This is a genomic window from Planktothrix sp. PLAVEN19ND, assembly GCF_057220675.1.
Window position 1 is genome coordinate 57,672 of the sequence record NZ_JBXVTP010000002.1, and the last position, 57,671, is coordinate 115,342.

The following is a 57,671-nucleotide window of genomic DNA, read 5'->3' on the forward strand; positions in this document are numbered from 1 at the left end:
GACTCCTTAACCCACCTGAGTTACACCACCCACCGTCGCCATCAACGCATTCTCATCGCCCTCATGAACTTTGCCGTAGATGAAGGCTATATCCCCATCAACCCCATCGCCCGCCTCAAACCCAGAAAACCCGATGCCCAGCAAGGAGAACACCACGAAGACAGCACGATCCGCTACCTCAAACCCGATCAACTCAACGCCCTATATCAAGCCATCCGCCACCTCTCCAACTGGCGACTCATGGCCTTAGTCCGTTTACTACACCGCAGTGGGGCCAGAGTCAGTGAAGTCCTCGCCTTAGATCTCGACCAAATCAACTTCTCCGACCGCAAATTCCAAGTCATCGGCAAAGGCAATAAACGACGCTGGTGCTTCTACAGCGTTGATGCAGCCCAAGCCTTAGAACGCTATATTCAGGGAACTCGCCCTCCCCAGGCCACCGCCTTATTTGTCGCCCAGCACCCCAAAACCCTCCAGATCAGCCGCCTTAGCTACAGCCAAGCCTATCAAGACTGGAAAGACGCGATCGCCCTCGTCCCCACACTTCAAGACGCTAGATTGCATGATTTAAGACATACTTTTGCTACCGAGCGAGTCGGGTTAATGGGTTTAGAAGAATTACGGGCGTTGATGGGACATAGTAGTATTCAGACGACCTTACAGTATCAAAAAGTGACATCAGAGAAAGCGGAATTAATTGCTCAAACAGCCTTAGATAAATTGCTGGAATAATTCAGCTTAAAGTCTGTCAATTTACATTAAAGTCAAGAGTATTAATACTACTCTGGAAGCAAGGGGAAGAAGACAAATGTTGATAAAAAAATCAATAATTAGAGGAAATGGGATATTATTGGGCTAATCGAGGTATTGATACTCGAACAATTCAGAGTTACTTGGGACATAACAATATTCAGCATACTGTGCGTTATACCGAATTGGCATCTGGCAAATTTCAGGGTCTTTGGGATGATTAATCTTTACAATTCCTATTGATTACCCATCTCCCCAAAATTTTTCGCTCTCCCAAATCCAAGTTGCCCATTTGATAATGAAGCTCTGCTAGATTGTAAAGAACGATCGCCTCGCTATCAGACTCGTTAATTTCTCTAAAGATTTCCAATGCCGCTTGCAAGCATTCCCAAGCTTCTGTATATCGTTCGAGTTCGCTTTGAGTATTTCCTAAATTACATAATGCTGCTGCTTCTCCCTGGCGATCGCCGATTTGTCGTGCTATATCTAAATGGTGCTGATAGTATTCGATTGCTTTCTGATAGTTTCCTAGAGTATAGTATGCAGAACCTATATTATTTACTGCTCTTCCTACTTCAATAGGCTCGTTTATCTCCTGTGCAACAGTCAAACACTGTTCAAAATATAAAATGGCTTGGTGATGGTTTTCCAAAGCGTTGTAAGCAAGACCTATCAACCTTAATGATACTGCTTCCTGGGAATGGTTTTCTAATTGGCGAGCCACACTCAAACTTGCAAAATAAAACTCGATCGCTTTCTCGTACTCTCCTAAGCAATCGTAAGCAGTACCTAATCCTCCCAGTAAAGCCCTTATTTTGGGCAAATTTTCTACCTTTGTGGCAACGCTCAAACTTTGTTGGTAGCATTCTATAGCCTCCTGATACTTTTCTATAGAATAGTAAGTATTTCCCAAATTCCCTGAAGCTTGTCCTATTCCAGATTGATCGCCGATCTCCTGACTAATGATTAAGCCTTGCTGATAGAACTCAACAGCTATTTTGTACTCTCTTAGCGCTTGATAAACTAAACCAAGGTTATCCAGCACTTTACTCTCGTTGGCGCGATCACCAATTTGCCTCGTCATATTTAAGCTTTGCTGTTGATAGTCAATTGCCTGTCGATAATCTCCTAAAAAGTAGTAGCTAACGCCTAGACTGCACAATGCTACCCCTTCGATAGTGCGATTGCCAATTTCCTTAGCAACGGTCAAGCTTTGTTGAGAGCAATTAATAGCTTGTTGGTAGTCTTTGAGGGAATAGTAAGCAATGCTGAGATAGTTTAATGCCGTTCCTTCTGCGGAGCGATCGCCTACTTCTCTGGCAATGGTTAAACTCTGCTGGCAAAAGTCGAGTGCCAGTTTGTAATCTTCCATTGCTAAATAGAGCGAAGCGAAGGCTCCTAATGATTCTCCTTCCCGACTGCGATCACCAATTTTTCTAGCAATGTTCAAACTTTGTTGGCAGAACTGAATTGCCAATTTATACTCTGCCAGAAAAGTATAGGCATTTCCTAATCTGCAAGATTATTCATTTTCCCAATCTAGCTGTTTTTGAATAAGCAACATACTGTTGATTCAAGTATACTGTTCCGTGAGCCTAACTGCTGAAAGGAGTCAAGCGGTATACCTAGTTCATCGGCAATGGAAAAAGCCTGTTGACAATACTTACGAACCAAATCTTTATTACCTAATCTTTGATAAAATGCTGTTAAATTTAAAAGGACATTAACTTCAGTCAAACGATTGCCAATTTCTTTACAGATTTTCAGACATTCCTGAAAACATTTCAGAGCTTCTGAATCCTGCTTACAAATTGCTAGTGTAGTTGCTAAGTTAAATAATGCCTCCCCCTCTCCTGCACGATCTTGGGTAGTTTGCATAAAGGTTAAATGTTGCTGCTGGTATTCAATAGCTTTTTCGTAATTTTCTAAACCACCATAAGCTTGCGCGAGGCTTCCCAAAACCCTTCCCTCATACGAAGGGTTGTAGCTTTGACGTAAAATCCTCAGACTTTCCTGCTGGTACTTAATTGCTTTGGAGTATTTTCCTTTTTGACAAAACACCAGCCCTAAGCTGTTCAAAGCGATAGCTTGCCCTTGATAGTTATGATTTTTCCATGCAATAACTAAACTTTGCCAAGTGTAATTAATTGATTTGGAGTGATTTCCTAAATATAAGTAAACAAGTCCGAGGCTATTTAAAATTGCACTTTCCTGCTGACAATCGGGAATTGTACGTGCAAGTTCTAATGCCTGTTGATAATATTCAATGGCTTTTTCCAGGTATCCCTGAGCATAATATACCTTGCCCATACCGTATAAGAAAATAGTCTGATAATAGGGATGGATATTAGCTAAATGTTCTAAAAATATATTGTACAATTCTGATAGATTTCTATAATATCCCCAAGTAAATAGTTGATTATGTAACTGTTCATTTTCAGGATGAGTAATATTAATGACTAAAATCTTTAAAGCTTGATTCCAAGCCTCGACTTCAGATAGATGATGGAATGCCTCCAAATAACCTTGTACTCGATCTAGATTTGAAGCACCTGTCACGGGCTTATACTTTGTGAGCCAGTTGATAACGGCTCTGTAATGGGTACGTTTAGTCAGTGGTTTGGTAGACTTAACAGTGGCTGGCTCGATACCAAGATAGAATAGGATGGAATCACCAGGGAGAGTGATGTTAACTTCATTGGTGATTTTTAATTCTTTAGCTTCTGGTTCAGTAAGGTAGCTCATTGTTTTTCAATTAATTATCAAAAAGTAATTTTCTTAACCCTGCTACAGCTTGTTGACCGCCCTCTTCTTGCTCAATTACTTGTAATTGCTCCTCTATTATCTCGGCATACTCCTCTATGCCAATTTCCAGTGCTATTTTACTGAGAGTCATCATGGCTGTTTCCATTTCAGGAGATTGTATACAGGCAAATATATACAAACTTCGCATCCCTAATAATGCTGCTAAATCAAACTGTTTGAGCAAACGATAGGCATCACTTAAATTATGAATTGCTGCTGCTGCCGCCCATTTATCGCCAATGCCAGCGGCAATTCCTAAGCTTTGTTTGTGGTATTCAATCGCCATCTCGTATTGCTCTAAACAACTATAAGTATTGCCTAAATTACTTAAGGCGTATGACTCACCTTGTCTATCGCCTATTTTCCTGGTGATCGCTAATCCTCGCTCGTAATATCCAATTGCGGTTTCGTATTGTCCGGTAGAATTACAAACTACGCCTAAATTTCCTAATGCTGCCTTTTCTCCTTCCAAATATCCTATTTCACGGGAAAGTTCTAGCTGCTGTTGATATAAATCCCAGGCTAATGAGTTATTCTGCCAAGCAAAATAGACATTGCCCAAACTGCCTAGCGTACTGGCTTCATCTCTTCTATTTCCCAATTCTCTAGCAATTAATAAGCTACCCTGCATATTTTCAGCAGCTTTCTGGTATTCTTTTAAGAAGTAGTAGACAATACCCAAATTTTCCAAAGCATTAGCAATTCCTTTGCGATCACCAATCTTGTAGACGATTTCTAACTGTTGTCGGTGATACTCACTAGCTGGCTCGTAATCTCCCTGTAATCGGTGGATAACACCAAAGTTTCCCAGGAGTTTGGCTTGACCTTTTTGATTAGATATAGTGGTGGAAATAGCCAAGGCTTGTTGGTAAAGATCGAGAGCGACTTGGTATTGTCCTAAAGAACCATAAATATTGCCGAGATTAGTCATGGCAATTTCTTGAGATTCTGGATCGGGAGCGATCGCTAACTGTTGTTGATGGCACTCAATCGCCTTCTGATGGTTGCCTAGAGCGCGATGTGCTAGACCTAAACTATTTAAGCAAATATCATCAACTTCATCATTAACTTTTCCTAAGATTTGGCTGCATAAATCTATTTGTTCTCGGTGGTACCCAAAATCACCAAGCTGACTGTGCAAGGCTTCTTCTAAATAAATTGCTTGAGAATTATTTATAAAAGCTGTCGCATTTATAATAGGTACTCCTCTTTTAATTAAGTTAGCAGCCTTGTCCCAAGCATCAACAGCACACAAGTGGTAAAATGCTTCTAGACAGCCGCGTAATTGTTTTAAGGTAGGTGAATCTGGCTGAGGTTTGTATTTTGTCAGCCAGTTGATGACTGCTCTGTATTGAGTACGTTTCCATTTCGGGGTAAGAAGTTTTAAAGTTGCTTGTTCAATGCCAAGTTCAGCTACAACTGAATCACCAGAGGGTATTAGTCGTTCCATATTTTAGCACCTAATGAGAAGTTCTCTGTCAAATGAATAATTTTGGTGATTGCTTACCAAAATTGTTTCAAAAGCTTAACCAATATCCTATGGGGTAAGTTGTGCTACTTCGGTGGTTATTGATTATTTTTGGTGTCTTAAACTATTTTATAGCAACTTTATAGCAACCGCCAGGGCTATTAGGACTACTTATCGGCTGTCATTACCGTGAAAGCGGTAATCCATGTCCTAAGCGTTATGGCGACTGCTATAGCTTAGTTTATGTATCTAGTATTTCTTCTTTCAGCTTATGACACTCTTGTGCTAAAGGAATGCCTAACTCCGTGGAAATACTCAAAGCCTGTTCACAGAATTCCAACGCTTCCACTAATTTATCAATTTTATAACAAAGTTTTGCGAGGTTTTTAAGGACTTCAGCTTCTCCTTGACGATGAGAGATTTTCCTCGAAATTCCTAGTGCTTCCTGCAAATTCATTAGTGCGTCTTCATATTCTTCAATATCTACTTGAGTTGAACCAAGGTTACACAATGCGCTTCCTTTTCCTGAAAGATCGCCGATTATCTGTGATATAAATAATTGTTTCTGGTAGTAGTTAGATGCCTCAATGTAGTAGCCAATAGCATGAAAAATATCGCCAAGATAGCCCATAACAACGGCTTCTCCTCTCCGATCGCCAATTTCTTGCTTTATCTTCAAAGATAGCTGGTTATATTTAATAGCTTTTTCATATTCTTTTAAGCCACAGTAATCCTTTCCTAAACCAGCTAAAGCATGACTTTCTCCCAGACGATGCCCAATATTACGAGCAATAGTTAATCTTTCTAGGTGGTATTCAATTGCTTGATTATAATCTCCTAATACTTGATAAATAATTCCAAGGTTTCCAATAGCGTGACTTTCTCCTTCTATATCCTTGGCATTACGAGAAAATTCAATAGATTTATGATAATATTTGACTGCTGAAGAATAATTATCTAAGTAGTAATTCACCAATCCTATATTATTTAATGCGCGACTTGTTTCCACAAGATTTCCTAAACTTTGAGCAATTTCCAAACTATACTTATATGCCTCCATAGCTGCTGAATAATTAGCGTTATCTAAATGGGCGTTCCCTATTGCATTGAGACAAACAAGATCAGTAGTTTCTCCAGCCTTGCCCAATATTTTATTACAAATATCAATAGAATCTTTGTAGTATCCCCAAACATCTAATTGATGAACTAATGTTTGTTGGGATGGTGTAGTAAGTGACAGTAAAAATATTTTACTGGCTATTTGCCATTCCTGAATCTCACAAAGATGATAAAAAGATTCCAGAAGCCCTTTGACTTTTTCTATATTAGAGTCAGTATTCTCAGGATAATACCTTGTTAGCCAATTAATTATCGCTCTGTATTGGGTGCGTTTCCAATTTGGTTTGATAGATTTCAGTTCGGCTGGATCGATGCCAAGTTCTGCTAAAAGTGAATCACTAGAGGGTATTAATCGTTCCATATTTTAGCACCTAATGAGAGATTTTCTGTCAAATTACTCATAGCTGGACTCCAATTGTTGTTTTAATTCCATACACTCTTTTTTGAGAGGGATGTCTAACTCTGTTGCAATGGATAAGGCGCGATCGCAAAAATCAATAGCCTGATTCCAAAATCCTAAATTATGACAAAGCTCGGCTAAACTCCAAAGAGCTAGTGCTTCTAACAACGGAGCATTAATTGTTTTAGAAATCTGTAAAGACTGCTTCAGATATTCTAATGCTTCTAAATACTTACCTATTTGAATTAAACTCAACCCTAAAAAATAGAGTATATTTCCTTCTTCTTCATAGTTTTGAAGTCTCTTCGCCATTGACAAACTCTGTAGGTAGTATTTAATCGCTTGCTGATAATCCCCCATACCAAAGTAAGTATTTCCTAAATTTCCGAGAGCAATTGCCTCGCCTGAATCGCTTTTAATTTCGCGCATAATTTTTAAATATTGATAGTGATACTCCATTGCTTTTATGCAATCTCCAGTTGCAAAATAGGCATTGCCCAGATTGCCCAAAGATGTTCCCTCTCCTTGACGATATTGTATTTTTATTCTAAGACTTAGACTTTTTTGATGATAATCAATCGCTTGATCGTAATCTCCGAGAGCCGCATACGTGTTTCCCATACCTTCCAAAGTTGCGCTCTCGCTTCGACAATCCTGTGTTTCTCTGGCAATTTCTAGACTCTGTAAGTAATAATCTATTGATTGACTATAGTTTCCAAGAACTGCATAAGCGCTTCCGATACCTCCTAAAGCCTGACCCTCTGATTTGCGTTCTCCTATTTCCTTTGCCATACTTAGGCTTTGCTGGTAATAATCCATTGCTTGAGAATAATTTCCGAGAGCAGCATAAGCAACTCCCATATTTTTTAGTGTGGCTGTCTTACTTTGGTGATTTTTGCCTTCATCCGCTGCTAATAGACTGCTTTCATAGTATTTGATTGCCTTGCTAGAGTCTCCCATTGCATCAAAAGCAGTTCCTAAACCATTTAACAAAATAGCATCTATTATTGAATTTAGTTTGTATAATACTTTTTGATATAATCTAACTTGTTCATAATAGTATCCCCAAGTGTATAACTGATTGTGTAAATCATCTTTTATTGTAGTATTTAGACTAATAAAAATGAGTTCACCAGCTTTTTGCCAATTCTCAACTTCACAAAGATGGTGAAATGCCTCTAGTAAACCTCTTACTTTATTCAAGTTGGAATCATCGGGATGAGTTTTATATTTTGTGAGCCAATTGATAACCGCTCTGTATTGAGTTCGTTGCCAACGGGGATTGATAGATTTCAGTTCTGTCGGTTTAATGCAAAGCTTCGCCAAAATTGACTCCCCGGCAGGTATGATGTCAACCGCTTCCTTAAATTGTTGTTCTTGAGCCTCTAGTTCATCTAGTTTAATCATCTTCATCATCCAGTTTTTTCAGGCGTTCAAGCGACACACTCCGAATTAAATTGTGCTGTCTGAGTAAGCATCGATCACCTTCAACTACTCCTTCCACTAAATAACGATCGCGCAACGCATCCAACGCTACCTGCTGTTCATCTTCATCCCGATCCCAATCCTCCAGATGCGAGAGCCAAAAATCCTCCGGTACTGGACAGCGATACACCGAAGCTTCGCACAGCAATATATATGCATAGCGAACGTCTTTTTGCAACCGATTAAAAGTCTTTTCTAGTCGAACTCGCACATTTCTTTGTAAGTTGCGCGTATATCGATGCAGATTAAACTTATCATCGGCGGATGCTGTGATTCCTTTAGTTTTTGCTTCCTCGATCGCCTTCTCAACCTCTTCTACTTCACGTCCGTACTGATTCCAGTAAGCCAGAATATTACCATCAAAAGGCTGATTTCTAATTTCCCCAGCAATCACCCGCAAAGCTAAAGGGTGTCCCTCATAAGCACGCCCAATTCGTTCTAAATAAGGCTTACCTGTTGACTCTGTACCAACATCTAATCCTGTTTTATCGAACAATGCTAACCGTTCTGGTTCTTCCAGACCGCTCAAAGGTTGGCAATACCAAAAATTTTGATACCTCGTTCCTATTGTTGGGATTTGAGCGGGTAAATCTTGTGAAGTTAGGATTATACAGCTTTCACAAGAATCTGCCACCAGCAAACTTTCAAAAAATCGCACCCACCACTCATCTTTAAAATCACTCCATCCCTCTTCTTCATTCCCCTGTAGAATGTTCTCTAAAGAATCAAGTTGAACCAAATAGCGATTCTCTTTTAGATGTCTCACCAATCGGTATAGCAGGCGCTGAGTATCTTTGCGGTCTTCCGGCGTAATCAGTTCGCCCCACTTCTCCAGCCACCTCGCCACTACACTAGCAAAATCATTAGATTGCTGTTCGTTCTCAAAATTCTCCTCGTGAAACTTACTCCAGTCTCCCTCAAACCAGTCTGATAACTCGACTGCTAATCTTTCCCCTAAAGCCGTTTTCCCAATACCTGTTATTCCCACAAGTATTAGTAATCGACAAGAGGAGCGAATTCGAGGACTCAAATCCTGAATCAGACTTTCCCGACCAACCCAAGTATCATCGTAGGCAAAAAAGTTGGGAGATATAGGTTGAGTTTTAGTTGTCAGACGGGAATCTCCATTGCTTAACCCATTTCCGTCCAGCTTTGCCAGAATCTCAAAAGCAAACGCACTGGCATTGCGAGCCGCCATTTCCTGAGAACCACCCGCATCGGCTTCACTCTTACCATCAATCAGATCGGAAATCCCACGGATTACCAGTGCCGATACTTGGTGATTGGCATGAGCCGCTTGTAGCAACCCCCGCCCTTCCATCTCCACAGCTACCGCATCACCATAATTCAACTGGATAAACTTAAAAACATCAGACTTGCTGGAGGCAATCACTTTTTCCCCGGCAGCAATCGGCGCAACGAATACGCAAGGGTTTGAATCGGGTGCAGATGTCAGCCTTTGCAGCCAATCCGATTTTTTCGACTCAGCCGTCGCTCGCTGGATCAATCTGTACGTAGATAGCCCTAAATCAGGTCTGGGTTGAAATTTCAGTTTTGCCTTGCCAGACTCGTAACCATACACTTTCGTCGCAGCTACCACATCGCCAATGGCTACATCCTTAATCCCCCCGGCAACTCCCACAAAAAGTATGACACTGGGATTGAAGTAGGCGATCGCCCTTTCCGCTTCCATCGCCGCCCCAGCATTACCTGCACCCACCTCGACAATGCCAACTTCCCACGACGTAGCGTTAGCAACAAATTTTCCGCGTTCGTAAATTGTGCCTTGGGGGTGCATTTCTTCTCGGAGGTCGGCTATATGGGTACGGACAGCCATATATTCAACCGGAAGAGCAGTCAATACTACTGCGCGAGGCATGGGTTAATCCTTGAAATAATCTGAATATCCACTATTTTGGCTATTTAATCACGATTTGCCTAGAGAAAGATAGAATTTCTTTAGCTTGTTGGTAAATATTTGTTAATCAGTCACAATAAATATAGGATTTGAGAAACTAGGAGTCAGCCATGAGTGATAAAGACCAAATTATTGAAATTTTCTTTAAGGAATACGACAAACTGAAATCTGAGCAGGCTCAAAGGATTGGTTTTCGGGATAATTTGCTTTATGTAACGCTAGGTCTGTTCGTAACAGTTGTGTCATTCGCTGTTTCTAACCCATCCAACTATTACACTTTACTGGTAGTTCCCTGGGTGTGCCTGATTCTGGGCTGGACTTATTTGGTCAATGATGAAAAGATTTCAGCGATCGGTAGATATATTCGCCTGAATTTAGTTGAAAAAATTAAAGAGCAAACTGGTCATGCAGATATCGAATCAATTTTCGGCTGGGAAATAGTACATAGAAGCGATCAACGACGAAAACGACGCAAAATAGAGCAGTTAATTATTGATGAGATTACCTTTGTTTTCTCCGGTGTGGTTGCATTAGTAGCTTTCCGATTTCTGGGAACACAATTTCCGGTCACTATTCAGATTCTTTGGTGGGCTGATCTCATACTACTGTTAATTTTAGGAGTAGAGATTATTATTTATGCGGATCTAGCAGAGGGTCGTTAATTGCTATACTCTCGTTTATCCTGGTTTACTCAATAGTAGCCCATTCCTAACTTTCCCAACTGCTGAGTCAGGGAATCAAAGGGTTCTTGTTCATGATGAGCTTTGTAGCGGTAAATAATCCCGATATCCTTGGGTTCATAGCCTTTGGTAAGAAGTTTCTGAATTTGAGCGATCGCACTTTCCACTTCTGCTTGTCGATGCTAGACAAACAGCTGATAACTATTCAGGAGTTACAGGGCGAGGAAGCCACACTCGGACTGAGAAAACATCTATTTGAGGAGTAGTTCAGTAAATGCCAGTGGGCAAACCTTTAAAGCCTTGGCAAAATAATGTAATAGCCAACAATACAAAGGTATTCAAGGATGCCTCGTGCAGTCATCTTAACCGCCCATTCTGACGATTATCAGTCTGTCTGCGCCCATTTGACAGATATTGAGGAGGAAACGCATCCTAAAGGGACAGTCTATGAATTAGGGCAGTTCTCTGCGCCTGAGCAAACATGGGAAGTAGCGATCGTTGAAATCGAGAATAGCAATACCAGCATAGCTTCAGAGGCTGAGAGAGCAATTAATCATTTCAAGCCTGACGTAATTTTCTTACTCAGTGCTGCGGTTGGCATTAAAGATGTGTCTTTGGGTGACATTGTGATCGCCAATAAAGTCTATGGCTATGAAGCAGGAAAAGCAGAAAATGAATTTCATCCTAGACCAGACGTACAGAAGCCATTTTATGCACTTCGAGAAAGAGCTAAAGCGGAAAAGAGAAAGCCTAACTGGTTCAGCAGAGCACTTCATGGAATGATCGGTTCACCACCTTCTGTCTTTCTTGCACCGATCGCATCTGGAGAAAAAGAACTTGCTGATGAACAGGCAGAGCTTTTAAAGTTTTTACGCTCCCAATATGGTGATACTGTTGCCGTTGAGAATGTGGGATTCGGCTTTTTTGAAGCCGTTGAAGCAAATGGGAGAGTTCCTGCATTAACAGTACACTGGATCTTTCGTTCGCTCAGTAGTAGTGTAGAAACTATTCAAGCAGATGCTAAGACTATTGCATCTCAGAATGCAAGTGCATTTATTTTTGAGATTCTTGCAAAGTACAAGGTAGTTGATGCGGAAACCACACGACGCATTGAAGGTGTCATCTCATATGGGATGACTTCCGATGCTTTGCTTGCTGTGATCGGGCAACGAGTTGAAGCAGCAGTAGATAGCAACTCAGGTAGTCTTACGAGTGAACGCCATAGACGTATTGACCATGCACAAACCTTGATTAATCAAGGACAATTCAATCAGGCAGTTCAATATCTCAACGGGCTGAAGGCAGAACTGTGGTATCAATTAGACGATATCCTCAAGTATCGTCTTCTCGCAAACCTTGGGATGGCAAAATTAGGGCTTGATGAAATTAGCGATGCAGCGACAATTTTTATCGAAGCATTGCAATACAACCGGGAAGATGACAAAGCGATAGCTTATGCGGCAATGGGATATATCTTTCAAAAGAATTATGCCAAAGCCGAGACTTCGATCGAGGAAGCGTTGCAGCGTAACCCAGCGAGTGCTTTTGCACATTCACTACGTATTCGAGTTGCGCCAGTCACAGCAACCATTGAGTCAGTATTAGAACAAGTTCCCTCTGAATATCATGAAAGCCCAGACGTTTTAGTAGCACTTGGAGAAGCAGCTCTAAACCGTAAACTGTACGACAAGGCAGAAGAATGGTGGCAAGTAGCCCTAAAGGGCAATAATGATAGGAGCATGGACAGCATCAAAGCTTTTCTAGCTGTTGCTCTACTCGAACCTGTTGCTAAGAATTATCCACTTATCGCTGCCGGTCAGCTTTCAGAACACCAAAAGCATAATTTAAAGCGGGCTGTTTCTCTCCTTACTGAAGTTTTAGGAGGAGAATACGTAAATCCAAGTGATTTATCACATCTGAAATTCACTGCACTGGTTAATCGAGCATCTGCTTTACGTCTGTTAGGTCGGTATGATGAAGCAATTCGTGACATTGAAGTCGCTCAGCAAAAAGAACCTGATGACCATTATCTGGTTAAGCAACGTGCTCTTTTAGCTCACGAAAAAGGGGATGATTTAAGCGCTTACAGCTATGTGAGCCAGATTTTGTCATCTCCTCAAACTCCAGAGGCATCTTTATTAGCAGCTAGCTCTCTGATGGCTCTTAACCGTAATGAAGAAGCAGAAAGGATATTAGATCAATTCCTGCAAACGACTAGCCCTGAAGATCTCAAACGAGAAGCTAAACGTCTGAAATTTGACCTGTTTTTAGGGCATAGCGAGCGCCATAATGCAGAAACAGTCCTTCAACAACTAATTAACGAAGATCCAGAGAACGTTTTTACGCTTATCCAAAGTATGCGTTGGCAAAAGCAAATTGGTGCAGAGGAGACCATTCCATCGCTAGTTGGACAAGCCAAAGCAGCTCTCGCCTCTAAATCTTCTGTTCCTGCTCAAATCTTTCTCGCTGATACTCTCTATTCATTAAACTATTATCGCGATGCAGCCGAAATCTATGAACAGTTTGTTGATAAAAGTCTGGATACTCCTCTTTCCCGGCGGCTACTGCAAACGTATTATTTGACAGGTGATTACAGAGAGGCATTAAATCTGTGTGAGCAGCTTCTCGATAAATATGGTCCGCTGGAAACCGTTTCTGAAATGGCTGCCTACATTTACGAGGACATTGGGGATATGAATGGTGCCCGACACATCTGTGAAACTTATCTGACCTCTTTTCCAAAAAATATAGTGATGCAACTGCGACTGGCAGCAGTGAACTATGCTACAGGGGAGTATGCAAAGTTAGATGTATTTCTTGATTCAAAACCAGATATCAGAAACTTAAATCTAGACTCTCTGAAGAAACTTGCTCAACTCTATAAAGTTAGAAATCGAATAGATAAATTCCTTGAGATCATCTATGAGATGAGACATCGTTTCTATGATAATGGGCAGGTTCACGCTTTCTATCAGATTTCATATTTTGAAGCAACCAAGATCCAACCTGGTATTCAAAATTTCGAGACAGTACAAGACGGATGTGGAGTCCTCTTGAAAAATGAATTTGGCAAAGAACAGTGGTATATCCTTGAAGATCGCCCAGATGCAGTGTTTGCTCAGAATGAACTTAATTCCGGTCAACCACTTTACCAAACTTTGATTGGCAGAAATATTGGTGATGAGATTGTTCAAGCAGAAGATAGCTTTGGTCGTAATTTTCTTCGCATTGCAGCTATTACAGATAAATATTGTGCAGCAGGTAAGCAAAGCTTCTCTGTTTTAGAGAACCATACAGATATCAAGAGTTTTAGGATGGTTAATGTCCCAATGAATGGGAAGAACCTTTCAAGTGATTGGGTACAGCAGTTTATTGAAGGATTACGGCGACATCAAGACCATTTCGATCTCATTAAGTCTGAATATATTGCAGGTAAGTTCCCCTTTGGTGCTGTTGCTGTTTTAGTGAACCGTAATCCAATAGAACTTTGGCAAATTCTAGCTTTTGGAACTGCTCCCTTTATTCACGCATGGTCTAACTTTGAACATGAGAAATTTAAGGATGCTTTAATTAGCCTTCAAAGAGGAGGGCTCGTGGTCATCGATCCTATTTCGTTAGTTACACTTCATTATTTAGGAGTTGCAGATGATGTCGTGAGGCTTTTAGGCAAATTTGGAATTGCTCAGTCAACAATTGACTTATTTAACGCGATGGTTGAAAGCGCACAAGGTTTTCAACGTGAAGGATTTGCCACCTTTGGAGTAGAAGACAATCAAGGCATTTTTCAAGAGGTTTCCCCAGAGGCAATTAATCAACAGAAAGAATTTTTTGAACGTATTATTAATTGGATTAGAGACAATTGCCAGGTTTTACCTTGTTATAGAGCATTAGATATTAACAAAACCGAACGAGACAAACTCACGGAACACATAAGCCTAGCTTTTATTGACACAGTACTAATTGCTGGAGAACCCGGACGTATTCTTTACTCTGAGGATCAGTGGTTGCGTTGGTATGGTCGTGCAGATTCTGGTGTAACAGGAGTTTGGACACAGGTTGTTCTGAAGTATTGTTTAGTACAGCAAAGCTCAAATGAGTCTCTTTATCGTAAATCGGTATTAGTGCTTGCAAGCAGAGGATACACGTACACAATTGTTGATGCTGAAATCTTGATGGAAGCCATAAAAGCCAATGGCTGGCAACCACAAGCACTTTATACTTCAGCTTTAAAAGCACTTGCTAATGAAAATACTAATTTGGATTATGCAGTGAACATTGCTGCAGATTTTCTGCGGCAGCTTTACCTTGAAGTTGTGATGACAGATGCTCAATTAATTGATCCTCGTGACGTTTTAGTGCTTGAGTTGATTAAGATACTAACGACAAAACGATCAGTAACAGTTTTTGTGGGAAGGCTTAGAACAGTGATTCGACGAAGATTTGAGGTAATTCCTTTTCAAGAAAGAGATGTTTTAACAGCTATTGATGGGTGGGTGAAATCCCAACCAATTATCACGTAAGCAGATTCCCGTTCACCATAACAGCTGACGCTTCAGTAACAAAGCCAAGAATTTTAGGCTAAAAAATCCAGATCAAGAATTAGGTTTATGGATCATTGAATGTAAATCTTATCGAATTGGTAATATGTCCGGTCTTCAATGGCATGAATGGCAGCTTAATGACTGGTATAAGGCGACTTCCGACTATGGGTAAATATCTAAGTCCCATTAAACTCTTGTGTAAGAAAAAAATATGCTTCCTACTAGAAAGCTGTTACAAGCAAATAATTCGGTGCTTTATTTAATTAATCTAATTAAACTAAATCCGCCAACAAATCAGTGACTTCTCCCTGCTGATTTTTGCGATTATCGTCATAAATCATCAACGTATTCAAATCAGAATGGCGACTCAACTTCTGAACCTTCCGCACATCCCCATTCGTTGCTTCTAATGCCGCTGTTATCCCCGAATGACGAATCCGATGAGGCGATAACGGCTTATTAATCCCCGCTTCTCTGGCAATTTGACTAACAATTTTATAAACCCCCGTCCCCGTCAGCCGATGTCCATAACTCGCTCTATCCAAGGCAATAAACAAAGGTTTAGACCGTTTTAATTCTCGTCTAGCTACCAACCAATCTTGCAAAGCTTCCACCGTTGGCTTTGATAACGTTACCGCTTCCTTCTGAGTTCCCTTCCCCTTCCCCAAAATCTTGAGTGTCTTCCCCTCCAAATCCAAATCCTCAAGATTGGCTTGGCACACCTCCTCCCGTCGTAGGACATTATCCCATAACAACCTTAATAACGCATAATCTCGTTTGCCCTTAACTGTACGACGATTGGGAACTTGCAACATCCTCTTAAACGCCACCGGGGGAATTCCTGTGGTATCCCGATAAGTCTTGACTTTCTCCCCCTTCAATTCCGCTAATGTCCAAGCACATTGCCCAATCCGATAAGCAAATGCAACCAACGCTTTAATCGCGGCTAAACGTCGATTCACCGTCGCTTCTGATAACTTTTTAGATAACAATTGTTGCTTATAACCTAATACCAAACTTAAGGCTTGTTCCTTCGATAACTGTAAAAACTCAATGACTAACTGAGCGGTAGGTTCTTGATGAGCTACTGCCCAAAAGAAATCCTTTAAATCCCGATTATAAGCCTTCCGGGTATTCTCAGAACGCTTGGTAGCTAATAAATCCTCCATCACATTACGTTCAGCTAATGTCCCAACAACAGAAGCTGGAACAATTTCAACAGCAGAATTAGACGGGAGGGTGTTCATATCAGCTATCCAGAGTGCGGAGTGCGGAGTGCGATTGAGAATACAAAAATAGGATCTAGGTTTGATTTTATCCCAATTTCCTGGTCAAACACTTACACAAGAAATCGACGGGAACTAAATCTCAACCAGGGATTGAGAAATCGCCTGCTGTTGAGCCAGCGTAGCATACTTGCTATCTGCCTCAATTAAGTTAATGTCAGGTTCCTTGCTCAAATTAGACAAATCCTGGTAAATCTCGTAATCTTTCCTCCCGGGTAAATCCCAAACAACCAGCGTAATTTCTGACCAAAAATTTAAGGCATCAGGTTTGACTAAATCTCCAATTACTCCCAACCGAGTTACCCCATATTTAGAACGCAATAGGGTAGCAGCTTGACGAGCCAAATCCCACCAAACTGATTTCTGTTGGGCATCTTGCCAGCTTAGAGTTTCTGTTTCTAATAACGCTGTTACCCACTCAACGGGCGACAAGACCTTTAAAGCATCTGCTAAACCGCATGTCATCAGTAACATTCCAATTAAGTTGCGAATGCCTTCTTTACTTCCAATTTGGGGTTTCCCATCCCAGAACTCAAACTTGGCTTCTGGACACCAAGCTATGTACTGTTCAAAAGAAATCGGTACTGGCTCTAACTGCAATTGCGGATTAAATGGTAAACATCCCCAACCTAAACCATTCTCTACCGTTCGCAGTCTTCGACCTTCTGGCTGTGTGCCTTCAATGTAAACAATTGGAGGGTCTTGGGGCCAGCGATACCAGTCTTCATCTTCTCTCCACAGATTGTTGGGGACAAAAACTAACCCCGGTACGCTCTGCGGTCGGTAGCATCCTGATGGGTCAGGAGCCATTCGCTCGTATTTTCCGTCGATTAAGCGCCAAAATTCGATTTCTTTTCGGGCCGGATTGAGAATGATGTACTCTGGCACTCCACCTGCGGCGTAATAGTCTCGTTTGATGATGCGGTCTGCGTATTCATGTCCGGGTCGCAGCACTTCGAGTACCATTTCGGCTGGCCCTTCGAGGTAGTATTCTCTAAGTGTGTTGCGCGGTGGCCCTAAAAATAATAGGATGTCTGGGGTGAAGCCATTGTTGCCTAGGCGCATGACAAAATCGCGGCTGAATGATTGTCCTCCTAGTGTTTCTGCGATTTCCCAGAAGGAGTGGCTGATATAACTACGGATGGGATTGTGGTGCTTTTCTTCTCCTCTAGAGCCGGGTAGTAGGTCTTCTGGTTGGTAGTAGAAATTGGCTGCCCAGGTTTGTAAGGTGGTGGCGATGGTTTCTGTACTGTCTAATCCAGGTGGAATGGGCGCATTATAGGTAAGACGGAGAGCTTCTAACCATTGTTTGATGGGGGCTAGGGCGATGGCGGCCCGCGCTCCCCATCCGGTGAGAATTTGTTTGAGTAGCAGACGGCTGCCAACTAGGGTATTACCGACGATTAGCTTGGATTCGATCAATTCTAGTTTGGCTTCTGGGCCGGCGTCGATAAATTCGTTGAACAGGTTTGATGTCATTGCCGTATCTCCTTGAATACCAGTATTTTTTGTACTGATGTTCTAGCCTTACTTTTAAAGAGTTTAGAAGATCAACCCTTGAAATTGTGAAGTTGTATGAGTGAGTTGAAACGCTATTGGATTGTTGTCCACTATGAAACCGAGTTGACGGCAGAAACGGAGTGGGATGCTTGTCATAATATTCGTCTGGGCAATAGGATTGTTGAAGAAGCGAGTATTGCTGCCCAAGAGATTGCCTTCAATGGCGATATCAAAGCGTTGATTACTCAAACGAGGCTTACCGTTCGTAAAGAAGCGGCTCTGGCTATTATTCTTAATCAACTCTACCATAAATTACAAGATTTTTCTTTACTCGCAAATGGGCTACCGCCAGAGATACAAACCCAGGTGCAGGCACTATCGATTGAACAACTTGAAGGCTTAAGTATAGCTGTCCTAAATTTTAACTCTTTGGAAGATCTAAGTGCCTATTTGCAGACTCAAAACGATTAATCCTGAATGAGATAATGTCGAGATGGGTGTACCCACTTCAGATATTATGATTGGTTTTCATTCCCCCTTCAAACGCCAATTTCAAATGAAAAACTAAGCGTCAGAGAATAGGTATTATCTTAACCTAACTTCCTTAAGGGATTACTCCGCAAGCAACACAGCTTTCCTCTCTTGGGGAAGGCTGTTTTCACACGGGTTGAGAAATTAAGACCCGGAAAGCCGAGGTAACGTTAAAACTTTTTCCAAATATTCCAGATACAGCAGTTGTCGAGGCGTAAATTCTACACGCTGTTGCAACACATCCAGCAAGGCGATTTCCAGTTCATCTAAGTCTAAACTCCGCAGTCGCAGCACTTTGGAAGCGACCTGTAATAATTCATCACTAGGCTCATCAATTTCTACTAAATCTCGACTGTAAAATTGCAGCATTTCACTCCCCAAGTTCAGCACAATTAACCCAGAAGTTCCTGTGCCTTCCACCCTTCCCCAATACCCATTCCAGCGATTGTCCGAGGGAGCAAAGGTTAAGTTCGGGTCAATGTTGACAACGGCAAAGTCGCCCGATACAAATAAGCGGGGGTCATCGAGACTGGCTTCTTCTGCCAACAACAGGGCAGCTTCTTTGGGAGTCCGAGCTTGACCTGTGGCAATTAAATCTAAGATTTGTTTTTGTTGTTTTCGAGGCAGTTTCAGTAAGGAATAAGCCGCTTGAATACTGACGGTGTTGAGAATTGAACGCCAAGCATCAGCCCATTCTTCGTTTCCGGCTTTGATTTCCCAATCAATCTGAGCCACAACTTTGGCAGCTTTGGTATAGGTGACACCCGAACCCAAACCGACCTTAGCAGCAACTAAATCACGGGTGGTACCCTTCCTACCTTCTGAAAATATATCCATAAGGTTGTCGGGTTCATCAATTTTCAGTCCGGCTTCCTGGCGTTGTTTGGCGCGCGCCGATTCAATTTCTTTCCAGGAGTTGGCTTCTCGAACTTTTTGTTCCCGGGTTTTGGGTCGGGCGAGATTTTCACTCAGGAGGGCTTCGAGTTCTGACAGCCGGTTGGGAAAGGCTCGAATTTCGACGGGAACGGCGTTCCACTTTAATTGTAAGGCAGCTTGCCAGCGTCGATGACCACTAACAATAATCTGTTTTGGGGTGATGAGAATGGGGTTAATCCAATTGGACAATTGAATTTGTTCGACCAATTCCTCGATGTTCATCCGACCATAGATTTTTAGGTAGCGGGGATGGGGTTTGAGGGTTTTGGGGTCTACGGTTGTTACAGTGGAGTCGGCATCGGGTAGAGAGGACAAGTGGGATAGTTCGTTGACAGTTTAATTATTTGGGATTAAGTATACTCGCCATTTTAAGCGATCGCCTCACTGAACGAAATGAATCAAACCGAACATAGTGGAAAATTTTCCACTATGTTGTTTAAATTTGTCCCGGTTCCTTATACAGCAACACTTCGGACAGTTTGCGATAGCCTTCGGCTGGGCGGAGCCCATCGCTAACGGTAGAATAAGGGTTCTAGGCTTTTACTCAAAAACTGTCCAGGGTATTGAAATAAATAAGTTAACTTTTAATCCCACCAATAGGAAATAATCACGGCATCTGTTCGACTGGGAAAATCGGGACTCCAGAGTGCTTTTTTCAGCCGCAATTCTAATTGTTGATCAGAAGCATCACAAACTTCTACAACATCGGCTCGCCATTTTTTACCCAAGTCCAAAAGTTTTGATACAGTTACGTCTTGGTTTTGGGTGAGCAAATAAAGGGTATCGGCTGGATAGGGAATAAAATGAATGATACTGGTTTCAGGCATAGGGCGATAATTAGCCATTGCCAGCAGTGTATCTACCAACCCGCCAAAGCTTAAACCGTCTTCATCAGGAGCAAAAATCGGTTTGGTAAATAGAAAACTAGCCCATAACCCTTGATGAACGCAGAGGTCATGAATCACTTCTTGACCATCAAATTGATTAAAACGACGCTGCCAAACCAAAGCGGCAAAGAGTTCTTGAGGGGAATAAGATTGAGCGATGGATTGTATTTGATTAACGTCCAGCATGATTGATGGGGATTGTTTAAAATCGATATCTTGATCATAATCGGTTTGATAGGAATCCTTTGATTGTGATCTGATTAATCAATAAGATTAGAAGAGCATTTTTCAGTCAATGCTGACTGACACTACAGTTGGTGACCCCTTGGCAAACTAGACAATTCAGTGTTAAAATTAAACTCGGTTTTCAGCAAATCCATCAATCTATTCATGGCTTCAGAGCGTTATCCTGAAAATTGGAAGGAACTGGCATTGGCAGTTAAAGAAGCAGCCAATTGGCAATGTCAAAAATGTGGTTTATTCTGTATAAAACCTGGCGAACCTTTATCCGATTTGATTAAGCTACACCGCCGAGCTTATACACTGCAAGTCCATCACTGGAATCATAACCCGGCTGATAATCGTTTAGAAAATTTGGTTCCGTTATGTACAAGTTGCCATCTGACTTGTCATCGTCGCAGCCGAGGAAATATTTCCCCAGGGCAGTTATCCCTTAACTTAAAATTATCCTAATTCAGAATTTAACACTTAAGTTTTGGCGCTTATTTCTTCAAGTCCGGCTTCAATTAAAGCTCGGTTTAAATCCTCAACTAAATCCAGAGATTTAGCTTGGTTATTGAGGTAAACTGTATCTAAAAAATCTCCTTGTACTTTTAATATCCCCAATACATCTCGCCATTGTTTTTCGGAAGACTTAAACTTTCGCCCAGACAATTTATTAAGGATTAGATATTCAGGTGAGGCGAGAAAAACTGTTGCACCTGTAGGAATTTGATATTGTTGCCGTCGTTCAAACTTCAGACGCTCAAATTCTGAATCTTCGGCTATGATTAAATCAGCCCGGGAAATGGTTTCAATATGAGTAATTTGCAAGGTTTGCATTCGACCAGAAACCACATCATCTACACCGGAAACATAAAAGCCCACTTGTTCTAATTCTAAAATTAATGCACTTAAATATTGAGGAATAATTGAGATGACAATATCTAAATCACGGGTTGTGCGGACTTCTCCATAAGCAATAGCAGCAACCCCGCCTGTAATATAATAAGGGATATTGTGCGAGACGTTCCTGCCAAAATTAGGTGTAAAAACCGAAATGCAAGCAGGGAGATAGGTTAGGCAATTGGTTAATGGGTATCAACCCAATAATAAATCCAAATAAACCTGTCTTAACTTTGAAGATGTAACCATAAAGGAGGGTTAATCTCGGAGTCAATGGTGCGGCTTTCCGAACATTAAATACGGTAGCCAAATCCAAAGAGATTCGGCAATTCCCACAGTGCCAGACTGATTATCAACACACTGAAGCTGGGAATAACGGGAAAACGGAGATAAGTCAAATATCTAAGCAATTTCTCTAGCCAATTGCATAAGAATAACGAAAGTGAACATTCGGCTTGAACTGTCGTAATTATTAAGTAGCGAAATTGACTTGACACGCTGCGTTCAAAAGAACAAGGGGAAAAGTAGAGATTTCCAAAAATCATCTATAAAGGTAAGGTTCCTGATATAAACACTTACTTAGACTCCCGAAAGTACCCCGGCAGATAGGATGATTCTAAAGGCAATAATCCCATTTTCAAGGAACGTTAAAATCCCTAATACACTCCTACAGAGGTTGAATACTGTTAGGTAGCTACAAATCTAAAGCGTATGTTATGAGGGTGAGAGATGGAGTCAGAAGCTAAAGCCTAGATGTAATGTTTAGGATATGCTGATAGATTCCGGTTTAGTTGTTAGGTAAGGTTTCAATTAGCAGTTAAAACGGTGAAAACGAGTATAACCAAGACTACGGTTGCATGGAATTCTATCAATTGGGCGAAAGTTCAACGGGTAGTATTTAAGCTTCAAAAGAGAATTTACCAGGCATCATTATCGGGACAAAATGCTAAGGCTCGAAAACTTCAAAAACTTCTAGTTAAGTCATATTACGCCAAACTTCTAGCGATTAGAAAGGTAACTCAAGACAATCAAGGCAAGAAGACAGCCGGGGTTGATGGAATTAAATCCATTACACCCAAACAACGGTTAGAACTAGCTCAAAATCTGAGTAAATACCAAAAGGCAAAACCACGTAAGAAGGCAATGAAAGCTCACGCGGATAAGGTGAAGGAAGTGATTAAAACCCACAAAACCGCACCCCAATACGCATTAATCAAAAGACTGAATCCTGTAATCAGAGGATGGTGTAATTACCATTCCAAAGTTGTTTCCAAAGAAACATTCTCCTCCTTAGATAATATTACATGGCAAAGATTAAGAGCATGGACAGTCAGCAGATGCGGTAAAGCAAGTTACAAGAAACTCAGTAAGTATTACAAAAGAAACGGAAATAGAACATGGAGTTTTGAAACCAAAGATGGTTTTAAATTATTAACTCATGCAGAAACACCTATTACCCGTCATGTAACTATAAGACCTGAAGCATCACCTTATGACGGAAACTGGACTTACTGGAGTACAAGAAAAGGAACATCTTATGATGTACCCAAGCGAGTAGCAATTTTGCTCAAAAAGCAAAAAGGCAAATGTAACCTCTGTGGACAATATTTTACTCCAGAAGATGTTGTAGAAATCGACCATATTCATCCCACATCTTTAGGCGGGAAAGACGAATATAAGAACCTACAACTATTACATCGCCACTGTCACGATATTAAAACCGCAACTGATGGGTCTTACAACTCAAAAGAAAACCAGATGCCCTGATGATAACAGACAACTGGACTAGGAGCCGTGTGCGGTGAAAGTCGCAAGCACGGTTCTGAATGGGAGTCGGGGGTTGTAAAGCCCCCCTCGACCCCTAATAAGGGATTCAAAAATTGGGTGGAGAATTTCAGCCAGACTAATGGAATCTTGAACCCAAGTCATTTCATCTCCGGTGGGAATATAATTTTGTGGACAATCTTCTGCTAACCAAGCTTGGGCGAGTTTTTGAGCAAATTCTGGTTCTTTTACAGCGGTTCCCGCTGTTATGAGGTACAGTAACAGCAATTAGCAAACCAATTTCTTAAATGTTGAGGATTGACTAAATGGAGTGCAACGGCAATTAGGGTATCAACCATTTCTGCTGTAGTTGGAGCCAACCTTCGTAAGAAAGACTTAAGTTGAGACCACCATAATTCAATGGGGTTAAAATCAGGAGAATAGGGTGATAAACAAAGAATTTTAGCACCAACAGCTTCAATCATAGTTGTAACTGAAGCTAGTTTATGGGCTGGTAAGTTATCCATTACTACTACGGCTCCTGGCCACAATTCAGGAACTAAAAATTTCTTAACAAATACTTCAAAAGCTTTTCCGTCCATGGAATTGTCCATCGTCATCAATGCTAGGACTTTTTTAATACTAATTGCTCCAATAGCCGTTACTTTTGACCCTCGATAAAAAGGTTTTAAATCGTATACTCTTGTTCCTCGTTGTGAGCGGGCATGAGTTCTTGCCAATCCTAGCATCACGCCAGTTTCATCCAGAAATACTAAGTTGATAGGATCTATATCTTTGACTTTTTCCCAGTAATCTAATCTTAACTTTTGAACTCTTTCTGTGGCAGCTTGGCTACTCCGCATTGTTTTTTTTTACGATTTAATCCTAATTTTTGTAAACAGGCAGACATAGCACTTCGACTGACCCAATTCCCTGTCTTGGCTGCAAATAATTCGCAAAATTCCAGTAAAGTTGCATCAGGATTGTCGGCTACCATTATTCTTAAATCTGCTTCAGCATTTTTGAGATGGCTAAACTGTGGTTTCCCGGGTTTCTTGGGTTGTAAATTTCCATCAACTCGTTGTTGTTTTACCAGTTTTTGGACTAAACTTTTACTGACAGAGAATTTAGCTGCTACTTTTCTAATGGATAGATTTTCCACCAGATGTGCTGTCACTATTTTTTGCCGGAAATCTATTGAGAATGCTTTCATTTACAAATCATATTTTTGTTATTACTTTAGTGTATCCCATTACAGCGGGAACCGCTGTAAATCAAAAAAGCGTTGGCGGAAGCAGTTAATGGCAAAGCGACGAGCATTTTGGTTCATCGAGCTTCCCATCAACAGTCGCTGTTCGGGTGTTCGTTGTTTTAATAGCCAGAATCCTAATAAATCAACTTCTGGTGTTGTATCTTGAGATTGAGGTTGATAGCCCGGTTTGATTGTAAATTTAGGAAGAATTTGAGCCATAAGATTAAATCTGGAGCTAGGACTTATCAGTCAGAATTACAATCAATACTTAACGAAGTAATTGAGAGTTAATCTCCGGCTAAAACTTCTTTATTATCGATAATAAACCATTCATGATAGACGACAGTAACAAATAAATTGTCTTCTTTAAGTTTATAATAAGCTGTTCAGCATTTAAACTGCATATTTTAGAGGCTGAAACCCATTACTGGCTTAGATCGCCTCAACAATTTGGGTAATTAACAGCTTAGAAGTGTCCCAACATCTTACTCGTTACCGATATGGCTCCTCTAGTTGCCAAACGTACTGCTCGTGCTATGTCTCGGATTTTTGATTTCGATTCCTTTACACCTGAAGAAATCAACAGAAGGGAATCTGAAAAAAAAGATTTGGATCAACGATGCTATAAACACTTTGAAAAAATTCGGAATCGTTTGCTTGAAACCCATTATAATTGGTGTGTTGCCATTGAGCCTGAAAGCGGTTATTATTTGCTAGATTCAAATTGGGAGCGTTTAGTCTGGAGAGTGAAGATTTACTGCCCTAAAAGCCAACTGATGCTCTACGGAATTAACGAAACCGGAACCTGCGGAAAAATATGATTGAGGGACGATTTTTGTGGGTGGGAAACATAGTGGAAAATTTTCCACCATGTTCCTTTTCCAATTTAGATCTTTACTGTCCTTAACCCCAACTCAAGGCAGTTTTCACGTCCACTTCAATCGGAACTTGCTGCAAATATTGTTGCCCTGCCTCAATCATCACTTTTTTAAGAAGAAGAGTTGTTTTTTTAAGGGTTTGTTGGGGACATTCTAAGAGAATTTCATCATGGACTACACCAATCAACTTAGCTTCTGTATCCGGTAAAACCTCAAACAAACGAGCGATCGCCACTTTCAACAAATCGGCTGAAGTACCTTGAACCGGATGATTAAGCAACTCACACAGACGGGGTTTAGAGGCCCATCGTCTTCGACGTCCGCCAATGGTGCGAATCTCTCTTTGTCCTTGAGCATACACCGTTTTCCTCACTTGCTCATGCCAATTCTTAACGCCTTGATAAGCCGTAAAAAACCTTTTTCTAAAAAGTTTAGCTTCCTCCAACGTCAACAAAACATCATATTTTTCCTCAGCATAAGCTTGCAATTTAGCTGCCCCCATTCCATAAATTAAGCCAAAATTTACAGATTTAGCAATTTGCCGATCTTCAGGCGTAATTTGCTCTAACAATTTCCCTGTAATTAAAGATGCCGTTAAAGCGTGTAAATCCTCCCCTTTAGAGTAGGCATTTAACATCCGGCGATCGCTCGATATTTCAGCAACAATTCTAAGTTCAATTTGGCTATAATCTGCTTTAATAATTTGATAGCCTGGTGCTGAAATAAAGCAGGTTCGCATTCCTTGAGCGGTACAATTTCTGGGAATATTTTGTAGATTAGGTTGTTGACAACTAAAGCGACCTGAACGCGCTCCGCACTGCCGATAACTGGGGTGAATTCTCCCTGTTTTGGGATGAATATGTTTAGGCAAAGCTTCCACAAAGTTAGAACACAAAGACGCTAACTTTCGATAGTTGAGGAGAAATTGTAGAATGGGATATTCACGAGCTTTAGGAATTAATTCATTTTTACGGGTTGATTGAACCGGAATATTAAGGGCACGAAGAGCTTGTAAAACTTGGGAAGTAGAACGAGGATTAAGCGTTTCTGTTAATTCTGGAAATAGAGAAAGTTGGGGGCTCGGGGCTGGCTTTAAACCCGCATTGATTAATTGAGTTAATACCCTCTGTTCTTGAGCTTTTAACTCAGAACCTACCTGCTGCCATGCTATTGCATCAAGTCGCATTCCATTCAGTTCCATTTGGGCAACGGCGGGCAACGCATCAAACTCGATTTGAGCCGTTTCTAATAATCCTGCATTTTGAAGTTTAGAATGCAGTCGAGTTTTTAGTTTCAGTAAGACAGCCGCATCTAATGCAGCATATTCTAACTGAGCATTTGAAAGTTTACCCGCAAAATTACTAAACTGTAAACTTTTATCAAGTTTAATCTTTAAAAATTCCCAAGCTAAAGATTGAAGATCATGCTCTTTCTTAAGTCCTGAACGTAATACTTGACTGGCTAACATCACATCAAAAAAAGGCCCTGATGGACGGAGATTTGCCATTTCTAGCATTTTCCAATCAAACTTAGCATTTTGGAAAATTTTCAGCGCACGGCTATTGAGGAGTTTTTTTAAAAGTTGACACCCTCTCGTTCCCATAGCAGTTAAATCAATAATTAGAATCGGGTGTTGAGGAACAGCAATTTGAATCAGGCAAATCCGATCTATGAATGGATCTAGTCCTGTTGTTTCAGTATCAATAGCCAGAACAGGAGCTTTCATTAAAGGAAATAAAGCCTTTTTAAGCTGATCATCATTAGTAATAAAGTTATAGTTCATAAGCAGGTGGTGGATAAGAAAAGGGTAACAAATTAGACTTCAGAAGCTTTATCAATTACAATGAGGTAAGTTTCAACAGTAACCGGACGAAGAGTACCCCAAAAAATTTCTAAAGGGAGTTTGATCACGTTGGCTTTCGTTTGTTTAAGAAATCCTCGGAAAGTTTGCGATCGCTCATCGTTTTTGATATTCATTGAATTACTGACAACGCTAACCAACCGACCAGAAGATGCTAAAAACAGGTGATATGCGCGTTGAATCATATCTAAATCAATTCCCCGAACTTTATAAGTAGAAAAGGGAGGATTCATTAAAATTCGGTTGTATTGGCGTTGAGGTTGAGATGTTAAGAAATCACTCCCGACTAAATTAAATCCTTTTTGAAAAAGAATCTGGCGCAATAGAAGGTCAATTTCAATCACATCTACAATTGCACCCGCTTGAACCATTGCTTCAGCTAAAACTCCATCTCCTGCCGTCGGTTCTAAACCATATAATCCTGGGGTAATCTGTGCTTCTTCCAGCATTATTTTGATTAGTTGAGGAGAAGATGGGAACCAAGAATAAGGCGGAGTTTCTTTAACTTTCTGATATAGAATTGTCTCCACAAAAGATGTATTTTCCATTATTCAATATTTTTCTGCCAATTTCGTAATAACTTAAATTTTGTTGTTTCTTTGCGACACTGATGAATCTGACAAAATATCCGTTGTCGCCAGCGATTAACTTCTTTATCTACAACTAAAACGAGATGGGAATAGTTCACAAGTCAACTCCTAATAGGGTTTTACGTTGTGAATCCGCCGATAGGCGGGATTTTAATTACTCCTATCGGCTGAAAGATCTAATCAATATGGGTCGTTAAAGTAAGGTATAAATTTCATTCACCCTATAGATTCCTGTTATGAACAACTCCAACAATATCGATCCCAATGAATCTGGTTATAGCAATAATGGCTATGACAATAATCAGCAATCAAAGCCTTATGGTGTACCCGATAGGTTTGCAGATGGCTATCAAGAAAACGTTTTTGAGGGAGATTTGAACTTAGCAGATACCCCTTGGACAGAAACGGCATCCCATCCTAACCCTCAATTTAATAATGGGATAAAAAATCCTTTGGGGTATTCCAATTTTGAGGCAAATGACCTGGAATTGTAAGGCAAAACACTATCAAGAGTGACTAATCAAATCAAAATAATCCGATCTATCAATGAGCAGAAGATTATTATTAAAATCGGGGCAATTTGGGCTGGCGACTTTCAGTTTAACGTTATTCCTGTCAACGGGTTTCCATCAATCCCAATTAACCGCGACCCAAACCAATATTGATGCAACCGAACTGCCTACTCGAATTTTAGAAATCCCTAGTGTTAATCAACAAGGAAACCCCACTTTCACTCATGCCCTTGTCCCTGATTGGACACAAATTTCTTTTTCCCAAATGCCCCCTATTAGTCAATCCGGTTCTAATCAACCTAAAGGACAAGAAACTGAACTTAATCGAACCTGGACAACAGGACAAACACCCGATCAATTTCTAACATTAGGAGATATTAGCCCAGCATTAAAACCAGAACTTTTATCAGTGGGTTTTATTGCACAGCAAACGGGACTAAATTTAGAGCAGGTTGCTTTAAGTGCTTTCCCCCTAATAGGTCAACAAACTTTAAACCAACTGATTGAAGCAATTCCCCTTTTAGCTCAATTCAAAGTTGAAGAGATTGCGCCAGTAGCAGACCTACTCACCACCCAAGCTGCTAATCTTAATTGGAGGAATCAAACCTTAACTCAGGTGCTCAGTAGCAACCCCCAGCTTGGAGAATTAAAACTCGGACAAATTGATTTGTCCTCCTATTCAATGTCTTCTCTTCCTAACTTAGAAAGTACACAACTCGGTGCATTGTCAGGATGGCAAACTACTCAAATTCAAGATGTACCAGGACTGAACACCTTACCCCTATCTGATTTTCCTAATTCTGTGACTGAATTCGGTGATTTAGTGATGCGAATTGATACCATTTATGGCCCCGCAGAAGGACGACGAACTAACACAATTTCGGGTTCTGATGTTGAAGGGTTTTCTGTTAATTGTCAGGGGAGTCAATGCGCTTACATCGAACTGGATGATTTAGAAAATATCGGTCGCAGTGCGCGGGGTTCCTTGGAAGGGAAACAATGGATGAGTGGGAAATACCAAGAAGTTGAGGGCGGTTGGGGTTGTCTTCAGGGAATCAACGGAGGTAAGGAACCCACAGGTAGATTACCTTTTGGTAGTGCTTTTAAAGTTGTTGTGATGGAACCTGACGAACAAACCGACACCGTATCAACAGCTTTATTCTTTCGGTTTCTGTTCTCCCTGTGGTTGCTCTCCGTATTTTATTGGGCCCGTTCCCTTCTTCACCTATCGAGTTAATTCTCCCATTTTTGTTGGAGTGTTAGAACCCTCGCCGCTTGGATTTTCCTCGATACCAACACAAGCAGATGTTTCAACAGAATCTTCTGTTATGTCCCCAAAAAGTTTGCTTTCTCCACGTTCTCGTCAGACTCAATCAAAGTTAACTTATGGACAGGTGCAAGGCGTTAATATTGAAGTGTTGTCTGAAGCGATCGCGAGTTTAGAAAGCAGCAATTTAGACTTAGCCATTGGCCCTTATGTTTGTGCAGATAACAATCGCAATTGTGGTATGGCTTTAGGCAAATATCAATTAATGAGTTACAACGAATATGCAAGCGGTGTAATTGCCTCAAAACCTGGAGGAGAAACATTTTTAGCCCAACTTGCTAAGGGATATCAACCCACAGAAACAGAACTATTTCAATATTTTCCCCCTGGGGATCAAGAGGCGGTATTTGTCCAAAGTCTCATTGATAAACTTAACGCTACCGTTGCAGAAATTGACCCAACAACAGGGCAATTATTTGAGGGTGAACGCTTAATTGAACGAGTCGCTCAAAAACACTTTGGCGGCGATTCTTCTCAGGTTGATGGTCAAGCCACAGATGCTTTTGGTCGGTTGACCTTAAAAAGTTATGGTCTTGATGTTTTAGGACGTTATCAAGTTAATGGTGGAACCGTTATTAGTACCAATACCAGCTTGAATAGCCAGAGATAAACCCGTTAAGGAGGCTAAATAAATGTTACTAAGAAATAGACGAAAACCCAAAATTATTGTTTCTAATCATTCGATTAATGCTCGATTAAGCCCAAAAGTTTTTGTATTACCTAATCGAGCTTTAATACCTGTGTATAAACCTCAAAACATAAAACCTAAACCGCCTCGTTCTTTTTTATGGGTAGGAAGATGGTTTCGGTTTGGAGTAGCGTTGTTTCTGTTCTTATCAATGCTATTAGGAACAAGCGGTTGTAGTTCAAACCCGACATCAGTATCTTGGTTAAAAGCCACTGAACTTGTTTCAGTTGATTTAGTCAAAAGAGTGATTACTGAAAATTCTCAACTCAATCCTCAAGAAGTTTTATCCACTGTAAACGCTTTTATCGTAAAAGGAAAAGCAGGTCAGCTAATTGTTTTTAACTTCAATCATCAAGGAGTATGTGGAAAAGCCAAGTGTTTATATGTTGGTTATCTAATTTCTAAAAATACTACCCCTGTTCCTGTATTAACAACCTATCTAAACCCTAACTTACCTCCCCAAACTCCATTATTTAAAATCGTGAGTGATCCTTCCCTCTCCTCGGATTTACCTTGCTTACAAATACAGCAATCTATCGGAAAGAGTATGCGACAGACTAAATGGTGTTTTAATAATCATCAATACCAAATTGTGCAAACTTCTGTGATTGAATCTACTGCTAAACAAAAGTAAAAAAATCCCCTCGTCCTAATGGAAAAAGGGAATTTTATAGGAAATAATTGGAGAGATCTTTATTCATCCATATCTTGATCAAATTCATCCAAATCTAAATCTTCATCAAACTCATCATCATCTTCAACAACAGATGCAATAATTTTACGAGGAGGTTTAGAGGAAGCGATTGCTTTTTTCCCATGTTCTTCCTCAGAGAAAGAAGGAGGAAGAACTTGAATTTGAGGTTCAGATGTTCCAGGTATTGCAGGTGTTTCTGTAAACCCTAAAATGGTATCATGTAGACCCCAAATTGACTTTTTCTGCTGAGTTTTTCCTAGATAGAGCGAAGGAAAATTGTTAACCGTTGGTTTAATATAGCTAACGGTTTTACAGCAGTAGCTTTTATTAGAACCTTCACCTTCCTTGACCCCTTTAAATTGTACATCAAGAATACCCAAACTGCGCCATTTATCGTTTTTGCTACTAAAAGGAATTTGCAAGTAGTCAGAAAAGGCTTTTTCTAGTAAGCGATAAAATTCTTCTCGAACCGCCTTAAAACTCCACAATGCAACATTCTTAAACCTAACCACAATCGGAGTATTGTGTAAAGGACGGTTCATTTCATCTAAAAAAATGAGCGCGTGTTCACTAACAACATCCATTATCTTTTTATTCAGTTGACTTTTGTATTCTTCATACAAGCCAACAACACTACCTCCCAAATCAGGAATATCGTTTTTATAACGAATGTATTCAGGAATAAATGCTAATACACAAAAGCGACATTTAGACAGTAATAAACCCGTTACATCTTCTGTTAAACTAATGGTTGTCATTTCCTCATCGGTTGGGAAAACTAACCAATTCGCTTTTTCTAATTGATCTTCGGGAATCAAAATACCCGCAACTTGTTCATTAACAACAATCCCATAGGGAAGAATGGGTCGTCTAACAAAATTGTAACGGGATTCTAAAAGTTCTGAGTCAATTTCAAAATTCAGGTTTTCGGGCTGTAAAGAAGTTTGATCTTCAGCCCTTTTTAGATTCGTAGAGCTTTTAGCTCTGACTTTACCATTCGTCTTAACCATTTAAAAACAGAGATAAATTTTCCGCCCTTACAAGGCGGTAGCCTCCCCTTAACAGTTATCAGTTAACAGTTAACAGTTGGGAGTTATCAAGCAATTATTTTAATTCATTCTTGAGGTGTAATTCTAATTTTAATTTAATCTGTCTTGGGTTTGAATAGTGAATTGCTTTTAATTCAGTAAATTAAGGATAATTTATTGGAGTTGTAATATGAATAATTTTAATCCGATTTTGGCTCAGACTTCTCAAAAAACAGAACAACCCCTTCCTTTATTTTCATTAGATTTTAAAGGATTGTTTCAAGAGTATAATAACCCAGAAGGATATTTAACCCTAGGGATGTTTATTGTTCTACTGGTAGCCTCTCGATTTATAGGCGGGAGTCGAGGAAAAATTACCACCGGAAAACAATGTGGAACCCTGGAAAAAGTAGGTGCAACTCGGTTAGCACTTCAACAAATTAAAGAGAATAAACATAATAAAGTAACGTTGTGGTGTGGGAGTCCTCGCTATTGGTGGCGGGGATTAAAATTAAGAGGTTTTGTAGCAACTTTTCAAACTGCTTTAGGAGCTAGTCCAACGGTTTGGTTACCCCATGCAGAACGCTCAATTTTAGTGATTGGAGCGCCGGGATCTGGTAAAACATTTTCAACGATTGATCGAGCAATTGAAAGTGCAATGGTGCAAGGATTTCCGATTCTTCTTTATGATAAAAAAGGAGATCAACTTAAACTTCATGCTCCTTTAGCCGCTCGTTACGGTTATAAAGTTTGGGTGTTTGCACCTGGGGAAGCTTATTCAGGTGTAATTAATCCCCTCGATTTTATGAAATCTCCTCAAGATTCTGTAATGGCGGGAGAAATTGGTCAAGTTATTAATCGCAATGCAAGTTCTAATCAAGGAAAAAGTGATGAGTTTTTCTCAAAAGCTGGAGATTTATTAGCTAAAGCTTTACTGCAATTAGTGAAAGGTTCAAAGTATCCTGATATGGCAATGCTGTATGCAATTTTGAGGTTGCCGAATTTAGTGAAACGGCTTGATTATGCGATTCAATCTCGGCAAATTGATGAGTGGGTAGCCACGAGTTTTAATCAATTTTTGAGTGCGAAAGATGCTGAAAAAACCATCTCAGGAATTCTAACAACTGCCGCCGGAACGTTTAGTAATTTTATTCAAGCTGATTTACTGCGAGCTTTTTTGGGGAAATCGGATATTCCGACTCGGTTTGAAGGTCGTCAAATGATAATTTTTAAACTTGATGATGAGCGGCGCTCTGTTGTGGGGCCTTTGTTGGCGGCGGCTATTCATTTGTTGGTGGTTTCTAATTTAAGTCGTCCCCGAAAAGATCCGTTGATTATTTCATTAGATGAATTTCCATCAATTCGATTAGAACGGATGCCACAATGGATTAATGAATATCGTTCTAATGGAGCTTGTTTTCTGTTAGGAATTCAAAGTTTGGAACAACTTTATGAAGGGTATGGGGAGAAAATGGGAGCAGCGATCGCCTCTGCTTGCAGTACCCACATTCTATTTAACCCTGGAAATACGGACACGGCAAAAAAATATTCAGAGCGTTATGGTGATCAAGAAGTTTTGATCAAAAGTAAGTCTACCAGTCGGTCTTTTGGCGGTCAATCTGCCAGTAATCGCTCGATTAGTTGGAACGAATCTCTGCAAAAAATGCCTTTATTTTCCATTGACGAAATTTTGCGATTTCCCCAAGGACGATGTGTGATTACCAATCCCGGTTACAGTTCCGGTGGCGAAGGGTCGATTCCTTACGCCCTGACAATCCCCATTCCTAAAGCGGATTTGAAGCGCAAAGATGAAAGTGAGGCGCTCTGGGATGAACAAGTTAGACCCCGTTTGGAAAGTCGGGTTAAACTGACTAATCTTGAGGGACTTACAGCCGCATTATACGAGCGTATAGAGGAGGCTGAACGGATGTTACCGTTACCCGATCCTGGGGGAAATGTTCCCCCGCAATCGCCAGACCCATCGGGGACAACCAGTAAGTATGGTTCAGATCCTTTAGATGCGATCGCTCATCAGACAGGACGTTCCAAACGAGTTTTTTCTACTGGAGGGATTGGGAAACGAGAAGAGTGATCCTTCACCAATGGAAAATTTTCCATTGAGGTTGGGGATTAGTTAAGAGCAATTTGACTAAGTTGTTTGAGAATGTGAAAAACGCGGACTGAAATATTAGCTAGGGGTTGTAACCCCTGACAGGTCTTGCTATGCTCTAAAATTAAGTAATCAATTATCGCTCGAACTTACAAATGGAACCTATTACTGTAGCAACCGCGCTCGCAACCGTACTGGGAACAAAAGCTTGGGAAAAAATTGGAGAAAATTTTGGAGATGCGGTGACTCAATGGGTTGAAAAATTTTGGTCATTGCTCAAACACGAGTCTCCAGATACGGCGAGTGCGATCAAACTTGCGCCTGAGCAACCTTTAGATTACGGTCAAGCAATGCTGGAAGTGCAATCAGTAGCTGCTCGAAATGACGAATTCAAACAAATATTAATCCAATTGCCAGAAGTAGCAAAGGCAGATCCAAATCCCAGACTTGCCGAATATATCCAAGCGGAAATGAACAAGCTCCAGTCCCAACAACCATCCATCCAAAACCTGAACTGGTCGAAGTTGCAAGAAAAGGGAGTTATCAATCAGGGTAATATCGAGAACCAGACTAACAATTTCTGACTGCATCCGTCCTTTGAGAACGGGGCAAAGTCGAATCTCACCGAGAATATCGAAGTTAAATGGCGCGATATCTGCGACAAAGTTGTAGCAACTCAACAACTCCGTCGCCAAGCAACAGCACAACAATATGAATTAAATATTTACGTTCCCTTGGGATTAATGGAACGTCCCAAAACACCAAACCCCAGAAGAAATGCCACAGGGGAAGACTCGCCACCGCAGAAAGAACCAGAACTGCAAATCGTCCAAACTTATAAAGATGATGCTTTTTTCCAGAAAGTTATTGCCGAAAATCACACCGAAAAACGTAAGCATATCGCCATTATTGGCGAACCAGGTGCGGGGAAAACTACGCTGTTAGGAGAACTGGCGGGACGTTTGTCAAAAAATTCCCCGGAATTTCCGATTTGTATTCGATTAGCAGATTTACGTTCTAGCACAATTGCCGATTATTTACTCAATAATTGGCTTTCAAAAGCGCTGCAATTTATCGATGTTGAAGCAGAAAATGTCACCCCAGAAATTAGAAAAGCACTCAAGCAACTTTTCGCTGAAGGTAAGGTGTGGTTGCTGTTGGATGGGGTGGATGAAATGGCGGCTGCTTCCCCTATCGAGGCGTTAGCGAGAATTCAGAAACAACTGACAGACTGGGTGGGTAAGGCGCGGGTGGTGCTAACTTGCCGTTTGAATGTTTGGGATGTGACGATTAGCAATACCCTGACGAATTTTGATACTTATAAAACTTTGGAATTTGAACCGGATGATGTGGATGAGTTTATTGGCCAGTGGTTTGAAGAGGCAAGTCAGGATGAAAAACGGCGCAATTCTGGCAATGAAACTTTTTGGCTAGAACAGGGCAAACGCTTAACAAGACAGTTAAAAGAACCGGGAAAAGAGCGAATCAAAGAACTGGTACGCAATCCCCTGCGGTTGTCGATGTTGTGTCAGTCTTGGTGCGTACCCGAACAGGAATTGCCCGAAACGAAGGCGGCACTTTACGAGCAGTTTACCACTTATTTTTTTGAGTGGAAACAAGAGGAATTCGAGAAGAAACAGCGAGTATTAAAGGAGACGGATAAAAAACAGATTCAACAAGCTTTGGCAAAGTTGGCTTTAGCGGCAATGGAAAGCGTTAATCGGTTTCGGATTGAGCAAGATTTTGCCATTGATCAGATGGAGGAGGAGTGGTTTAATTTAGCAGATGAATTGGGATGGTTGGTTTTAGTTGACAGGGATACCCGCACGAAAAAGCCTGTTTACGCTTTCTACCATCCGACGTTTCAGGAATATTTCGCCGCTTGTGCAATTGCGGATTGGCACTATTTCTTAAATCACCAAATTCCCCCAGTTTCTTCTTGCAGTTACCACATTTTTGAGAGGCAGTGGAGAGAGGTAATTTTGCTGTGGGTGGGGCGAGGGGAGATAGAACGAAAGCAGAAACAGGAATTTATTGATGCTTTGGTTAATTTTGATGATGGATGTAGAAGATTTTATAAATATCGAGCATTTTTCATTGCAGCACAGGGAATTGCCGAGTCTGGTGATTTTGATATGAGTACCAAGATTGTTGAACAACTTGCTTATTGGAGCTTTGATAATTCTAATTTACTGTGGCAAGAAGCGAGAAAAATACTAGAGCAAACACACAGAAAAAAAGCCATTTCTGTTTTACAGAAATTGTTGTGTAGCTGTGAAAACGACTCTATTTCTGTGCAAATTGCTTATACGTTGGGGCAACTTGACCAAAATAATAAAGCTGCTATTAAGCATTTGAAAAAACTATTAGAGACCTCTGATAATAAACTGTTATGCCAAGTAGCATATAGTTTAGAAGAAATTGATAATGGCAATCCAGATGCCATTGCTGCTCTTTTTAAACTTTTAGAAAACAGCGAAGACAGCGACATTTATAAGCAAGCAGGTCATACATTGGAGCAAATTAGTAAGTATAATGCAACCGTTGTTAGTAAATTAAAAGAATTACTATCTAGTAAAATTGTAAAAATTCGTAACCGAGCATTTGATGTACTGTACAATTTAGACAAAAGCGATCCACATATTATCGCTTTTTATATAGAAAGATTAGACAACCCTAAATATAATTCTACTCGCTGGGTTATTGCTCGAAATCTAGGAAAAATTAATACAGTCAATCAAGATGTAGTTAATGTACTAAATAAGCTTTTAGATATTAGGGAGTCAGAATCTACTCGTATTTGTGCTGCTGAGAGCTTATCTAAATTTAAATCAAGCAAGCAAGAACATCCTATTGCTACTTTAAAAGAAATAAGCTATAACAGTCAGTATTATCTTAAAAGATGTTCTGCTGCTAGGGTTTTGGGAAATTTTGATGATGCCAAGCAAGATGCTATTGAAATTTTAAAATCCCTTTTACACAACAAACATCCTAAAGTTCGTCGGTGGGCTGCTGATGATTTAGGGCAATTAGACAAGGGAAATCCAGATGCAATTGCGATCTCAAAACAGCTTTTATTAACTTGTCAAGAACCTGAAGAAATGCAGCAAATTGCTTATGTTTTAGAAAGGATTGGTCAGAAAAATCCTGTTGTAGTTGATGCTCTACTCCAACTGATGTACGAGCGTAAAAATGAGCATGGAGTTGTTCTTTTAGCAGCTAGTAGCTTACTTAAACTTGCTCCTAGTAATCAAGATGCCATTAATCCTTTAACTATAGTATTGAACACCTGTGAAGATCAGTTTATGCAATGGCGAATTGCTGATACTTTGTTGCAGTTAGACAATAATAATAAAAATGCCATAGATGTCTTAACCGAATTGTTGCATACTTGTAGAGATGAATCACTTATTATAGATACTATTATTAGTTTAGGTAAAATTAGCAAACATAACCCAAATGTAGTTGATACTCTAATAGAGCTTGTATCTAATACCAATAATGAAAATATCTTTTTGGTAGCTTCTTCTTTTCTTCGTTCGATTAAGGATTTTAATTCGCTTAAAAATATAGTTTTCAAGTTAAAAGATACTCTGACAGAACCAATTTATAAAAATCAGTATAAACGCTATAAGGAATGTTTTGAGTTTTTATGGCACTGCACCGAAAATCTGCCCTACCCCGACTTCTATCAAGCTTGGCACCAAGACACCCTTACCAACGCTGCAACAGCAAACCTCAACATAGCAAACTTACCCCAAGTCTTTGCCGAAGCTATTAACAATCAACCAGAATTATGCAGCAAAGTAAAGCTAATTTGCATCGACACACACCAAATCATCGACCCCGAAAATCCCGCCTCAGAAATTTACGACCTGATGCTAAATCAAAAATGTCCAGAGTGGCAGAATGGGTATCCAGAACAAATGCAAAAACTCAAACTTTATTGGAATTACCTGCGTCGCAATAGCACAAATCCCCTGTTTTTCATCTGCTACGATTCCACAGCACTCTCAGCCAAACCCACAGGATTTAGCCTTCCTTTTTTGACAGCATTGAGCAAATTTGATGGCGCGATTTGTGTAGTATCAGAAAAAGTGGATATTCCATTACAAACTTTTTCACCAAGTCAACCCGATTTAATTGCAGATATTGTAGGTTGGATGATGGAAAAAATGCTCGAAGAATAGAGGAATTTGTCTATAGATTAGCTTGTTTTTGCCTTTTATTATATCTAAAAAGCTTGCTCAATAGCTCGATGTGCTAGTTCAATTTGTTCGACCGCATCAAGATAAGTTAAAGTGGCTGCATCCCAGGATAACCGTTTTTGCATTCGGTTTAAAATCATTTTTCCAAATTCATGCACAGTATCAAAGCGTTGCAATCTGAGAATTCGCTCTGCAACTTGGCAAAAATCTGGCTGGGGATTTTCAATCACTTCGACATCGGATAAAAGTAGCGATAAAATCTCGCTTCCCATATCAACCTTGACGGTCATTCCTACGGCCGTAATTCGACCCCAAAATCCATTCCATTTCCGTTGAGGAATTCTCTCTTTGGGTACTAAAGGAATTTTAATCATCACCCAAGTTCCAATGGCGGGAGTAAATTCTTGTTGAGTTGTTTTAATATCATCTGGTTTGTCTGTTAGGGATTGATTTTCTGCGGAAGTTGGGGATTGTGAATCGGGTTCTGCCTTCATATCAATAGGGTTAAAAATTGTCTGCGCTTTGAGCAAAATTTTAGCTTGTTTGGGGGTTTTTGCTGCACCTGTGGCGATCGCATCAAGAATCATTTTCCGTTTCTCCTCCGGTATCTTCGCCAACTGATACCCCGCATCAATACTTTGCTGATTCATCATCTCCAGCCAAACCTCTGCCAGTTTAGGTTCATCTGTGTGGAGGAGATCCGCCGCTTGAATCGCTACACGCCCTTTTCGATAAGTCCGACCACAGCCTAACCCAACAATCGCTGCCACAATATTCTCAGTCAGTTGCATTTGTTTTCCATTCAAATTCAGATTAAACCTCGCCAATGGAAAATTTTCCATTGAAGGGTGTTGAGGATTCTGGGATAGAAACTGTATCTGAGTCGGAAGTGCGTGGCGTAGTTTGAAAAGCGTAACAATTTCTGAGTTTGCGGGCGAGGGGTTCTACAATCATACCTTCTCGAATTTTCTGCACCGTTGTCTGTTGTCGCTGACGGTTTTCTGCAATCAAGACAAATAGTTCCTCGTCTTCGCTTTCAAAGTGGCAGACTTGAACCGGAGCTTTTTCCCACCCCAACGCCAGCAAGGTTCGCCAACGCCGATGACCGCTAATAATCGTCCCATCGGTTTTGATTAGTAAAGGACGAACATAACCTTTGAGGGCGATCGCCTCCATCAAATCCGTCAGATTCTCGTTGCGACCGTAGATCGCCTCATTGCGAGGATGGGGTTTGAGGTGATTAAGCGGAACGTACTCAATCACCTCAAAGCTTTTCAGCGATTGCGTTTGGCTTATATTCATAGTTATCGCCCTGACGTTTATCTGGGGATTGAGCTTGCTGCCAGTATCTCCTTAAGATAGCATAATCATCATACGTTTCATAAAGATCATACTTTTAGGCGAGTTAGGGTGATCGTTACGAGTAGAGACGTGCCAATAACCTTCGGCAATAGCCTGACGGCATGAACCAGCTTCGCCCAGGCGCGTCTGTACAGGAAATGTCGCGAAAATGCCTCAGAAAGTGCAATATACTAACAGAGGATTCGCAAGGAGGATGCAATGGCAAGAAAACGAATTACCTTATCTTTAGATGAAGATTTGCTGGAACGAATCAAACAAGCGGCACAAAAAGATGACCGCAAAATCAGTAATGAGGTGGAGAGAATCTTGATCAAGCACTATCCCCCAGAGCATAATTTTGCTCAATCCGTTTCCAGTTGATGTTTTAGCAATCAACTTTCAAGTTCTATTAAATTTGATATTAATAAAAAAATAATCCCAGAGTTTTGTTAGTTCTTAGCTAACAAAATCCTGAGATTGGTAAAGGGACTATTAATCATTCAAACGATTTAGCTGCTGTTTTAACGGGTTGGCTTGCAAAAAGTTGGGTAATTGCCAGAATAGAAGACAGCAGTAAGTTTCGTTTTCCTTGTTTTAAAGCTATTTCTAAATCCAGTAACAAAGATACAGCCTTTACTAAAGATTGCAAAGGAATCGTTTGTACCTCTTGCTTAAGAAAATAGACTCGTTTAAAATTAGCAATTTGGCAAATCTTGGCAATTTCAAAATCAGATTTAACTCCCTTAACAATTGTTGCTTTGACCCACAGCCAAGTTCTAAATTGGGTAATGAGAGTAGCGCAAATTGCAACAGGAAACGTTTCTTTTGTCAAGAGTTCTTGGAGTAAATTAACCGCTTTTTGGGCATTATTTTCTCGAATTGCTTTAGCTAATTGCAGGCTATTTTGGGTGGTGGAAGGGATAAGAGAACGCACTTGTTTTAAACTCAGCTTTGCACCGTTACTATAGAGAACTAGAAGTTGCAGTTCAGATTCAATTCGGGCTGAATCATTGCCAATAGCATCAGCTAAATATTCTCTACTATTTTGATCTAATGATAAACCGATGCGAAGGGCTTGGGTACGGATATACTGGGCAATAAGATCAATTCGCCAAGGCGCAATCAAATTGAATTCAAACAGTTGGCTTTGGGAGAGCAGAAATTTTGAGACTTTCAATCGTTTGTCAATGCTGGAAGCTACAAAAATCAAATCAGTTGATTGGGGAACTTTTGGGAGCAATTGAAAAATGTCCATCACCGATTCATCAAACTGTTTAAAGTTGCAGTCCTCCACAATTACTAATTTAGCTTTAACCGAACCAAAAGCCGGAGTTAAAGCGCAATAAATGGCTTCATCTACAGCAGAAGCATGAAAGCGATGATAGTTGAAACTAAGCCAAGCGGGGTTAAGGCTTTTTTTGAAAGCCAAGAGTTTTTTGGAAATTGCATACCGATCATCGCCAACTAACAAGCTAATCATTGATTTCCCTCCTGAATTAAGACTTGATAGTTAATTCCTGTTGCTGTCAAAAATAGTTTTTGTACCTTCCGAATATTGCGGTTAAATTTGTTAAGATATGGGGAAGGTACAGCTAAGATTGCTTTTTGCTCGGTTAGTTCCGCAAGGAAAGCAACCGACAGGAAAACTCGGTTCTTTTCAGATGCTTTTGACAGCACGGTTTCCCAAATAGTGTTTTTTAGATCAAGGGGTTTTGAGGAGGAAACAGAGGTTGAATTTCGCTTGGGAGTTTGATGATTACGGGGTTTATTTTTAGCAGATTTAGGAATTAATCCCAGTAAACAAACTTCTAGCCATAAACTCGGTTGTACACTTTTATTAAGCTGCCATTCTGAAGTGCTTAACTGTTCAAAACCTTGATAAATTGAAGATTGACTCCAAGTTTTTGCGATCGCCTTGAGTTTTGAATAGGAAACACCACTGGTGAGTAAGGATGAACAGTCAGGGACGTTGGCGACTAGCAGCAAGTCTCGATAACAACTCAGTAAGGAAGTTAGCAGAGTCAGGGGTGTTTTTCCACTATCAAGGAGTTCACGAGACAGTTGTAGCAACTTTAGGGTGTCTCCGGTGTTAATGGAGTGCAGTATTGTTACCAAGTCGGACTCTGAAACACGACCCGATAGCGCTAGAACTTGAGAATGGGTAATTTCTTCTCCCAACAAGCTTAACTGACCCAGTAATTGCAAGGCGTCTCGCAGTCCACCCCCACAGGCGCGAGCGATCGCAATTTTACCCGATGAGGTAATAGAAATAGCTTCTTTTGCAGCAATAATGGTTAAATGCTGAACAATCGCAGCAACAGAAAGCGGCTGAAACCGAAACACTTGACATCGGCTGACAATAGTAGGTAGCACTTTATGTGCTTCTGTTGTACAGAGAATGAAGACAACATGAGCCGGTGGTTCTTCAAGACACTTGAGAAGGGCGTTAAAGGCTTGGGAACTGAGACAATGAACTTCGTCTAAGACAAAAATTCGGTAACGACCGATGGCGGGAGCAAAGTGGACTCGTTCAATCAAATTCCGAGCGTCTTCAACCCCGTTGTGGGAAGCTGCATCAATTTCCATGACATCTAAACTGCTTCCTTTTTCGATAGAACGACAGGACTGACATTGACCGCAGGGAGTAACAGTGGGTTGGTCGGTAGCGGTGCAATTTAAGGACTTCGCTAAAATTCGGGCTGTTGAAGTTTTTCCAGTCCCTCGTTCTCCTGTAAACAAATAAGCAGGAGCAATTTTATTTGCTTGAATTGCGTTAGAAAGGGTTCTTTGAATGTACTCCTGTCCGGTTAATTGAGATAGGGTACGGGGACGATATTTCTGAGGAAATGGAGTGTACATAATGACAAGAAAAGTTAAGATTTGACAACAGGCATTAACAAGTATTGGCTATCGATTAAAAGATGGGGTTGTTCTCGATTACCAAAGGGTTTTAAGATAGCCGGATGAGCACTATCAATGAGGTGAATTAAAATTTCAGAACTAGCGATCGCTTTAATCCCTTCCAACAAATACTTAATATTGAAAGAAATAGACAAAGAATGACTAAAGTTGATAATTGCCATCATTTCTTCCCTTCCATTCCCAAACTCCCTTAATAAGGATAAGGAAACTTGCTGGTTTTCAGGACTAAAGTCAATATTGATAATTTTTTCCTTTTTATCCGCCAAGACCGAGAGCCGTTCTAGTGCTTTCACAAAAGGCAATTTTTCCAGGTAAACTTGATGTTTAAACTCGTGGTTTAATAGCTCTTGGTAGGCAGGATATTCCCCTTCTAAACAACGAGTGATTAGCCGTTGCACGCCCCAACAAAATTCTACATAACCCGTGGTCAGATTATAAGAGAGTTGTACAGGTTCAGCAGAAGTCCGACTCGATAAAATCCGCTCTAATTCCAATAGAGATTTAGCGGGAAGGGTAAATTGCAAAGGTTCTGTATTCTCCGTTTCTTTCTTTTTCTTAAACCCTTGAATGGAGGTTTCTACCACAGCTAACCGATGACCGTCCGTTGCCGCCAATTCTAAGGTATTAGAGTTAATTTTTAGATGCACTCCGGTTAAGATTTGCTTCGTTTCATCGGTCGCTGTTGCAAATAATGCTCCTTTAATACCACTTTTTAGAGCTTCCGCAGCAATAGCCAGATTTTGGCAAGGATTGACTTGAGGAATTGAGGGGAATTCATCGCTTGATAAACCTCGAACTTGGTAGCGTCCACTGGCTGAAACTAAAGTTAAAATCGGATTTTGTTCGGGTTTAGTTGTATTTAAAGGGTGATCTTGGTTATTTTCAGCGTTCAAGGAGATTGAGTTACTTAATTGGAGATCACCGTAAGAAAACTTACGGACAATTTCACTTAAAAGTTCGGCGGGAATTGTCGTTTCTCCTGGAGTATTAACCTTAGCTTCAAAGGAAGTTTGAATAGCTAAACTCAGATTAAATACGCTTAAGTAAACACGCTGAGTTTTAGAGCAAGCTGCTAACAGAACATTACCTAATATGGGATGGGTTGGTTTAGCAGGAACAGCATGGCTAACGAGTTCGAGGTGAGTCGCTAAATCATTTTGTGTGCAAAGCAGTTGCAGAGTAGCATCTGAAGTTGAGGAAGATGGGGAAGTTTTAGAGGTGTTAACAACTTGGCTTTTTTCTTCTGTTAAAATTTTGGAGGTTTGAGAAGGAACAGTTTGAAGGTCAGAGGATTTGTTCTTTTTAATTCGGCTTTGAGTTGCCGAACGTCGGGTTTTAGTTGGCATTTTTCCCATTAATATATTGATCAAAACCTAGCAGCGATAGCTGCTTACAAACTGAGGCATTATTATTATTTTTTATAACCCTGCTTGTTGTAAAGCTAACTCTAAAAGAGATTGAACTTGGAGAATTTCTGCCCATTGATTAAGATAGTTGAAGTCCAGACGTTCTCCTTGCACTTTTAAAACTCCCAAGACATCTCTCCACTGCTTTTGAGATTCTGTAGCAGACAGTAAATACCAATATAACTTTTGTAGGATTATATCTTCGGCTGAATAAATGTAAATACCTTTTTCAGATTCATCAATTTTATAAAGTTGGCGACGATTCATTTTAGAACAGGAAAAAGCATCATCTCCGATCACAAAAATATCTATTTTTTCTAATGAGGTTAAATGAATAACATTAAAAGATCGTTTCTCATTCACCGCTTCGACAACCGCCGATTCACTAATATAAAACTCCTGTTCCATTGCTCGAATGAGTTGCGGTGCTTTTGACAGCGAAATGCTGATAACTAAATCTAGATATTGGGTTGAGCGGCTCTCTCCTAACAGGGAACTAGCTACAGACCCACCCACTAAATAGGGAATATTTAAAGTCTCAAATAGGATTGCCATTCGACTAGCGAGTTCTAAAGGATCTTCAATCATAAATTTTTCTTCAAATTCTGTTGTTTTTAATCTTAAAACGGTTAGCCATTCTGAGCCTAAATGCCTTCTGATGAATTCTTGATAAATCTTGGATGAAGAAGCATTAGGATAATGATTTTTAATGGCTATTATCGTTAGTTTACGAGTAGCTTGATTGAACTGTCGAAATCTTTGGGTTCTCTGTTGGGGTGTCAGTTGTCGAAGCAGTTGAAACATCAGCACATCTGCATCAATGCTGGTGTCTTCTGACTGAGAACGGTATCCAGGTGTAACTGCCGAGGTGGGAATTTGGGGCATTAGTTATCTGGGTTAGAGTTAAATTTAATAGACCATTGCAGGAGGAAGAAACGTTATCGATTCAAAAACATTTTAGAATACCGTTAATTGAGTTTGAGCTAGATTTGAGAAGAAAAAAGCGCAAGTCGTCTATGCCTAGCAATTCCTCACCTTCATTCACAACAGAGCCAGAAAACAATCTTCGGGAGAAACTGATCCGCTCAATCTGGCTGCACAAAGACAAATACTGTTATTTATTTGAACCCGATGGCTCTTATCGATTATTAAGCACAGATCGCCGAGGTCAGTACACCATCTTACCCGATGGTCGCTCGGTTTTGCTGGCTTGGATAACTGATCCCTTCACTGAAACACTGTGTGTGCAGGAGGATGGGAGTTTGTTCATGAGTGGGAGTCAGTTTGTAGAAATGGGGACACGCTCCAAAGTACCTTCACAAACCGCCAATCCCCTACCGCAGCCTGATGCGATGATTCCTAGCTTAATCCCAGAAAAACCATCGCAATCGGATCTCATTCCCTACTGGCTTCCAGAAGATTTCCCCATCTTTATGGATAATCAGGGTATATTTGGCACTTCAAGGGGTGAGGGGCAGGGAGTTGAGTCGCGAATTTTACCGACCGTCAATCAGTACAAGGGTGCAGACGGTGGATATGTGGCGTTTTACTCGCGAGATCCGGCCAAGGCTGTGTACTCAGTCGGGGGAGGAATTTATGTGGTGGGACAAGTTCGGCTTAAGGGTCGATATATCGGCAGAATTTTTCACCCCGAAGGCTACTTAAATCAAGACATTAGTGCGGTGTCAGAATTCAAAGCGTTATGTCGTAAGACGTTTGGCGTTGAAGGATGGGCTGGAGGGGATACCGGAGGCTGGTTTGCTAGGGTTAATTCTAGCCCCGAAGCAATACGAGATCGTCCTAACTCAAATATTGACACAGCCCCAGTTGTGCATCCGGCTTGGAAGCAGGTGGTTACGGTCGGGGCTGACTCTCTCCTCGCTTTTATCAGGATTAGATTTTTGTTGCCTTTGATGGTGCTGGTTAGTCCAACCCTGTTCATTCTCTGGGGTGCTTTTGCGCGATTTGGGTTGACTTGGAGGCTACTGTTGATTCCGGTCGGTGGGATCGTTGGGTTTGTGCTGATGGCGATCGCTGGGATGTATTTGTGCAACTACAACTTCGAGCTTCATGAGCGTCAAACAGGCCCATCTGAAGCGGGATCGTTGGGAGGGTTAGGTCAAGCAATCATCGCATTGATTGCAATGGCTTTATTGGGTTGGATTGGTTCAGGACTGGGTGCTTGGTTGGTTGCAAACTATTGGGTAGGTAACTTCTAATTAACGAATAATGAAAACTCGATTTTTAGCTCGGCTACAACTGACATAATAAAGTTGGTTACACGCTAACACACTGTTGCGATAGTCCCTCATAAATTCAAGTTTTTGCTTAGGAAGATGTTGAGCTAAATACAAAAACTTGGTCGCAACTTTTTTGGAGATGTCATTGCTATCAATTCCAACTTCTCGGAAAGTAGAGCCTTGAGCGTTATGAACAGTTAAAGCCCAACAATTTCGCAGATCTGCAAAGATTTCACAGTGATTATACCAAGCTTTCCAAAGGCTAGGATTAGTTTTAGCGTTTCGTAATAATTTGATATTATCTTTGTGAAACTTTTGAGCATCGTCTTCATGAAGCAGATAGATTTGACGCAGATCCTCGGAAGCATAAAAACTCCCATTATTCTCAATTTTAACCTTCAGTTTCCAAGCTTTATAACCAGAATAGCGATCTTCTACCACTTCCATCACTTCTACTTCTGTTGAGGTAGAAAGAATAACGGTTTTTTTGTCAGGAGCAATCACAGGAGCTTTACTAATGAGTCTTTCTCCCACCACAAATCTAGGTGCATTCTTTCCGTAGAGTTCCGCTCGAATTTTATGGTTCCAGTACGCGACTCGTTTATTAGTGTAGCAGAGAATTCGGAAGCAATCTGGATCTAAAGGAAAGGTTGCAGAGAATTTTTTTAGTGCATATTTGAGAAACCTTTCTTCTCGAACCATAAAGGCTCCATTTTTGCGCTCTAAGTCAAATTTGGAGAAGGGTTGGAAAACGGTTTTGCTTTTAACAGCAGTTCGACAAGCGGTTACAAATTCTAGGAGAGGACTATCTTTTCCTTGGCGAACAACTTCAGTTAAAACAACTTTATTTTCTACGTTAAAAGATGGTGATCTTCGTTCATGGTTATCCTCGTTAACTGGGGATAATTGAGCGGGATCTCCCATGACTATGAGTTGGCGATTTTTACCAATAAGTAAAGTATTCTGGATTCGGTGTTGAATAATATTCCACAATTCGGTTGTCACCATACTGCATTCATCCAGAAAAATTGTATCGTATAAATGCAGTAATGAAGGTAAAACTTGTTTGAGGATTTTATGTTGTCCTTGTTTAACAGGAGCTAATCCTAAGAGTTGATGAATTGTCATAAAATCTACTCCTCTAACTTTTTTCTCAGTTGCCATGCGTTGCAAAACTCCCACAGCTTTATTTGTAGGAGCGGTAAATGCAACTCGTTTTCCTGTATTGACAAGCTGTTGAGCAATTAAATTAATAATCGTTGATTTTCCTGTGCCTGCATATCCAAATAATCCAAATATTTGTTGAGGACTGTTGAGAAATTGCTCAATTTGTTTTAAAGCTTGATCTTGTTGAGAGGTGAGTTGAAAAGATGGTTGAACCCAATTTTGTGTCATAACGATTAGGTTTTTGTTGACTACTAATTGGATTCAGCGTTAGCTGTGAAATACTCTATCGCAATTCCCAATGAGTTATGCCAATTCTTTGGTTGGGGCATTTTGCGATCACCATTCATTCAATTGAGGCAGTCCGAAGCGGCTACTTATGCACCTGCTTTCAAACACCAGCCTATTCAATATGGTGCTTATACTTTTTTCGTTGGCACCGTTGGCTTATGGGAACTGTTTAAGCCTCGTTAGTACCTCCTCCCCATAGTGCTCAATTTTCTATTTTCTTGTTGAGTGAACCTTTTGCCTGCGGGCTATTTGGCTTTGATTTAAGATATAACTAGACTAGACCAGTCGTACAATTTTGTCGGGAGATTAACCCATGAATAAAATTACCCTAGAAGAAATTACTCAAGATTTGATCAACTATCTTCAACGGGCTAAAGCTGGAGAAAGTTTTGTGATTTTTCAAGCAGACCAACCGATTGCTAAAATTATTTCGGCTAAATCTGAGGGTGTTTTAGAGGCTTTCGATGCTTTTCGCTCCAAAATCGTTTCAGAAGGAATTGATTTGGATAGTGATGAAATCTTTGCTGATGTTCGGGACTGCACCCCGACTCCCGAAAAACCTTGCTGGTGATGAGCGTGAAATTTCTCCTGGATACTAACATCATTTCCGAAAGTATCAAACTACAGCCTAATGATATTTTTCTGGAACATTTTCGACAGAATCTTGAAGAATCGGCGATCGCATCGGTGACATGGCATGAACTTCTTTATGGGTTATATCGATTGCCGGAGTCTCGGCGAAAAAAGAATTTATCTGATTACTTAACCCAGGTGATCCAAGAAAAAATGATCATCTTGCCGTACTGTCATGCTGCCGCCGGATGGTTTGCGGTGGAACGGGCTAGACTGACTGCTTTGGGTCGAATGCCGTCATACCCGGATGGGCAGATCGCAGCGATCGCTAAAGTCAATCATTTGATTCTGGTGACTCGTAATGTTTCAGACTTTGCCGACTTTGAAGGACTGACCATTGAAAACTGGTTTGTTTAGAGAGAATAAGAAGAATTTACCCATTTGTTACAATCAGTAATTGTAGCTCTATCAAATTTATAGCTTCTCAAGCCCCAGTTTTCCCAAGGAAATAAGAATCGGCATAGACAGTTGAGTTTTGGCTGATGCTTCAGGAATTCCCATGCCATTTCTAACCAACGTTAGAAACTCTCGAACTTTGAAAACAACCGGATCTGTGGCAGGGGTATAACCTTTTTGAATAGCAATTTTTAAACCTTGTTCAATATCTTGGAGTGTAGCAACACGATGACGATCTACAAATACTGTCGATTCCTGCCCTAGTGTACTCGTAGTCATCGCAATTCCATTACTAATTGGCTGTCCTGAATGGGGAATAATATTAAACAAATAGAGGCGTTCAATACCTTGACTAGAGCGAGTTTTAATGACAAGATTAGTAATAGAAGTGGTGGTTGCCCCTGGAAAATTTAAGGGTTGAATGGGTTGAACTAATACCATCCGAGCTTGATTAGTTTTTAATTCTATATCAGTATTAAAAACTGCTTTAGAAGGGTCAGCTAATCGAATATAAGTAACAATTTCATCGGTTTGGCTAAAGTCAATCACGCTAAAGCGACCTGGCCAGACTGGGAGATTGGTGGTTGTACGAGTTGCCGTATCCCGACTCATCGGTTGTAAAGCTGGATTTTGAGCAGAACTTTGGGAAGATAAACTGGTGATCAGAATTGTTGAGAGAACAGGAGAAAGTACAATTAGACCCATCTTTTGAAGAAGTTTTTTCATGATGCAATAACCTCGAATTAAATTCAGTGATTAATTGACCGTAATAAAAGCATTAACAAAAATTGAAACTTCCGTTCCTTCGGGCACAATTGCCACATTACCTCGCTTCATCAGTTCTTCTAAAGTTTGATCTGAGCGTTCACGTAAACGTTGAGCCGTAGGTGTAAAGAAACCTTCCAAAGCGGCAGCTAAAATATTAGGTTGAGCGCGTCCGGTAAGAGTTTCCACACTGCTACTTCCCAATAGTCCACTGTGTTGACTTAATGTGCGTTGAGTGGGTTGATTAATAATTTGTCCAACCCGTCCTAAACTACTTAATACACCGACTAAAATATCGGTTTTAGCAATTGTAGAACCCCGATCAAATAATCCTTGAGCAATCAACGGTTTGTTATTGGAACCTCGAATCAGTAAACTTTCTTCAGGAATAGGTATCTGCTGAATATTTCCTGTAGAATCGGGATAAACAATTGCGACAGCACTTTGAGAAACCAAGCGATTACCAGGCGTAACATTATCAACTTCGGTAATTAAAATAGTTCCGGTGGGTAAAGCGATCGCCCCATCACTAGCTAACAAATTCTCAGTTAATTCTACTGCAAATCTTCCCGCCGTTGGGCTTTGGTTTGTTTCATCCCAAATCATCGGCACAATCACTTTTCCCTTAACAGATGAACCAATTGCAATCTGTTTAGGAGAAGTATAGTCAGTTCCTTTCTCGTCAAGCGTTGTGCGGTTAAGAATACCAATTTCTCCGGCACTCATTTCATCAACCCTTGAAGCAGAAGTTAAACGTTCTGGGCTAGGATTACCAATAACAACCGTTTTGATTTCTTGATGTTGTTCAGATTGTTTGGGAGAAGGGATGGTGGGTGAACTGATCTGCATAAATTGTTCAGTTTGAGGAATAGATGTTGGCGCTGCTACGGCCGTTGTCATCCCAAAAGGCGGAGGTGTAATAGAATTGCGGGCGATAGCTGGATAGTCTGTAACATCGGCTTGGCTTTGTCCTAAAGACGCTAACTCCGCCCAGCGTTGATAGGGGTCTACTTCTTCTAATGGGGGATTTGAAGGTCGAGACGCTACGGTCGGTGCAGGACGAGGGGCGGGTACAGGACGAGGGGCAGGTGCAGGCCGTACAGGGGGGGGAACAACTTGTACTGTTCTGGGTCTGGGTGGTGGTGTCGCTTGAACAGGTCTTACAGGTTGGGGGGTTGCAGAATTAGATGCAGGTGTAGGTTTGGGTTTAGAAGGTGGTGCTGCATTTGAAGTAGGCGGTTTTTTAGGTGTTGGAGATTGAGCGTTTAGGGTTCGCTGTTGATCTTGAAAAGCGAGTTGACTTTTCAGTTCCCCTGATTCATCTTTAGGGGAAAATGTTGTTACTTCGGGTTTTGAGGTTTTCGGTTGTTGAGCAACGGGTTTAGGAGCAAAAAAGACAAACCATAAAAAGCCAAAAACGCCTAAAACAAAACCTGTAGCAGTCAAAACAGAAAACATCCGAACGGATGGTTTTTGAGAAAGCTCTCGACTTTCTACTTGTTCATCATCCTGTTTAATTCTGTATTCGGAAGCTAACAATTCTAAAGCATCTTGATCATAGCCCGCTAATAGTCTTTCTTCATCAGGGCTAAGTTCATCAATTGTTCCTGAAAAGCTAGAGATTGATGTTCTCGAGGAATTTTGCTGCTTCAAATTAGAAGTAGTTAATCCTTCTTCAATCGTATCAGATTTAGAGTTAAAATTAGGTTGATGTTGAAAACCATTATTACTCATGATTTTGACCTCACTTTATTGGGGATTGAATTCAGTAATCTTATTAATTTCTAACCCCGCAGAGCGGATTTCATAAACTTTTTGCTCAAATGCGGACGCTTGGTCTCCTAATGTCGCCGTTTGAATCTCAACGGCTTTAATTCTAAAGGTTCGATTGAACGGAATTCTTTCATCTTTTCCTAAACTCCGATCAACCATTAGTCGAGTGGCAATCATATCAATTTCCCATTCTCCAGGGCGAATTTCTCTGGGTTCAGAAAGAAACGAAATAATAATTGTCGAGCGGACTTGACCCGAAAAAACGGGACTCGGAACCAAATCAGCAATTTTATCAAGAGAAGCCTTGCCAAATTCAGGTTCCATTAATAAAGAAGCAAAGTAGGTACTGGTTGGAACTCGTTTTGAATTGACTTTGATCCCTGAGTCAGTTTCATTCGTACCCGGAAGTTTACTATCCCAATTAAAGGTTAACTCAGCCCAAGTCTTGACGAAATTTTGAATAACTGATGGATAGCGGAACCGTTGGTCTCGTTCAGAAATATAATAAGTTTGACCATTGATTAGTTGAACTTGGGTTGTTCTTAAACTAGCCAATGAATTCATGCGGGAGGCAATAAACAAATGCAGAATTAGCGTGAAAAAATTGATAGATGTTAAAATCACAAAACACAAGGCAAGCCAATTTTTAGCTTCGGGAAGTAGCGCAGGGTGTGTTAATTTTTGAAGCTTCATATTATCTGAATCCTTTGTAAATAATCAGATTAGTTGTGGCTCCAAGAGCATTGCTGAATAAATCGACCAGTTGTTTGGCATGACCCGCAATGCCGTTGTATAAAGCAATTCCCCCTCCTCCAGCGATGAGAAGAGCTAATGCAGGGGCAAAAATACTGATGAAGAAGAGGAAAGCAACATCACTAGCCAGTTCTGCTCCTGAGTTCACCAGAACAACGGCAGCCAGTCCAACGATAATGTTGTAACCAAGCTGGACACCAAATAAGCTGAGAAAACCTGTTACCCAAGCCCAAATCGGACGACCTTGCAGCGGCAGGAGAGACAACCCCATTGCGATCGGTGCAAACAAACCAGTCAGCAGTAAAGCAGCTTCAAGAACGTTGACGAAAGCCCATTGAATGCTGTACAGAATAAAACGAAGAATGGGTATGGCTTTTTCTCGAAACACGGAACCTGGGTCAGTGACGAAAGTAACGGCATCTTCGGCAGCACCGAATAAGGTACGATTCCAAAGCATTTGTCCAAAGGTTCGCAATGCTTGTAAAGGAACAGAACCCGCCGCTTGTCTTTCAGCTTCATCAACAATTTTTTGAGCCGCTTCACGTTTAGAATTCCAACAGGTTACGAGTTCTTCACCGACTTGGTTTCGACATTCACTATAGAGATTTTCAAGCTGCTGTTTACCAATACTACTGAGGGTAACGTTAGTAATTGCATCTCTAAAAGTGAGTTCTCCCAATTGGGCTTCCAAAACGCTTTGCACTTGTTGATAAGCAAAGCTGCGGCTAACGATGACGGTATTGGCTAGTAATCGACCATTAGCACCCAGAAAGAGCATGATGACCAGGGGCCAAACAAACAATGAGGCTAGTTCTGACCAAGATTGTTTTTCGATAATATCCTTGCCACTGGTGAGGGTGAGGAACAAAATACTGATGGCGGCTAAGGTAATTCCCAAGGATACTAAACCGACCCACAATCCTGAAGCAATAGGGTCAATTGTCCCAATCCAAACTTTGTCCCAGGATTCGGAAGTGGCCCTAGCTAAATTGATCGATTCACGAACAATATCTAATGCTGCTCCTTCCCCACCAGTGGTGGGAGATGTTATTTGTCCTAAAAGTTGCATCATGGATTTGACCGGATAAGAAAGTGCAATAAAAGTGCTGAGTGTGAGGTGATGCACCCCGCACTCTATCTAATTCGTGCTGTCGTGGGTTGTTTGTCCTAGATAACCCCCTCCTGGCAACATGAGCATTCCTGCTTGCGAACTTGCTTGATTGCCGGATGTAATGCTGCCTCGGCGATCGCTTGTATTGATAGCAGATATTTCCTGAGCCGCTTGGGATAGTAAGACGTTGTTAATTGCCCGATCTGTACGAGCTTGTTGAGCTTCTTGCAAAACTCGAGCATTAACATGAGCATTGAGTGCTGTTTGCTGAGAGAGGTTTTGCAGAATATGTTGGCTCACATCAAGGCTTTGGGATTCTTCAGCGAGTTGAACATTCTGGGTTGTATCTTGCTCTGTGGCTTGTAAAACTGAGCGACTTTGAGCTTGAGCCTCTTCACTCAAGGTGGAGCCATCTGCAATTCCTGTCGCAGTATTGCGTTGAGCTTGTCTATCAAGTTCAGACATAATTGCAGTTGAACCTTGGCTATCGGATGAGCCTAATTTGTTCTCCAATTGATCTGAAAGTTGTGTTCCTTCATAGCGGGAGGTTGGCGCATTTAAAATTTCGCGACTAATTTGACTTAAATCGGGAATTTTAATCGCTCCCAAGGACGAAGAAAGCAGTTCATTTAGTGTGCCGAATAAGTCGTTTTGTACAAAGCCACGCACATCACCAATAAACTGATCAACTTCCTTAATCACGTTTTCAATGGGTGCGAAGAAATCACCCGAAGTTGATGACTTTTGAACCACAGAAGTTTGGGTGGGTGCTGCAACAGGAGGAGTTGTCTGAGCTAAGGTGGGCTGGTTTGAGCTTATTAAACTTAAACTCAGTCCCAGCACAATTGCAGTTTTTACGGCTACTGGTTTTGTAATCAATAGAATTTGAGATTTCATAAACATTACCTACCGATAGGTGACAAGTGTTTTGGAAGGGGTAGTGTCCGGTGTAGATGAAGCTTTTTCAGAGTCACTCCGTCCGATGGAGTCAAAACCTTTTCCATCTTTGAGGGCTGCAACATAGTCTTGAGTGAATTGTTTTAAAGCTTGGAGTCGCCCTTTGAGAGTGGATGGGTACTGAGCGAAAAGGCGATCGCGAGCTTCTTTTTCCTGTAAGTTATTAGCAACAGAAGCCAGCATCATCTCCGCCGGATAAAATCGAGTTCGCCAAAACCGACCCCCTTTTTCAACTAACCAACAGGAATAAAGGTCAGAAACTCTGGGTAAAAAGGCTTCTGTTGCATTTTGGCTGATGAGTCGGGGGTCATAACCAAGATACTTTTGAGCCGCGACAACGCCTGTATTCGTGATTCTTCCAGTAATTTTGTAGACCATATTTTGCATAATTTGAGCACCTGCTGAACACTCACAAATTGCATCAAAATCTTGGCTTAATAGCACAACGGCTATGCCATCTTTTCGCCCCGTTGCACAAAGTTCGCCCACAACAGATGCAAATCCATCTTTCTTTAACAACACGCTCAATTCATCCCCTAAAAATAAACTTTTTGGATGAGAAAGCGCATTCCGAATACAGGCAGTATGGGCATTAATCGCCATCAAATAAGCATCTTGTTCATTTGATAAACCCGATAGGGCGAAGAACTTAACCGCAGGTTCTGGGGAAAAGGTACTGGGTCTGCCAATGGCTTTTCCTAAGCGGGATGTTAATAACGCATTACCTTGACTTAGGATTTGATTAATTGCCAATTTGTCAAGATCTTCAAAGGATTTGAGATTAAGTCTTTCTTTGCTACAAAACCTCAATAAATCTTGGAAAGTTGGCATTTGTTGCCATTGAGAAGATTGCCAACCGTTTTCAAATGCTTGATTGTAACGAGCTACAATTTCTGGATCTTTGAGGTAGAAATCAAGCATTCGTAATAGAATAGAATCAACTCGTTGGGCTAAGTGGGGATTATGGATTTTTCCCATTGCGATCGCCACTAATGCTTTACGAATAAATTCTTTCCAAGATTCCATCCGCCGTTCTCGTTCAGCTTTAGGAAATTTTCTTAAATCAGGAGGTTCTAATAAATTACTTGACCCTTCGCTGATATCATAATAAGCGCCTTGATCTCCTAAAAGTTCAATAGCAGTTTTGAAAGTGCTGTTACCGCCACTGCTAATATCCATCCCCACAACAGGAATATTATTTGCTAAAGCTTCTGTGGCAAATCGCCATCCTAAAACGCTTTTTCCAGAACCCGATTCTCCCATAATTAAAGCCCGACTAATTTGATTGTAGAACAAATCAATAAAAATCGGTTTTCCGCCCCGTTCAGTTAATAATTCAACTCCTTTTTGATCAATATCACGGGGAACCGTTAACGGTAGAATTCCGGCTATCGTTTCAGTATCTAATGTTAAACGTCTTTCGCTTAACCATGAGCCACTGTGAAGCAACCATTTAAACGTAATGGGAAGGCATTGCAACCAAATTTCCCAAGCAATATTACGTTCACGAATCACTTTAGCAGTTCCAAAACTATTAGAAAGAGCGTTGCAAGCTTGGTTTAATTCTTCAGCCGTATTTCTGTATACTAAAAAGGCAACGGCTGTATTTAAAGGAATCGCCCCTTTATAAAGCCGATGTTGGGCATCAAAAGACTCTTCTTGCTTAATTTCAGCACCAATATCCCGTCCCTGCCCTTTCGTTACGGCTCTAATACTCGCAGTTTTCGCACCTTTTGCTTGTCGAGCTAAGTTATCTTGAATTAACAAAGGATTTCCGACACTAATTTCCACCCAAGCTTCTGTATCATGGACAGAGGTTGAAGACATGATTTGCCACATCCATTTTAATTGTTGCCTTGTGTTTGTCCAACCCATCGGGGAATCGTACATGGTCAATACACCACATTCTTTACCCTTACCTGTTAAATAAACACGGTTGTTACTGCGACGATGCTCAGGGCAAGAAGAACGACCTTGTATTCCTTCAATTAAAACTGTACAAATGTGTTTTTCTGTGGTTTTAATTTCGTTAAGATGGTATCCAGTTGCAGTTTCTTCTAAGCGAATCACTTGGGGAATAGAAGGAGCTTGACCTGGGTTTAATCGGTTCCAAAGCCACTGCCAAACTTCAACTGTATTCAAAGGATTAATGTCTAATCCAATCTTAGTATTTAAGAGAACTTCCCACCGCAGAAATCCTTCTTCAAAGGCACTGAGCAACAGCTTAGTATAAAACTGTTCTTTGTAGATTCTGGTGTTACCTGTTAAGGTTCCTAACAGTTGATCAACTAAAGATTTAACGCCATTAATTGCTTTACCGAGGAAGTCTGTAGAAGTTGGTGTATCTCCATTAATTGTCCAAGTACAAAATGCAATTTGTTCCCAATTTTGTCGGCTTCCTTGATAAGTTAATTGTTGGATTCGGCGTTGCTCATTTCGGGTTAGTACAGACACTGCTTTAAGGTCAGTAGTATTGGCTAATTGTTCTAATTCTTGGCATCTGGGGGTATCATCGCTATAACAACCTGTACAAAACGTGATTTTTTCGCCCCGAGGCAGTTCTCTCATGCCTTCTTCCAGGGATGCTGCAAATCCTGAGACTTCACTATTTAAGAGTAAGTCATGGAATCCTTGAGTCCGAAACGCAAAAACCAGTTGATAGTTAGACCCTTGATTGAGCAGTATTGCTGATGCTTGTCTACCGTCTTTATTGATTTCAACTAAACAACAGATATCAGTTTCATTTTGAAAGGGCATAAATCTGCTATTTCCTCCAAATTGATTAGGGACAATTTTGGGTTTTAGTTTGATTTTCAGGGGAGAATGATTGCCTTTTTTAGAAATTCTGGAAGAACGCCTTGATGGTAAGGGAGAGATATAAAAGCTATCACCGTTGCACCATTCATCCCCAGGCGGTTTTCGGAATTGATCGGTAAACAAATGGGGTTGATTTCCGGTTAGGAGCCACCAGCTAACAATGAACCAAAGTGAGACGGTGAAAAACCAACCAATACCCAAGCTGAAAAATCCCATTGTTAGCAGATAAGAAATAATCGTTAGAAAGAACCAAGGGATAATTTGATTGGCAGGAATAAACCCAATACTCGGTTGTTTTCCCAGGATTTTGTTCACTCGGATAAAGTCTTTTTCGGGATCTCGTATTGTCATAGATGGCTCCTGGTAATTACTGTAAAATCGTGAAGATTGTGCCAAGTTCTAAACTAGGATTAAATGCCGCAGGTGTGCCTGTTCCATTACCCACGAATAGAAAAGTGATAACATCAATGGCAATGACAATCCCGAAGGCTAAAGCAATTTGAGTAACAATCGGACGCCAATCATTACCTTGTTGGGCTTGGTTATAAGCAAACAATGCGGCAGAGGCAACCAGGAGAAGGAATACACCTCTAATGGCATTAAAAATTAATGCGATCGTGGTCGCATCAATGGCAGTTCCCCCTCCAGCGGCTCCTGCTTCTGTTGCTAAATTAGTCATAAATTGTTCAAGACCGCTTAAGAAAATAGCTTGGGCTGGGGTTTGGAAGTTATTAAGTAAAGTTGTCACTGTAATAACAG

The 57,671-nt window shown here is 40.8% G+C and carries 50 protein-coding genes and 2 pseudogenes (2 of these 52 cut by a window edge); 19 read left to right on the forward strand and 33 right to left on the reverse strand.

Features of this window, described 5'->3' with window-relative positions; all coding sequences use genetic code 11:
- Together AC2D3N_RS24305 and AC2D3N_RS24310 are read left to right on the forward strand one after the other, a co-directional pair.
- Window positions 1-732 carry the 3' portion of a tyrosine-type recombinase/integrase gene (locus tag AC2D3N_RS24305; RefSeq protein WP_484693882.1) on the forward strand. The gene continues 162 nt to the left of window position 1, outside the view, so 732 of the gene's 894 nt are visible here — the last part of the coding sequence; the start codon falls outside the window, past its left edge; the stop codon is at window positions 730-732.
- 110 nt (window positions 733-842) lie between these two features.
- Window positions 843-974: pseudogene (locus AC2D3N_RS24310) on the forward strand (tyrosine-type recombinase/integrase); the annotation flags it as partial.
- On the opposite strand, the gene AC2D3N_RS24315 reads toward AC2D3N_RS24310, so the two are convergent.
- The 6 genes from AC2D3N_RS24315 to AC2D3N_RS24340 all read right to left on the reverse strand — a co-directional run bounded on the left by AC2D3N_RS24315 (window position 971) and on the right by AC2D3N_RS24340 (window position 9,888).
- Window positions 971-2,227, reverse strand: a complete 1,257-nt coding sequence (locus AC2D3N_RS24315; protein ID WP_484693883.1) for a tetratricopeptide repeat protein — start codon at window positions 2,225-2,227, stop codon at window positions 971-973. The pseudogene AC2D3N_RS24310 and the gene AC2D3N_RS24315 overlap by 4 nt on opposite strands.
- A gap of 62 nt (window positions 2,228-2,289) precedes the next feature.
- Window positions 2,290-3,495: a tetratricopeptide repeat protein gene (locus tag AC2D3N_RS24320; RefSeq protein WP_484693884.1), complete on the reverse strand. Its 1,206-nt coding sequence runs from the start codon at window positions 3,493-3,495 to the stop codon at window positions 2,290-2,292.
- Between the two features lie 10 nt (window positions 3,496-3,505).
- The gene (locus AC2D3N_RS24325; RefSeq protein WP_484693885.1) at window positions 3,506-5,005 is read right to left on the reverse strand and encodes a tetratricopeptide repeat protein; all 1,500 of its coding nucleotides are present in this window, start codon (window positions 5,003-5,005) and stop codon (window positions 3,506-3,508) included.
- A gap of 259 nt (window positions 5,006-5,264) precedes the next feature.
- Entirely contained in the window at window positions 5,265-6,503 is a 1,239-nt protein-coding gene (locus tag AC2D3N_RS24330) for a tetratricopeptide repeat protein (RefSeq protein ID WP_484693886.1), read from the reverse strand.
- Between the two features lie 33 nt (window positions 6,504-6,536).
- Window positions 6,537-7,949: a tetratricopeptide repeat protein gene (locus tag AC2D3N_RS24335; protein ID WP_484693887.1), complete on the reverse strand. Its 1,413-nt coding sequence runs from the start codon at window positions 7,947-7,949 to the stop codon at window positions 6,537-6,539.
- Window positions 7,942-9,888 (reverse strand): phosphorylase family protein, encoded by a 1,947-nt coding sequence (locus AC2D3N_RS24340; protein ID WP_484693888.1) that lies wholly within the window; start codon window positions 9,886-9,888, stop codon window positions 7,942-7,944. The genes AC2D3N_RS24335 and AC2D3N_RS24340 overlap by 8 nt, the downstream gene beginning before the upstream one ends.
- 167 nt (window positions 9,889-10,055) lie before the next feature.
- Here AC2D3N_RS24340 and AC2D3N_RS24345 point away from each other — a divergent pair, with 167 nt between their 5' ends.
- Window positions 10,056-10,607, forward strand: a complete 552-nt coding sequence (locus AC2D3N_RS24345) for a hypothetical protein (RefSeq protein WP_484693889.1) — start codon at window positions 10,056-10,058, stop codon at window positions 10,605-10,607.
- A gap of 29 nt (window positions 10,608-10,636) precedes the next feature.
- On the opposite strand, the gene AC2D3N_RS24350 is transcribed toward AC2D3N_RS24345, so the two are convergent.
- The gene (locus tag AC2D3N_RS24350; RefSeq protein ID WP_484693890.1) at window positions 10,637-10,792 is read right to left on the reverse strand and encodes a hypothetical protein; all 156 of its coding nucleotides are present in this window, start codon (window positions 10,790-10,792) and stop codon (window positions 10,637-10,639) included.
- 177 nt (window positions 10,793-10,969) lie between these two features.
- Between AC2D3N_RS24350 and AC2D3N_RS24355 the strand changes: the two genes are divergently transcribed.
- Window positions 10,970-15,145, forward strand: a complete 4,176-nt coding sequence (locus AC2D3N_RS24355; protein WP_484693891.1) for a PIN domain-containing protein — start codon at window positions 10,970-10,972, stop codon at window positions 15,143-15,145.
- Between the two features lie 293 nt (window positions 15,146-15,438).
- Here the strand turns inward: AC2D3N_RS24355 and AC2D3N_RS24360 are convergent, their stop codons facing one another.
- Complete coding sequence (locus tag AC2D3N_RS24360; protein WP_484693892.1) at window positions 15,439-16,413, reverse strand: tyrosine-type recombinase/integrase; 975 nt, start codon at window positions 16,411-16,413, stop codon at window positions 15,439-15,441.
- Between the two features lie 114 nt (window positions 16,414-16,527).
- The gene (locus tag AC2D3N_RS24365; RefSeq protein ID WP_484693893.1) at window positions 16,528-17,931 is read right to left on the reverse strand and encodes a Uma2 family endonuclease; all 1,404 of its coding nucleotides are present in this window, start codon (window positions 17,929-17,931) and stop codon (window positions 16,528-16,530) included.
- A gap of 96 nt (window positions 17,932-18,027) precedes the next feature.
- Between AC2D3N_RS24365 and AC2D3N_RS24370 the strand changes: the two genes are divergently transcribed.
- On the forward strand, window positions 18,028-18,423 hold the full coding sequence (locus tag AC2D3N_RS24370; RefSeq protein WP_484693894.1) for a DUF4351 domain-containing protein: 396 nt from the start codon (window positions 18,028-18,030) through the stop codon (window positions 18,421-18,423).
- 204 nt (window positions 18,424-18,627) lie between these two features.
- On the opposite strand, the gene AC2D3N_RS24375 is transcribed toward AC2D3N_RS24370, so the two are convergent.
- Both AC2D3N_RS24375 and AC2D3N_RS24380 read right to left on the reverse strand, forming a co-directional pair.
- Entirely contained in the window at window positions 18,628-19,734 is a 1,107-nt protein-coding gene (locus AC2D3N_RS24375) for a ParB N-terminal domain-containing protein (RefSeq protein WP_484693895.1), read from the reverse strand.
- 269 nt (window positions 19,735-20,003) lie between these two features.
- Window positions 20,004-20,492 carry a hypothetical protein gene (locus AC2D3N_RS24380; RefSeq protein WP_484693896.1) on the reverse strand — a complete coding sequence of 163 codons (489 nt, stop codon included), beginning with the start codon at window positions 20,490-20,492 and terminating at the stop codon, window positions 20,004-20,006.
- Window positions 20,493-20,696: 204 nt separating this feature from the next.
- Between AC2D3N_RS24380 and AC2D3N_RS24385 the strand changes: the two genes are divergently transcribed.
- Entirely contained in the window at window positions 20,697-20,999 is a 303-nt protein-coding gene (locus AC2D3N_RS24385; protein ID WP_484693792.1) for an HNH endonuclease, read from the forward strand.
- A gap of 15 nt (window positions 21,000-21,014) precedes the next feature.
- On the opposite strand, the gene AC2D3N_RS24390 is transcribed toward AC2D3N_RS24385, so the two are convergent.
- Window positions 21,015-21,413 (reverse strand): hypothetical protein, encoded by a 399-nt coding sequence (locus AC2D3N_RS24390; RefSeq protein WP_484693793.1) that lies wholly within the window; start codon window positions 21,411-21,413, stop codon window positions 21,015-21,017.
- 843 nt (window positions 21,414-22,256) lie between these two features.
- On the opposite strand from AC2D3N_RS24390, the pseudogene AC2D3N_RS24395 reads away from it, so the two are divergent.
- Window positions 22,257-23,220: pseudogene (locus AC2D3N_RS24395) on the forward strand (reverse transcriptase N-terminal domain-containing protein).
- Window positions 23,221-23,461: 241 nt separating this feature from the next.
- Here the strand turns inward: AC2D3N_RS24395 and AC2D3N_RS24400 are convergent.
- Genes AC2D3N_RS24400 through AC2D3N_RS24410 form a run of 3 tightly spaced genes read right to left on the reverse strand, consistent with a single transcriptional unit; the run spans window position 23,462 to window position 24,666 of the window.
- On the reverse strand, window positions 23,462-24,058 hold the full coding sequence (locus tag AC2D3N_RS24400) for an IS630 family transposase (RefSeq protein ID WP_484692499.1): 597 nt from the start codon (window positions 24,056-24,058) through the stop codon (window positions 23,462-23,464).
- Window positions 24,016-24,408: a helix-turn-helix domain-containing protein gene (locus AC2D3N_RS24405; RefSeq protein WP_484692500.1), complete on the reverse strand. Its 393-nt coding sequence runs from the start codon at window positions 24,406-24,408 to the stop codon at window positions 24,016-24,018. The genes AC2D3N_RS24400 and AC2D3N_RS24405 overlap by 43 nt, the downstream gene beginning before the upstream one ends.
- Window positions 24,409-24,447: 39 nt before the next feature.
- Window positions 24,448-24,666, reverse strand: coding sequence for a hypothetical protein (locus tag AC2D3N_RS24410; protein WP_484693794.1), 219 nt, complete (start codon window positions 24,664-24,666; stop codon window positions 24,448-24,450).
- Window positions 24,667-24,947: 281 nt separating this feature from the next.
- On the opposite strand from AC2D3N_RS24410, the gene AC2D3N_RS24415 reads away from it, so the two are divergent.
- Complete coding sequence (locus tag AC2D3N_RS24415) at window positions 24,948-25,268, forward strand: hypothetical protein (protein WP_484693795.1); 321 nt, start codon at window positions 24,948-24,950, stop codon at window positions 25,266-25,268.
- An 82-nt stretch (window positions 25,269-25,350) separates the two neighbouring features.
- On the opposite strand, the gene AC2D3N_RS24420 is transcribed toward AC2D3N_RS24415, so the two are convergent.
- From AC2D3N_RS24420 to AC2D3N_RS24430, 3 genes are read right to left on the reverse strand one after another with little or no spacing between them, the layout of a single operon-like run.
- Window positions 25,351-27,108, reverse strand: coding sequence for a bifunctional 3'-5' exonuclease/DNA polymerase (locus AC2D3N_RS24420; protein ID WP_484693796.1), 1,758 nt, complete (start codon window positions 27,106-27,108; stop codon window positions 25,351-25,353).
- Between the two features lie 32 nt (window positions 27,109-27,140).
- Window positions 27,141-27,734, reverse strand: a complete 594-nt coding sequence (locus tag AC2D3N_RS24425; protein WP_484693797.1) for a methyltransferase — start codon at window positions 27,732-27,734, stop codon at window positions 27,141-27,143.
- Window positions 27,734-27,874 carry a hypothetical protein gene (locus AC2D3N_RS24430; protein WP_156090427.1) on the reverse strand — a complete coding sequence of 47 codons (141 nt, stop codon included), beginning with the start codon at window positions 27,872-27,874 and terminating at the stop codon, window positions 27,734-27,736. Before AC2D3N_RS24430 ends, AC2D3N_RS24425 begins: the two co-directional genes overlap by 1 nt.
- A gap of 138 nt (window positions 27,875-28,012) precedes the next feature.
- Between AC2D3N_RS24430 and AC2D3N_RS24435 the strand changes: the two genes are divergently transcribed.
- The 4 genes from AC2D3N_RS24435 to AC2D3N_RS24450 all read left to right on the forward strand — a co-directional run bounded on the left by AC2D3N_RS24435 (window position 28,013) and on the right by AC2D3N_RS24450 (window position 30,937).
- A complete protein-coding gene (locus tag AC2D3N_RS24435; protein WP_083616774.1) occupies window positions 28,013-28,270 on the forward strand; it encodes a hypothetical protein in 258 nt (85 codons plus the stop codon).
- 52 nt (window positions 28,271-28,322) lie between these two features.
- Window positions 28,323-29,525, forward strand: coding sequence for a hypothetical protein (locus AC2D3N_RS24440; protein ID WP_484693798.1), 1,203 nt, complete (start codon window positions 28,323-28,325; stop codon window positions 29,523-29,525).
- 91 nt (window positions 29,526-29,616) lie between these two features.
- Window positions 29,617-30,225 carry a hypothetical protein gene (locus AC2D3N_RS24445; protein ID WP_484693799.1) on the forward strand — a complete coding sequence of 203 codons (609 nt, stop codon included), beginning with the start codon at window positions 29,617-29,619 and terminating at the stop codon, window positions 30,223-30,225.
- Window positions 30,226-30,247: 22 nt separating this feature from the next.
- The gene (locus AC2D3N_RS24450; RefSeq protein ID WP_484693800.1) at window positions 30,248-30,937 is read left to right on the forward strand and encodes a hypothetical protein; all 690 of its coding nucleotides are present in this window, start codon (window positions 30,248-30,250) and stop codon (window positions 30,935-30,937) included.
- A gap of 59 nt (window positions 30,938-30,996) precedes the next feature.
- On the opposite strand, the gene AC2D3N_RS24455 is transcribed toward AC2D3N_RS24450, so the two are convergent.
- Window positions 30,997-32,007, reverse strand: coding sequence for a DUF5895 domain-containing protein (locus AC2D3N_RS24455; RefSeq protein WP_484693801.1), 1,011 nt, complete (start codon window positions 32,005-32,007; stop codon window positions 30,997-30,999).
- 208 nt (window positions 32,008-32,215) lie between these two features.
- Between AC2D3N_RS24455 and AC2D3N_RS24460 the strand changes: the two genes are divergently transcribed.
- The 3 genes from AC2D3N_RS24460 to AC2D3N_RS24470 all read left to right on the forward strand — a co-directional run bounded on the left by AC2D3N_RS24460 (window position 32,216) and on the right by AC2D3N_RS24470 (window position 38,325).
- A complete protein-coding gene (locus AC2D3N_RS24460; RefSeq protein WP_484693802.1) occupies window positions 32,216-34,117 on the forward strand; it encodes a type IV secretory system conjugative DNA transfer family protein in 1,902 nt (633 codons plus the stop codon).
- A 173-nt stretch (window positions 34,118-34,290) separates the two neighbouring features.
- Window positions 34,291-34,719 carry a hypothetical protein gene (locus AC2D3N_RS24465; RefSeq protein WP_484693803.1) on the forward strand — a complete coding sequence of 143 codons (429 nt, stop codon included), beginning with the start codon at window positions 34,291-34,293 and terminating at the stop codon, window positions 34,717-34,719.
- Window positions 34,720-34,878: 159 nt separating this feature from the next.
- On the forward strand, window positions 34,879-38,325 hold the full coding sequence (locus tag AC2D3N_RS24470) for an NACHT C-terminal alpha/beta 1 domain-containing protein (protein WP_484693804.1): 3,447 nt from the start codon (window positions 34,879-34,881) through the stop codon (window positions 38,323-38,325).
- Between the two features lie 44 nt (window positions 38,326-38,369).
- On the opposite strand, the gene AC2D3N_RS24475 is transcribed toward AC2D3N_RS24470, so the two are convergent.
- Both AC2D3N_RS24475 and AC2D3N_RS24480 read right to left on the reverse strand, forming a co-directional pair.
- A complete protein-coding gene (locus AC2D3N_RS24475; RefSeq protein ID WP_484693805.1) occupies window positions 38,370-39,185 on the reverse strand; it encodes a hypothetical protein in 816 nt (271 codons plus the stop codon).
- Window positions 39,157-39,645 carry a ParB/RepB/Spo0J family partition protein gene (locus AC2D3N_RS24480; protein WP_484693806.1) on the reverse strand — a complete coding sequence of 163 codons (489 nt, stop codon included), beginning with the start codon at window positions 39,643-39,645 and terminating at the stop codon, window positions 39,157-39,159. Before AC2D3N_RS24480 ends, AC2D3N_RS24475 begins: the two co-directional genes overlap by 29 nt.
- A 258-nt stretch (window positions 39,646-39,903) precedes the next feature.
- Between AC2D3N_RS24480 and AC2D3N_RS24485 the strand changes: the two genes are divergently transcribed.
- Window positions 39,904-40,065: a DUF6364 family protein gene (locus tag AC2D3N_RS24485; RefSeq protein WP_158442920.1), complete on the forward strand. Its 162-nt coding sequence runs from the start codon at window positions 39,904-39,906 to the stop codon at window positions 40,063-40,065.
- A gap of 115 nt (window positions 40,066-40,180) precedes the next feature.
- Here the strand turns inward: AC2D3N_RS24485 and holA are convergent, their stop codons facing one another.
- The 4 genes from holA to AC2D3N_RS24505 all read right to left on the reverse strand — a co-directional run bounded on the left by holA (window position 40,181) and on the right by AC2D3N_RS24505 (window position 44,897).
- Window positions 40,181-41,164: a DNA polymerase III subunit delta gene (gene holA, locus AC2D3N_RS24490; protein ID WP_484693807.1), complete on the reverse strand. Its 984-nt coding sequence runs from the start codon at window positions 41,162-41,164 to the stop codon at window positions 40,181-40,183.
- Window positions 41,161-42,543, reverse strand: coding sequence for a DNA polymerase III subunit gamma/tau (gene dnaX / locus AC2D3N_RS24495; protein WP_484693808.1), 1,383 nt, complete (start codon window positions 42,541-42,543; stop codon window positions 41,161-41,163). Before dnaX ends, holA begins: the two co-directional genes overlap by 4 nt.
- A 14-nt stretch (window positions 42,544-42,557) precedes the next feature.
- Complete coding sequence (dnaN, locus tag AC2D3N_RS24500) at window positions 42,558-43,952, reverse strand: DNA polymerase III subunit beta (protein ID WP_484693809.1); 1,395 nt, start codon at window positions 43,950-43,952, stop codon at window positions 42,558-42,560.
- Window positions 43,953-44,024: 72 nt separating this feature from the next.
- Entirely contained in the window at window positions 44,025-44,897 is an 873-nt protein-coding gene (locus AC2D3N_RS24505) for a hypothetical protein (protein WP_484693810.1), read from the reverse strand.
- A gap of 131 nt (window positions 44,898-45,028) precedes the next feature.
- Between AC2D3N_RS24505 and AC2D3N_RS24510 the strand changes: the two genes are divergently transcribed.
- The gene (locus tag AC2D3N_RS24510) at window positions 45,029-46,231 is read left to right on the forward strand and encodes a hypothetical protein (RefSeq protein ID WP_484693811.1); all 1,203 of its coding nucleotides are present in this window, start codon (window positions 45,029-45,031) and stop codon (window positions 46,229-46,231) included.
- Here AC2D3N_RS24510 and AC2D3N_RS24515 read toward each other — a convergent pair whose 3' ends face one another.
- The gene (locus AC2D3N_RS24515; protein WP_484693812.1) at window positions 46,232-47,647 is read right to left on the reverse strand and encodes an ATP-dependent DNA helicase; all 1,416 of its coding nucleotides are present in this window, start codon (window positions 47,645-47,647) and stop codon (window positions 46,232-46,234) included. It lies immediately after the preceding gene.
- Window positions 47,648-48,020: 373 nt separating this feature from the next.
- Between AC2D3N_RS24515 and AC2D3N_RS24520 the strand changes: the two genes are divergently transcribed.
- Window positions 48,021-48,278, forward strand: a complete 258-nt coding sequence (locus AC2D3N_RS24520) for a type II toxin-antitoxin system Phd/YefM family antitoxin (protein ID WP_042158411.1) — start codon at window positions 48,021-48,023, stop codon at window positions 48,276-48,278.
- Entirely contained in the window at window positions 48,278-48,697 is a 420-nt protein-coding gene (locus AC2D3N_RS24525) for a type II toxin-antitoxin system VapC family toxin (protein ID WP_079679989.1), read from the forward strand. The genes AC2D3N_RS24520 and AC2D3N_RS24525 overlap by 1 nt, the downstream gene beginning before the upstream one ends.
- 57 nt (window positions 48,698-48,754) lie before the next feature.
- Here AC2D3N_RS24525 and AC2D3N_RS24530 read toward each other — a convergent pair whose 3' ends face one another.
- From AC2D3N_RS24530 to AC2D3N_RS24560, 7 genes are all read right to left on the reverse strand, one after another.
- Window positions 48,755-49,462: a hypothetical protein gene (locus tag AC2D3N_RS24530; protein WP_083616798.1), complete on the reverse strand. Its 708-nt coding sequence runs from the start codon at window positions 49,460-49,462 to the stop codon at window positions 48,755-48,757.
- Window positions 49,463-49,492: 30 nt separating this feature from the next.
- The gene (locus tag AC2D3N_RS24535; RefSeq protein ID WP_484693813.1) at window positions 49,493-51,235 is read right to left on the reverse strand and encodes a hypothetical protein; all 1,743 of its coding nucleotides are present in this window, start codon (window positions 51,233-51,235) and stop codon (window positions 49,493-49,495) included.
- Between the two features lie 15 nt (window positions 51,236-51,250).
- Window positions 51,251-51,967, reverse strand: a complete 717-nt coding sequence (locus AC2D3N_RS24540; RefSeq protein ID WP_484693814.1) for a hypothetical protein — start codon at window positions 51,965-51,967, stop codon at window positions 51,251-51,253.
- Window position 51,968: 1 nt separating this feature from the next.
- The gene (locus AC2D3N_RS24545; protein ID WP_484693815.1) at window positions 51,969-53,099 is read right to left on the reverse strand and encodes a hypothetical protein; all 1,131 of its coding nucleotides are present in this window, start codon (window positions 53,097-53,099) and stop codon (window positions 51,969-51,971) included.
- A 66-nt stretch (window positions 53,100-53,165) separates the two neighbouring features.
- Window positions 53,166-54,035, reverse strand: a complete 870-nt coding sequence (locus AC2D3N_RS24550; protein ID WP_484693816.1) for a hypothetical protein — start codon at window positions 54,033-54,035, stop codon at window positions 53,166-53,168.
- Window positions 54,036-54,044: 9 nt separating this feature from the next.
- Window positions 54,045-57,263, reverse strand: coding sequence for a hypothetical protein (locus AC2D3N_RS24555; RefSeq protein ID WP_484693817.1), 3,219 nt, complete (start codon window positions 57,261-57,263; stop codon window positions 54,045-54,047).
- A gap of 16 nt (window positions 57,264-57,279) precedes the next feature.
- Window positions 57,280-57,671, reverse strand: partial view of a hypothetical protein gene (locus tag AC2D3N_RS24560; RefSeq protein WP_484693818.1) — the 3' portion only. Its footprint extends 298 nt past the window's final position; 392 of the gene's 690 nt are visible here — the last part of the coding sequence; its start codon lies off the right edge, out of view; the stop codon is at window positions 57,280-57,282.

What these genes read in the sequence shown, in the direction of transcription:
- AC2D3N_RS24555 (WP_484693817.1), bottom strand. Translation starts at nt 57,263, where the DNA reads ATGACAATACGAGATCCCGAAAAAGACTTTATCCGAGTGAACAAAATC.
- AC2D3N_RS24475 (WP_484693805.1), bottom strand. Translation starts at nt 39,185, where the DNA reads ATGGAAAATTTTCCATTGGCGAGGTTTAATCTGAATTTGAATGGAAAA.
- AC2D3N_RS24545 (WP_484693815.1), bottom strand. Translation starts at nt 53,099, where the DNA reads ATGATGCAACTTTTAGGACAAATAACATCTCCCACCACTGGTGGGGAA.
- AC2D3N_RS24320 (WP_484693884.1), bottom strand. Translation starts at nt 3,495, where the DNA reads ATGAGCTACCTTACTGAACCAGAAGCTAAAGAATTAAAAATCACCAAT.
- AC2D3N_RS24425 (WP_484693797.1), bottom strand. Translation starts at nt 27,734, where the DNA reads ATGGAAAATACATCTTTTGTGGAGACAATTCTATATCAGAAAGTTAAA.
- AC2D3N_RS24440 (WP_484693798.1), top strand. Translation starts at nt 28,323, where the DNA reads ATGAGCAGAAGATTATTATTAAAATCGGGGCAATTTGGGCTGGCGACT.
- AC2D3N_RS24450 (WP_484693800.1), top strand. Translation starts at nt 30,248, where the DNA reads ATGTTACTAAGAAATAGACGAAAACCCAAAATTATTGTTTCTAATCAT.
- AC2D3N_RS24455 (WP_484693801.1), bottom strand. Translation starts at nt 32,007, where the DNA reads ATGGTTAAGACGAATGGTAAAGTCAGAGCTAAAAGCTCTACGAATCTA.
- AC2D3N_RS24330 (WP_484693886.1), bottom strand. Translation starts at nt 6,503, where the DNA reads ATGGAACGATTAATACCCTCTAGTGATTCACTTTTAGCAGAACTTGGC.
- AC2D3N_RS24435 (WP_083616774.1), top strand. Translation starts at nt 28,013, where the DNA reads ATGAACAACTCCAACAATATCGATCCCAATGAATCTGGTTATAGCAAT.
- AC2D3N_RS24540 (WP_484693814.1), bottom strand. Translation starts at nt 51,967, where the DNA reads ATGAAGCTTCAAAAATTAACACACCCTGCGCTACTTCCCGAAGCTAAA.
- AC2D3N_RS24360 (WP_484693892.1), bottom strand. Translation starts at nt 16,413, where the DNA reads ATGAACACCCTCCCGTCTAATTCTGCTGTTGAAATTGTTCCAGCTTCT.
- AC2D3N_RS24535 (WP_484693813.1), bottom strand. Translation starts at nt 51,235, where the DNA reads ATGAGTAATAATGGTTTTCAACATCAACCTAATTTTAACTCTAAATCT.
- AC2D3N_RS24510 (WP_484693811.1), top strand. Translation starts at nt 45,029, where the DNA reads ATGCCTAGCAATTCCTCACCTTCATTCACAACAGAGCCAGAAAACAAT.
- AC2D3N_RS24460 (WP_484693802.1), top strand. Translation starts at nt 32,216, where the DNA reads ATGAATAATTTTAATCCGATTTTGGCTCAGACTTCTCAAAAAACAGAA.
- AC2D3N_RS24365 (WP_484693893.1), bottom strand. Translation starts at nt 17,931, where the DNA reads ATGACATCAAACCTGTTCAACGAATTTATCGACGCCGGCCCAGAAGCC.
- AC2D3N_RS24410 (WP_484693794.1), bottom strand. Translation starts at nt 24,666, where the DNA reads ATGGCTCAAATTCTTCCTAAATTTACAATCAAACCGGGCTATCAACCT.
- AC2D3N_RS24405 (WP_484692500.1), bottom strand. Translation starts at nt 24,408, where the DNA reads ATGAAAGCATTCTCAATAGATTTCCGGCAAAAAATAGTGACAGCACAT.
- AC2D3N_RS24420 (WP_484693796.1), bottom strand. Translation starts at nt 27,108, where the DNA reads ATGAACTATAACTTTATTACTAATGATGATCAGCTTAAAAAGGCTTTA.
- AC2D3N_RS24485 (WP_158442920.1), top strand. Translation starts at nt 39,904, where the DNA reads ATGGCAAGAAAACGAATTACCTTATCTTTAGATGAAGATTTGCTGGAA.
- AC2D3N_RS24550 (WP_484693816.1), bottom strand. Translation starts at nt 54,035, where the DNA reads ATGAAATCTCAAATTCTATTGATTACAAAACCAGTAGCCGTAAAAACT.
- AC2D3N_RS24480 (WP_484693806.1), bottom strand. Translation starts at nt 39,645, where the DNA reads ATGAATATAAGCCAAACGCAATCGCTGAAAAGCTTTGAGGTGATTGAG.
- dnaX (WP_484693808.1), bottom strand. Translation starts at nt 42,543, where the DNA reads ATGTACACTCCATTTCCTCAGAAATATCGTCCCCGTACCCTATCTCAA.
- AC2D3N_RS24530 (WP_083616798.1), bottom strand. Translation starts at nt 49,462, where the DNA reads ATGAAAAAACTTCTTCAAAAGATGGGTCTAATTGTACTTTCTCCTGTT.
- AC2D3N_RS24335 (WP_484693887.1), bottom strand. Translation starts at nt 7,949, where the DNA reads ATGATTAAACTAGATGAACTAGAGGCTCAAGAACAACAATTTAAGGAA.
- AC2D3N_RS24380 (WP_484693896.1), bottom strand. Translation starts at nt 20,492, where the DNA reads ATGCTGGACGTTAATCAAATACAATCCATCGCTCAATCTTATTCCCCT.
- AC2D3N_RS24345 (WP_484693889.1), top strand. Translation starts at nt 10,056, where the DNA reads ATGAGTGATAAAGACCAAATTATTGAAATTTTCTTTAAGGAATACGAC.
- AC2D3N_RS24400 (WP_484692499.1), bottom strand. Translation starts at nt 24,058, where the DNA reads ATGCGGAGTAGCCAAGCTGCCACAGAAAGAGTTCAAAAGTTAAGATTA.
- holA (WP_484693807.1), bottom strand. Translation starts at nt 41,164, where the DNA reads ATGATTAGCTTGTTAGTTGGCGATGATCGGTATGCAATTTCCAAAAAA.
- AC2D3N_RS24370 (WP_484693894.1), top strand. Translation starts at nt 18,028, where the DNA reads ATGAGTGAGTTGAAACGCTATTGGATTGTTGTCCACTATGAAACCGAG.
- AC2D3N_RS24445 (WP_484693799.1), top strand. Translation starts at nt 29,617, where the DNA reads ATGTCCCCAAAAAGTTTGCTTTCTCCACGTTCTCGTCAGACTCAATCA.
- dnaN (WP_484693809.1), bottom strand. Translation starts at nt 43,952, where the DNA reads ATGCCAACTAAAACCCGACGTTCGGCAACTCAAAGCCGAATTAAAAAG.
- AC2D3N_RS24385 (WP_484693792.1), top strand. Translation starts at nt 20,697, where the DNA reads ATGGCTTCAGAGCGTTATCCTGAAAATTGGAAGGAACTGGCATTGGCA.
- AC2D3N_RS24415 (WP_484693795.1), top strand. Translation starts at nt 24,948, where the DNA reads ATGGCTCCTCTAGTTGCCAAACGTACTGCTCGTGCTATGTCTCGGATT.
- AC2D3N_RS24325 (WP_484693885.1), bottom strand. Translation starts at nt 5,005, where the DNA reads ATGGAACGACTAATACCCTCTGGTGATTCAGTTGTAGCTGAACTTGGC.
- AC2D3N_RS24505 (WP_484693810.1), bottom strand. Translation starts at nt 44,897, where the DNA reads ATGCCCCAAATTCCCACCTCGGCAGTTACACCTGGATACCGTTCTCAG.
- AC2D3N_RS24515 (WP_484693812.1), bottom strand. Translation starts at nt 47,647, where the DNA reads ATGACACAAAATTGGGTTCAACCATCTTTTCAACTCACCTCTCAACAA.
- AC2D3N_RS24525 (WP_079679989.1), top strand. Translation starts at nt 48,278, where the DNA reads ATGAGCGTGAAATTTCTCCTGGATACTAACATCATTTCCGAAAGTATC.
- AC2D3N_RS24355 (WP_484693891.1), top strand. Translation starts at nt 10,970, where the DNA reads ATGCCTCGTGCAGTCATCTTAACCGCCCATTCTGACGATTATCAGTCT.
- AC2D3N_RS24470 (WP_484693804.1), top strand. Translation starts at nt 34,879, where the DNA reads ATGGAACGTCCCAAAACACCAAACCCCAGAAGAAATGCCACAGGGGAA.
- AC2D3N_RS24465 (WP_484693803.1), top strand. Translation starts at nt 34,291, where the DNA reads ATGGAACCTATTACTGTAGCAACCGCGCTCGCAACCGTACTGGGAACA.
- AC2D3N_RS24520 (WP_042158411.1), top strand. Translation starts at nt 48,021, where the DNA reads ATGAATAAAATTACCCTAGAAGAAATTACTCAAGATTTGATCAACTAT.